Genomic DNA, 57,671 nt, shown 5'->3' on the forward strand with positions numbered 1-57,671 from the left:
AAGCAGTACGCAGAGTTTAACTTTCAAGTCGATTAACACGCGTGGTTTTAATTCTAACGGTAATACCCGCTTTAATCAATATATCGATGGAATGGATAACCAGGCGCCGGGATTAAATTTCTCGGTAGGAAATATAGTAGGTATTACGGAACTCGATATAGATAATGTAGAACTCTTACCAGGTGCTTCATCTGCCCTTTATGGTGCGGGTGGTATTAATGGAACTTTGTTAATGACTTCAAAAGATCCGTTTAAATACCCTGGAGCTAGTTTTCAATATAAAACAGGGGTAAATCACGTTAATGACGATAATAGCAGTGTACAGCCATTTAATCAGCTGGATGTGCGGATGGCAAAGTCATGGAACAATAAATTCGGGGTAAAGGCTGCCTTTTCATTTTTGCAGGCCAAAGATTGGTATGGAAACAACTTTTCAAACTTTGACAGGGTATCAAGAACGGTAAAAAGTGGAGATCGGAGCGATCCGAATTATGACGGGATCAATACTTATGGAGATGAGTTAAGCCAAAATATGAGAAATGTGGCGCAAAGTGTGCTGGCTTCAGGAACAGCAACTTTCATTAAGAATTATGGATTAGCAACCGGAGGAATGATTCCAAGTCAAACCCAGATTACTTCATTTCTTTCTACAAATGCCCAAACCAGACCATTTTATGCAGGATTGAATACGCCGGGTTTAATTCCTAATCAGAATATCACTAGAAATGGTTACCAGGAAGCTGATCTTGTGGATTATAATACCAAATCGTTGAAAGCCTCAGGTGCATTATATTACAATATCAGTAGAACCGTTCAGGCAACTTTACAGGCTAATTGGGGAACAGGAACTTCGGTTTACACCGGATCTGACCGTTATTCATTACGTAACTTCAATATTGGCCAGTACAAATTGGAGCTAAAGGGAGAGGATTTCATGTTACGTGGTTATACCACACAAGAACGTTCTGGCGATTCTTATATTTCTTCTATTTTGGGAAGTTATATTAACGAAAAATCTAAAATTTCTCAGGCTTGGTTCCCTGAATACGTAGGTAATTATGTTGGTGCAAGATCGCTCGGACAAACTGATGCACAAGCACAAATTACCGCAAGAACGGCTGCCAACTCTGCTTCAAGTGGCGGTAGTGCATATTTTGCTCCTGGCTCACCACAATTTTTGCAGGCAAAAGATGAGATTATGAATACGACGATCAGTGCATCCGATCCGAGTAAAGGTATTTATGGTGCTAAATTCGACGATAAATCTAACTTATATCATTATGAAGGATTATATAATTTTACCAACCTTTTCAACAAAGTGGTAGAGTTTCAGGTAGGTGCATCTTATCGTTTATATGATTTAAATTCAGCCGGAACAATTTTTAACGATTTAAATGAATCTATCGATATTAAGGAATATGGTGCATTTGGACAAATAGGTAAAAAATTCTTTAACGATAAAGTGAAATTTACCTTTGCAGGTCGTTATGATAAAAGCCAGAATTTTGAAGGCCGGTTTACCCCAAGGGTAACGGGAGTGTTTACAGTTGCCAAAAACAACAACATCAGGGTTTCTTACCAAACAGGCTACCGTAACCCAACGACACAAAACCAGTACATTGATCTGTCTGTTGGAGGTGGTTCGCAGAGATTAATTGGTGGCTTGCCAGAAATTATATTCAGCAAATACCATTTAGATACCAACAAACCCTATACTGATGTGAGTTACCGCGCATTCCTGGCTTCGGCAGCAACCACCGGAGCACCAAATCCGGCATTATTAAAGCAATATAATTTTGATGCAAAAGGTGTTCGTCCAGAAAGTGTTCAGTCTTACGAGTTGGGTTATAAAGGTTTACTCTTACCTAATTTGTTGCTTGATGCATATGGTTATTACAACATTTACAAAGATTTTATTACCGCAGTTGATGTATACCAGAATGTTGGAGGAAGTTTTGTGAAATTCGGCGTTCCGGTTAATGCAGAAGGTAAAGTAACTTCTTATGGTGCAGCTTTAGGTCTTGATTATCTTGTGGGCAAATGGAATGTAAGCGGTAACGTTTCTTACAACCAGATTGGAGATTTACCGGTTAACTACATTAACGATTTTAATACGCCTAAAATTCGTTATAACCTGGGATTGGGTAATAAAGAAATTATTAAAAACTTTGGTTTCAATGTTTCTTACCGTTGGCAGGATCAATTCTACTGGAATTCTTCTTTTGCCTCAGGTCAGGTGCCTGCATACAGTTCGCTTGATGCGCAGGTAAGTTTAAGAATCCCTTCAGTACAATCAGTTATTAAACTTGGTGGTTCTAATGTATTGAACAAATATTATTTTACTTCTTACGGTAACCCATCAGCAGGAGCAATCTACTACGTGGCCATTAGTTTTAATCCATAACCAGTTAATTGAGTTTTTTAAAGGCCTTCTATGCTAAAAAGTATAGAGGGCTTTTTTGTGAACTTCTAGTCGTTCGACTTAGTACTAAAGATTATTTTTCAAAAAGTCCTTCAACTCCACAGTAGAAAGTCCTGTAGCTACAATTTTACCTTGCTGGTTAACCAGCAAACTCGTAGGGAAAATGTGGATACCATATTTGCTGGTTTCAATTCCGTTTAAATCTAAATACTGAGGCCACGTCAGTTTATATTTGTCGATGGCAAGTTTCCAATCTTCTACATATTTGGTTTTATCTGTTGATATTCCAATGATTTCGAATCCCTTATCTTGGAATGCGTTTCTGATTGCTTTTAAGTCTTCAAATTGTGCGATACAGGGCATGCAATGACTATACCACATATCTACAAGTGTTAATTTGTTGGAATTGTATGGGGTGTCTGCAATTTTTTCCCCTTTTAAGTTAAAAACGTTGAAGTTTGGGAGTGTTTCTCCAATAGCGATCTGTTTCAAAGATAAAATCCGTTGCAAAGTAGCCTGGCCAAGTCTTGATGTTTTCAGCAGTGTTGGAAAATGTTCAAAGGTGTTTCCCAAAGTGGTATTATAGCCAAAATTCAAAAGAGCGTACAATTTGTAAAGCGCATAATAAGAATTTGGATTTTCCTTAACAAAAGATAACAGTGTAGCATCGTGAACAATATAAGTTGCTTTTAACTCCTTCATTGATTTAAGCTCAAGTTCTTCCGGGAATTTTCTGCCATAAATATTAAACAAACTATCGTAATGTAATTTATATTGCTTGCGTTGGTTCTCTACGATCATAAATGCCTTGTCATAACTCTTAGCATCTTTCATAACCAAATTATCATTTATTGGATCTCCGTAATTTGATGCAGTATCAATAGAAATACGTTGCCCTCCTGTGCTTATAGCTGTACCTGCAGATTGATATTTGTCTCCAATTTTAAAGTACATCCACACGGGTTCATCTATTTGTCCGTTAAATTTGAATTTTCCTTTAATTATTTTCGCTATTATTGGTTTAAAACCAGTTGGATAAAGCGCTTTGTTTAATTCATTCGGGATAAGTTGAACAGTTCCTGTATCAACATTTACCTCTCCTGAAATGGTAAAGTTTTTTAAATTTTTTATTTGCCCGAGAGTAAAGAGTGGAAGTGACGAGATAAAGATTAAAGCTACGGCAATTTTTTTCATGTTAGGGCTATTGATAAAGCTATTAATGAACATTATTAAAAATGCAATATAGGCTTTAATGAAAAGTCATTTACCGGAATAGATGTTATTTTATGTTAAAATTTAACTTCTAAAAGTCTCTTATTTCGGACTTCTGCCAGTTTTGTAAATGTGTTGCTTATACGATTCCTTTACTGATCTTTAGCTTGTTAGCTAGATCATGGAAGTATTGTGGAGACCATATTTCCAGTTTTTTAGGGTCCTTAATAAAACGTGAGATATCGGCCTTAACAAAATCTAATTTTACTTTATCAATCTTTTCGCTTAATAAAGCCCTGAATTCTGCTTCACTGATTTTATCCTTTTTCCAGTCGCCACTATCAATCGCCCGCAGGAGAAAATGATCCAGGTTGAGTTCATAACCTTTTTTAATATACCATTCCATGTCGTACCAATCACGCCCTTTAACATTGGTGCCCCATTTCCGGAATAAAAGTGCGTGCATTTTTCCAGCGAAAAGATCGGGAATTGAAAGGCACTTTACATAAAACGAAAAAGGTTGTAATAGTAGTTTTTCTTCAGTTACAAAACCTGGTGGCGGTTCTATGTCTACCTCGATTTTGATTTTGATATTTGCCACTTCTTTAAGTCCGTTTTGGGGGATAATCTCTTCCAGAACGAGTTCTTTCCAGATGGTTTCTGATTTTAAAAATGCTGAATTAATGTTATTCTTTATTGTTTTCTTTTTTTCAGTAATGGATACCTGCATGCCTAGCGCCGCAAATTCGCTTACAATGGCATTCTGGTATTTTTCTAATGAAAAATCAGGATTTCTGGCGAGTAAGGAAAAATCCAGGTCTTCTGAAAAACGGTCTAAACCATAAAATATCCTCAGTGCTGTTCCTCCATAAAATGCTGCCTTTTCAAAAAAGCCAGCCCGGTTAAGTCCGGCAAGTGCAATTTCCTGCATAATTTCTCTTAATGCATCTTTTGCCTCTTCTCTGTTAGCTGGATGATAGCTATCTAGCCAGTCTTTTATCATATTGTTTCGATCATTTTAGTTAGCATTTCAAGACTTGAACGTTTAGGGGCATGTTCAAGCCAGCTACTTATAGCTAATATGTCAAATTTTGCAAGATCAATTTCTTCCATCCGCAGATTTCTGAATACATAATCTTTTGCTGAGGAAACGCTCCTTAAATTAATACCTGCTGTTGTGACAATTTTATCACATAAGGCTTTTTCCGGGCTTGCGACCATTGCTTTCTGGTCTTTTGAAAAGTTTATCATGGCCAAGCCAAAAGCATAATATGGCAAAGGAAGGTTTGTATAGGTGAATAGGCCTATTTGGGTTTCAAATTTTCTTGATGCCTTCGTTGTCATTGAGGTAACTGCATAAACTTTTTCCGGGATGAGCCCATAATGCGACAATGCGCTCTCCATCGAAAGATAACTTGGGCCGAGTATATGGTTAGCCAATAATGCATTTTCAGGTCGCTCCGTTCCGACAGATTTCCCTACAATATAAAGTCCTTTTTTTATGGGTTCAATCAATCCATCAGCCTTTAATGCCAATATTTTATCATTTGGTCTTTTATAATCTTTTAATAAATCGAGCAAAAGTTGATGGGTTATCGGTTGATGCGATTTGCCAGTAAGCGCTGTTTGGATATTCATGATGTTAAAATTAAATAAGATAAACGATTTTTATCCGTTTATCTTGTGTTAAAATTACATATAATAATTTTAAATGTCAAATTAAAATAGGATAAACGATTATATTTCGTTTATCTTACCATAAATTTACATTTTTGAATGCTATGGCTATAATAAATTAGATCATTCAGTTTAGCCATTTCCTTATTAAATGCCTTAGCTTAGTGTGAAATTCACACTATTAAACCATCTTTTCAAAAAAAGCTACATCCCTTTTGTAAAATATTTGTATTATAGTACTTTCTTAAGCACATCCCGGTTTAAGAGGTTATGAATTTAAAATTTGAATAAATAAGGATGGAAGCGCAAAACGACAAACCTAACGAGGCAAATGATCTGATCGAAAAGGAACAGGAAGTACAGCATTTAAACAATCCAGTTGATATATCGGTAAAACCAATTGTTAAACAATACCTTGGTTCAGTTAAAAAGGTAAAAAAAGAGGGCAACCGCTTTTATTTTTCTGATGGGGATGCGAGAGTAGAAATTCGGGTGGTAAGTGATGATATGATCAGGGTTCGCCTGGCACCACATGGCGTTTTTCTTGATGATTTTTCTTACGCGGTACCTGAGGTAGACCAGAAAGTTTCTGTTTTTAAGATGCAGGAACATGATGATCATTATACCGTTTCTACCCATTCGGTAACCTGTAAAATAGAAAAGGCAAATTTCCATATTTCTTTCCACGATAATATTACCAATGTGATGATGGTTGATGAAGCCAACTCCATGCACTGGGAAGAAAATGTAGATTTTGGTGGTTATTATATCTACGCAACCAAAAAATGTCACCCTGAAGAGAATTTCTTCGGTTTGGGAGATAAATCCGGTAATTTTAACCTGCGCGGCAGGCGTTTCGAAAACTGGAATACCGATGCCTATTCTTTTGGCTGGAACCAGGACCCACTTTACCGTACGATACCTTTTTATATCGGTTTGCATAATCAGGTAGCATACGGTATCTTCTTCGATAATACCTTTAAATCGTATTTCGATTTCGGTTCGGAAGATGTAAATAAAACAAGTTTCTGGGCTGATGGAGGAGAACTTCAATACTATTATATCCATGGGCCACATATTATGGACGTGGTTAAACGTTATGCAACTTTAACCGGTACGCACCCAATGCCTCCAAAATGGACTTTGGGTTATCAGCAATGTCGTTGGAGTTATTATCCTGAAACAAAAGTTAAAGAAATAGCTAGGCAGTTCAGGGAGCGTAAAATTCCTTGCGACGCCATTTATCTGGATATCGATTACATGGATGGCTACCGTTGTTTTACCTTGAATAAAAAGTACTTTCCAGATCCACGGAGAATGATTAAAGAACTTTCTGATGATGGTTTTAAAACTGTGGTCATGATTGATCCTGGAATTAAGGTAGATGATGATTACTGGGTTTTTAAAGAAGGAAAAGAGAAAAGATTTTTCTGTCGCCGCAGCGACGATTATTATATGGAAGGGCATGTCTGGCCTGGCCGTTGTCAGTTTCCCGATTTTACCAATCCAAAAGTACGGAGCTGGTGGGGTAATTTATATAAAGAGTTGGTAGACATGGGCGTTGCAGGTTTCTGGAATGATATGAATGAACCAGCTGTATTTGGTTCAGGAACTTTCCCTAACGATGTTCGTCATAATTATGATGGTTACCGTGGCTCGCACCGTAAGGCACATAATGTTTATGGTATGCAGATGGTACGTTCTACTTACGAAGGCTTAAAGAAACTGATGCGTAATAAACGCCCGTTTACCATTACAAGAGCTGGTTATTCAGGCATGCAGCGTTATGCCAGTGTTTGGACGGGTGATAATATTGCAACCTGGGAACATTTAAAGATTGGAAATATTCAGTGCCAGCGTTTATCGGTTTCTGGCGTGCCTTTCTGTGGAACAGATATTGGCGGGTTTAGCGGCGAACCGGATGGCGAATTATTTACCCGTTGGATCCAGCTAGGTACATTTTCTCCTTTTATGCGTGCTCACTCTGCCGGTGATACCGCTGAACGGGAACCCTGGAGCTTTGGTCAGTTTTTCGAAGATATTAACCGTAAGTTTATCGAATTAAGATACCGTTTAATGCCGTATCTGTATTCGGTATTTTGGGAGCATCACCGTTATGGTTTTCCTATTTTAAGACCGCTGGTAATGCTTGAACAGGAAAATATCAGTAACAGTTTCCGTCAGGATGAGTTCTGTTATGGAGATAAACTGTTAATCTGCCCGGTTTTAGAACAGGGTGCAATCTCCAGAAAAGTTTATCTTCCAAAAGGAACCTGGTATAACTTCTGGACGAATGAGGTATTGGATGGCGGTAACGAATATACCGTTGATGCCAAAATAGACAGCATGCCGATGTTTGTACGTGCAGGTACAGTTTTGCCAGAATATCCGGTAATGCAATATGTAGACGAAAAATCGATCACCGAAGTGGTATTGAACATTTACCATAGCGATTACGAGGTAAATTCATATATGTATGAAGATCATGGTGATACATTTGCTTATGAGCAAGATATTTATCTGGAAAAGAAATTTACGGTAAAGGGCGATGCACAGGCCATTAAGGTTAACCAACGTAATGAAGGTTTATATACACCTAATTATGAATTTTACGTTTGTAATGTTATTGGTGTAAAATTCCAGGTTAAAAAGATCATTATTGATAATAAAGAGGTGAAAGATTTTTATACCGATGATCAGAATATCCTGCATTTTAAATGCAATAAGAACTTTTTAGAAATACAGATCTTAAGTCTGTAACAATGAGCCCCAAATGCTGTTTAGTATTTGGGATTTCATTTAATGACCAAATACCTATGCCAGCAGCAAAAAAAGTTCCAGTAAAAAAAGTATTACAGCCAAAAATTGATAAACAGAAATCCGTTTGGATCCACAGTTTATTTACCGATTATGATATTGATCTTTTTCTTGTAGGAAAGCATTTTAGGCTTTACGAGAAAATGGGTTCACATTTAATTACCGTTGATGGAACGGCCGGAACTTATTTTTCAGTTTGGGCCCCGAATGCCATTCGTGTTAGTGTAGTGGGTGATTTTAATAATTGGGATAACAGTTCGCATCCGCTGAATGTGAGGTGGGATAAATCGGGTATTTGGGAAGGTTTTATTCCTTGTATTGCAAAGGGCGAAGTTTATAAATATTTTGTCAAAGGTTTTGATGAATCGGAACATTTAAAAGGCGATCCTTATGCCCGCAGATGGGAACATCCTCCACAAACTGCTTGCATTGTTTGGGATACCGATTACACCTGGAAAGATAAAGCCTGGCTCAAAAAAAGAGCAAAGATAAATGCTTTGAACCAACCCATCTCGGTATATGAAATACATCTTGGCTCTTGGGAACGCGATCCGGCTAATCCGGAACGTGTTTTAACTGCGAGGGAAGTGGCTGGCAGGTTAGTGCCTTATGTTAAGGAAATGGGTTTTACGCACGTAGAACTGATGCCGGTAATGGAGTTTCCATATTTCCCGAGCTGGGGTTATCAGATTACAGGGTATTTTGGAGCAAGTTCGCGCTATGGTTCTCCGCAGGATTTAATGTATCTGATTGATGAGCTCCATAAAGCAGATATTGCGGTGGTATTGGATTGGGTTCCTTCTCATTTTCCAGGTGACAGGCATGGTTTGTATGAGTTCGATGGAACACATTTGTACGAACACGCCGATATGCGTAAAGGCTTTCATCCCGATTGGAAATCATACATATTCAATTACGACAAAAATGAGGTGCGTTCCTTCCTCATCAGTAATGCTTTATTTTGGTTGGATCAATACCATGCTGACGGATTGAGGGTAGACGCTGTGGCATCGATGTTGTATTTCAACTTCTCCCGGGAAGATGGAGATGCCGCAACAAACGAATATGGAGGAAGTGAAAACCTTGGGGCTATACAGTTTTTGCAAGACCTGAATGTTGCCGTTTATGGAAATTTTGAGGGTGTACAAACTATTGCAGAGGAAAGCAGCACTTATCCTGGTGTAACGCATCCGGTACATGCCGGTGGATTAGGGTTTGGGATGAAATGGATGATGGGCTGGATGAACGATACGTTAAAGTATTTTAAAGTAGAAACCCTCGGCCGGAAACACCACCACCATCAGTTGAGCTTTAGCATGACTTACGCCTTTACCGAAAATTTTATGCTGCCTTTCTCTCATGATGAAGTCGTACACGGTAAATCGCCAATGTTGTATAAAATGCCTGGCGACGATTGGCAGAAATTCGCCAACCTGAGAGCACTTTATGGTTACATGTTTACTCATCCGGGAGCAAAACTGCTGTTTATGGGTAATGAATTTGGCGAAACCAATGAGTGGAACTTTACACAATCATTGGATTGGCATTTGCTTCAATATGCGCCGCATAAAGGCATGCAGGAAACAGTTAAAGCTTTAAACTTTCTGTACCGCAAAGAACCTGCGTTGTATCATTTTAATTTTAGTTACGAAGGCTTTCAATGGCTTGATGCCGATAATACAAACGAATCTGTATTTGTGTACATGCGAAAAGGACCAAAGCCTAAAGATACTTTGGTAATTGCCATAAACTTAACTCCTGTAGTTCGGGAGAATTATAGAATTGGGGTACCGTTTAAAACCAAATGGGCGGAGATTTTTAATACCGACGATCTTATTTATTACGGAGGCGGCATAAACAACAGAGGAGATATTATCCCTGATCTGGAAAATTATAATGAACAGGAATATTCAATAATTGTCGATCTGCCACCTTTGGCTGTAACAATTTTCAAGAGCAAGTAAAATCTTATTAACCTCAGTTTGATTAACATTTATTTATACTGGCTAATTTTAACCCCATGAAACTAGCGTGATCGTCATGCTGAATTTATTTATTAGCAGTTTTCATTGTTTTAAAGGTCTAATAACCTGAGTGCGATTAATGTTTAAAAATTAATGTACTTTATTAGGACGAATTGGCTAGCCGTTTCGTCATGCTGATCCGATAGTTATCGGATTTATTTCAGCATCTTTTCCGTTAAACTGCCTTGCTATAAAGACCCTGAAACAAGTTCAGGGTGACGGCTATGAACGAAAAATGTATGTAGTATAACTTTAAAGGAATATCTTAACGATAATTACAACCTATCAAGTCACAAATAATAAATGTTATCCGGATTTTGTACAAAAAGAGATTACGGATGTGCTATTGATGATTAGTCAGAAAACCGGGTCAATTTAAATAAGAAAAGCTTCCCATTGCTGGAAAGCTTTCTTAAACCCTGGAGTGGAAGCTTCCAGAGAGGGTGCAAAGATACAATAACCATTTTATCTTGCAAATATTATTTTTAGAATAATATTTATGCTAACAGCAGCTGTATAAGATTTTATTGTAAAGTATTGATAATTAGTGTTTAATATTATTTTACGTTAAAATTTCTTCTCGGTATAGACCGAATATCATCGAATTTGGATTAAGGTTTGCGCCGTTAACCATAACCTACCTGTTCTGACAGTGATCAGTAAGTTTTGCATCGATAAACCAACAATCTTTAACAAATCATGGTTACTTTAATCTGGAAGTGACGCAAGCGGTTTTTCAATGTCCTTAAGTTAAGGATAAATCTCAAAAAGATGTCGCTCTGAGGGGTAATTTATTGTATAAAATCAATGTGAATGACAGAAAGTTTTAATGCTAAGTTTTGGCGAGGAATCGTCATTGCGAGGGGGCTTTTCAGCCGACAAAGCAATCTTACAACTATCGCAAGTAGCGAGCGCTTTAAGATTGCTTCGTGCCTCGCAATGACGATCTTTCTATTGGAGCTGTCATTGGTAGCTTATTCGAAGAGGATTTATTCGCGATTTATCAATATCAAGAAGTCTTCGCTACGCTCATACTGACGACCGCGGTGCCTAACTTAATGACATTGTTCGGTCAACGGGGTGCGAAGGTTTAATAGTTGGACTAAAATTTCCATCCTGAAAGTAGACCCAATAAGAGAACCTCTAAGTGATTTAGTTTGGTTGATAAATAGTAATAAACCAGGTCTTTATGTCTTGATTGAAAGGCTTTAATGAATAAAGTGAACGGATAATGTAGCGTTGGCCCACAGTACTTTTGTATTGCGAGTAAACAAACAAACTTAATTTTACGTTATCCCAAATCTACATTGAAAAGGTGCTCTGGTCAATTTTTCTTGGTATTTGTGTTATTTTTTATGCCTGCGTATTTATATGCACAGTGTGAAAATACAGCACGTACGTATGCAAACTTTCAGGGGGCATATCTTGATGGATTGGGTGTTGCAGGGGCGAATTTATACGGTAGTATCGCTAATGCGCCGAATGCTGTAAACGGCCAGGTTAAAGATGCATCAACCTTATCAGTTCCAATTAGCGCAGTTGGACTTACAGGTTCGGCTACACAATTTCTGGAATTTACTACTGATGGTACTAACGCTGGTAAACGTACAATTGCTGCAAATACTCCTGTAACACTTAAACTGGCGTTACCTAAGGAACTTCTTGGACTTTTGAGCAGTTTTGAGATTGGAAGTTTTACTGATCTACATGCTGTTGCAATAAATAAACCCTTAATTGGTTCTGGAAATGAAGCTGGTTATGATGCAACGAAGAATCCGATTTATACTTCTGCCAATATTGCTGGTGTGATCGGCGGGGGAGGAGAGATGGAGATCAGGGTAACACCTACACAGGCTTTTAATGGCATATATATCAAGATTGTTGGAGCGGTATTATCTACGGCTTTATCAATAAAAGTTTTCCATGCCTATATGATGGAGCTGAGTACAGGATCAATCAATTGCGACGAGGCGATTGATGTGCTCTCAGGTGTAAAGCCAACTCCTTTAGGTGGTATTGCAAACCTAACTGGTACTGTTACCAATCCCTTTAATGCCATTGATGTAGATCTAAATAGTTTCGCACTGATTGATGTGGGCACTTCTGTGCTAAATCAGGTATATCTTACAACTATTTTTAATAAACCCTCGCAGCCTGCCGATTCGGTTAGCATCATACTCGAAAATCCAGGTGGCGGACTATTAGATCTGAGCCTTTTAACAGGTTTTACCATACAGCCTTATTTGAATGGAGTAGCTGCTGGGCCAGCATTTAAAAACACTGGCACATTTTTGAACCTTAAATTACTTCCCGGATCAACAAGTAAATATATCTTAACGTTTTTGGTAACCGATGTATACGACCGTTTGGAGATCACAATGGGCGGAATTACTGGTGCATTTAGCCGTTTAAATATTTACGACATTAAACGTAAACTGGCAAAACCACGCACATTGGTTGATCCTTCAACTACAGATGAAAAAACGGTTTGCCAGGGGCAAACTGCAACTTTTTCTGTTCTGAATGCACAGACCTGCACTGAATACAAATGGTACGATGCCGAAACGGGCGGTAATTTATTGTATACCGGTTTAACCTTCACTCCTCCAAATACGCTGGCTGCAGGAGATTACAATTATTATGTTCAGGCGAGCAGAACGTATTGTGTTACCGCGGTTTCTGAAAGGTTGAGGGTAAAACTTAAGGTTAATCCCCTACCTACACTTACAGTACCTGGAGTTATAATTTGTAGTGGCTTTTCAACAGTACTCTCGGTTACTGCGCCTGATGCAGGTTTTACCTATAATTGGTATTCATCATCTTCTGGTGGAACCCCATTTAATATCGGTACCACTTATACTACTCCTACCTTAATGGCTACTACTATTTATTATGTAGAAGCAGTTAACACAGCAACAGGATGTAAAAATGCTGGCGGTGCTCTGGCTGTAGAAGTTAAAGTAAAACAGTATGCTCCTGTACCTGCAATAAACGGCGCAGCTACCATGTGTGCAGGTACAAGTGCAATATTTACAAATATTTATCCGGGCGGAACATGGAGCACGGGTAATGCAGCCATTGCAACAATAGATGCAACAGGTAAAGTTACCGCGGTGGCTGCCGGCAATATGGTGATTAGTTATACAGTTGCTGATGATGCTACTTATTGTGGTAAAAAAGTAGATTTCCCTTTAATCGTAAATCCACAGCCCGATTTAATATTGGGGCCAGATGCGAGTATTTGCGAAGGATTAACCACAACCAGAATTACTTACAGCAATCCTGTTTTTAACCCAATAACCTATAGTATTTCCTGGACGGGGAATTTACTGCCCGCTGTTCTTAATCAGGCTTTGCCAGCCAATGAAATCACCATTACTATACCCTCTACAACCCCTGTAGCAGTTTACCAGGGAGTTTTGACTATTAAAAATGCAAATGGCTGCGTACGGGCTATCCCTTTTAGTTTTAGGGTAAAGCTTGTGCCACATAAACCAACAGTATCTATTAACTAAAAACAAAATAAATTATTCACTCAAACAAATTAAAATCATGACAAAAAAAACTACAAATCGCTATTTAAGAATCTTTGTATTCTTAATGTTTTTATTGCCATTGGGTGCCTTTGCGCAGACTACAACGTACGTTTGTGGAGCAAATTCTGCCACTTTGACACCTGATTTTCAGGGATATGTGCCTGTTGCAGGAGATAAGGTTATTTGGAAAGATGGAGCAACAACCGTAGAAACAATTACTTTTCCAAATGCAGATGGTGGTAAGTACGTTACTCCGACAACCTTAACTGAGGGTGCTCACGAATACACTGTACAGGTAATACCAGCTGACGCAAATTTATGTCCTGGTGATGTATCTGATAAAATTAATATTTATAAACTTCCAGCGCCTGTCGTTACAGCATCATCATCTGTTCCTTCAGTCTGTGTTGATTTGACCACCAGACCGGTAGTGACTGTTGCTCTGTCGTCCACTGCTCCACCAAGTGGTGTTACCATTGCCTATAATTGGACTGTTACATTAGATGGTGTTACGAAAACACTTTCTGATATAGCAGATCAAACCGGTAATTCCCTTACAATGAAGTCGGGTATTGCCACAGGTACTTATGTTTTTTCTGTAGAAGCAAGTTACAATGGCAACGGTGCGCCGATTCTACCAGCTGCTAACTGTAAGGATATCAAAACTGTTACCGTTATCCTAACGCCTAAACCAGGAAAACCTACAATAACAGTTGGCTAGTAGGTTAATCGATTCATGATGTTTAACAGGTTAGTGATAATTGTGTTCGGTGTGCTGCTGCTTTCTGCAGCAGCATGCTTTGCGCAATCTAGCAATCCGAACACGCTGAACCTTAAACCAGGCGTAAATGTTAAACTGAGGGCCAATGGTACAGGTGCTACCTCTTATCAATGGTTCAAAAATGGAAACGTCATATTAGGCGCTACCGAGCAAGATTATGTGGTAAATGCTGCCGGAAAATATACGGTTATTACTTTTAGTTTAGGTGGCTGTAGTTCCGACCTGTCCGAAGAGATGGAAGTGATTTTGGAATCACAGATCTCAGCAGATGTTTCCATCGTTAAAAGGTCAGAAAGTAGGCAGGTAATCAATACCGAGGTATTTAAATACAATTTATTGGTGCGTAATAACGGACTCGGTGAAGCTACCAACATACAGGTAAAGGATGACCTTCCAGAAAATTTAACCTTCGTAAGTGTGGATCCAACTATTGTGGGTACCGCAAGTTATAACGATCAAACCAAGACGATTTCCTGGGCGATCCCATCGCTCGCCAATGGCAGTTTTGTTGAACTGATCATTAATGTAAGGTCGATGAAACCTGGTAATGTGGTTAATCGTGCCACTGTTACGATTGATGAACTAGATCCCGATCCATCAAATAACATTTCTGTGGATACCAAGGAAATTACCGGACTTAAAATCCCAAATGTGTTTACACCAAATGGTGATGGAAAGAATGAAACCTTTCTTATTGAGCGGTTGGACCTTTACAGCGAAAATCAGCTTACCATCATTAATCGCTGGGGAAGTACTGTCTATGAAAAGAAAGGCTATTTAAATGACTGGACAGCGAACGGTCTGGTAGATGGAACTTATTTCTATGTGATTAAGGTAAAAACGGCAAGTGCTCAGTGGCAGGAATTTAAAGGCTACGTAACCGTAATGAGATAGATGAAAGTTAAAATGTGAGGATATGAAAAAGATAGTTTTAACGACATTGTTTAATTTATTCTGCCTTTGTCTGTTTGCTCAGCAGAATGCACAGTTTGGACAATATATGTTTAATGGTTTGTATATCAATCCTGCTTATGCCGGCTACAAGGAAGAACTCTATATGCAGGCTTTCGTCCGGGCTCAATGGACAGGCATTCAGGGCGCTCCCCAAACGCTTTCCATATCAGTAGATGAAGCAGTTAAAGAAGAAACTCTGGGTTTGGGTTTATTGGTATCTAAAGATAAAATTGGCGCGCAGAACTCGTTAAACTTATCAGGGAATTTTGCTTATCGCATTAAATTAGACCGTACTGAAACCAATGTACTTGCATTTGGCGTTGGAATTGGTGTAATGCAGATGGGACTGAATGGGAGTTTACTAGATCCGACCGAAACTGGCGACAACAGGATTCCGACCGGATATGAAAGTAGGACTGTGCCGGATATCAGGGCAGGCGTGCATTATTCGAATGAGAAATTCTTTATCGGTTTCTCTGCCAATAACTTGCTTACGCAGTATCTTCCAGTTTTTAGGGATAATAACCTCCTCAATATTGCTTCCAAGCCGCATTTTTATTTAACGGCTGGTACGGTATTCCCAATGAATGATGATTTTATGTTCAAGCCTACTTTTTTGATTAAAGATGATTTGAATGGGCCAACCTCATTAGATCTTAACGCTTTTTTAATGATCAAGGAAAAGCTTTGGTTAGGTGCAGCGTATAGAACCTCTGTAAAACTTTATCCTAAGCCAGCACTGCAAAACAATTTAAGGGCAAGAAGTGCCGTCGGACTCGTTACTGAGTTCTTTGTTCGCGAAAACCTGCGGATTGGCTATGGTTATGACTACAGTTTAAATAAATTGGGTAACTATGATTATGGCTCACACGAAGTTTCCATCGGTTATTACCTGCAAACTGCAAAAGGCAGAAGACCAAAGTGTTACTTCTGATATTCAAGCTCCTCTAAGCCTAACTCACTATTTTTTAGGCTAAACTAAATTTCTTTAAAAATATACTGCCTTGCTATTCGCTTTCTCTGGTAATCTTTGTTTTAAAGATTTACCCCTTCCAAACAAGTGTTGGTTGTAAGACTGGTTTATCTGGCGATAAGCTCTTTTTTACTATTGCAAAAGCGCATGATCTTGCCGCATTTAAAGCACTCAACAAGAAGTATTCGGCAGCAATTTATGGTAATATCGTAAAGCGTTTAGGTGACGAAGAAAAAGCTAAATTAATTTTAGGACAAACATTCCGTGAAGCTTGGTATTATTTTCCACAATTTGATGGAGACTAAATTCAGAATTTTTACATGGATAAATCAGTATGCACTTCAAAACATTAAAAAATATACATTACAAAAGCTTGGAGACAGCATAATGAGGTTATTAATCTACTTTATTTTTATATATCATTTAAAATTGCTATAATTAAGGGTCTAAAGTCTATCTCTGTTTGTTTATGCTTGAATCCCGTAAGGTATTTTTGGTGAGCGCTGTATTAAATTATTTCAGCAGTTTATGTCCAATAACCTCTGGATTTATCCAGGAAATAAAAAAAAATGTAGAGCCTCTTCTAATCAGGAAGAATAAATACATTTTATCTCCTCTTGATAATAATGATTATGTTTTTTTTGTAGTATCAGGTTTGGTAAGAGGTTTTATTAAAGATGGTAATAAAGAGATTACCACCTGGATTAGTTTAGGGGATGAATTGATTGGGGCGATTCAACATCCCGATGAATACCACAAGCCCTCTATTGAATATTTGCAGGCATTGGAAAATTCAGAATTAGTTGCCATTCCGCGCTTATTGATTGATAAGCTTTATGCCAATTACCAGGAAACGAATGTTATTGTCAGAAAGATTTTAGCGCTTCAGTATCATGTCGCCTCTGAGCGGGCTATAATCGCACGGATACCTTCAGCAGAAAGGCGTTATGAAAAATTCCTGGAAATAAATTCCATTGATATATCTAGAGTACCTTTAAGGTGTTTAGCCAGTTATTTAGGCATGCGCTTAGAAACACTTAGCCGTATACGCAGTAAGTTGGTAAGGCAGCGCTGATGTAATGGGTAAAAATGTTTCTCAGTTGATCTCAATTATAACAGGTTAGCCGATCCGTGAGGGAAATATACATATGCTCGCATATTACTATGCACTTTTTACCGGTTGATATGCAACATGAATCCGCGTATGCTAAAATACCGTATTTGTGAACGTTTAGATTGCACTTATAAGCCACTCTGTTAAGGGAATTTATTTGTTTGCGTTTAGGATACACGCTTCCTTAAAACCAAAACAGATTTAGCGAAGAATTTTTCGCTTTTTATTTCATTTAAATTCAAATCTTCATCAAATCTTAATCTTTCTGCCGTAATATTGTAGGCATAAGGGGTGAGAGCCTTATACCAACTTCATAAGTTGAGAGCGTTAATTTAGATAGGGGATGTAGCCAGTGGCTACATCCTTTTTTGCGTTATTAATTTTAGTAATCCAGATGGGAGGTAGCTTGGTGTTGACCCAACAAATGCTTCTGCTGAATCTTTCAATGCAAAGATTAAAGCTTTAAGATCCCAATTCCGAGGGGTGAAATGCGTAAAGTTTTTCCTCTATAGGCTAACTCAACTATATGCTTAAAAATAATTAGTCCACAAGTTTTGGTGTTGACCCTGTTTGATGAAATAAAAATTAAGGAATGGTTAAAAAAGAAATCTTAATTCAACTTCCTCTTAAATAAGAAAAGGGACAACTTATCCAAGCTTGTCCCTTTTTTCTAACCAAATATAAACCTGTTATGAGCCAGGCTTTGTCTTTAACTTTCTTTCTAAACCGGGGTTTATCCAGGAAGTGATTTATCTTTTTTTATTGTTAACAAACATCGTTCCGTTTATTACTCTACAAATATAGTAAAAAAAATGATAGTGTAAAAAATACACTAAGAAAATTTTAAGTATTTTTTTTGTCATTTTTTATTTCCTGTTCTTTTTTCATGAGCTTTTGGGGTTTAAAATGATCGTATTGCAAATATAAGGTTAAAATATGTTAACGAATTGTTAAATATTATCAATTTATGGTATTATTTAGTCAAATGTTACTTAATTGTTGGTGGAAAGTTGATTTGGCTTTATTTTTTTAAAATTATTTTAGTTTTTCTGCTTTATAAGTGAATTTTGCATGTTAAAATTTAACATAATTAATTTTTTGAGTGATTTTGAAATGTGATTTCACAGGTGAAAATCTGGTTTAAAACAAAAAAGGCAACATTAATTGAATAATGTTGCCTTTTATATGGTTTGAAAATCGCTTAAAGCGTTTTTTCGTTACAAACTTGCGTAGTATTCTACAAATTTAGCTAATGCAGAAGAATATCCCCATTCGTTGTCGTACCATGATACCACTTTAACGAAATTATCATTTAATGAAATACCAGCTTTAGCATCAAAAATCGAGGCGTGGTCATCACCGATGAAGTCAGAAGAAACAACTTCATCTTCAGTATAAGCCAACACACCTTTTAATTCGCCTTCAGAAGCTGCTTTCATAGCAGCTTTAATTTGCTCGTAAGTAGCTGGTTTCTCTAAACGTACAGTTAAATCTACTACCGAAACGTCAGCAACAGGAACACGGAAAGACATACCGGTTAATTTACCTTTTAATTCAGGTAAAACCATACCTACAGCTTTAGCAGCGCCGGTAGAAGAAGGAATGATATTAGAAAAACCACCACGGCCACCTCTCCAGTCTTTAGCAGAAGGACCATCAACTGTTTTTTGGGTTGCTGTTACGGCGTGGATTGTACTCATTAAACCTTCAACGATACCGAAGTTGTCGTTTAAAACTTTAGCAATTGGTGCTAAACAGTTCGTAGTACAAGATGCATTCGAAACAATAGTTTGGTCTGCAGTTAATTTATGGTGGTTAACACCCATTACATAAGTAGGGATATCGCCATCTTTAGCAGGGGCAGAGAAAACTACTTTTTTAGCACCTGCAGCGATGTGTTTTTCTGCATCGGCACGGGTTAAGAATAAACCTGTTGATTCGATTACCACTTCTACACCTACAGCATCCCATTTCAAATCAGCTGGGTTTCTTTCTGCAGTTACGCGGATGGTTTTGCCATTAACAACTAAATTACCATCAACAACTTCAATAGTGCCATCAAATTTGCCATGTGTAGTATCATATTTTAACATGTATGCCATATAATCTGGCTCGATCAAATCGTTAATCGCTACAATATCCAATCCTCTTTTTAATGCGGCTCTGAAAACCAGTCTGCCGATACGGCCAAAGCCGTTTATTCCAATTTTGCTCATTGTTTTGTTAATTAGTGTAATGTTTTAATAAATTTTGTATTGGTTCTTTAATGATGCTTTTAATCTTTAAATCATATTTGCCGGCCACAAACCTTAAACGGTCTTCGAGTTCGGCAGCCACTTTGCCTACAATATGTAGTTCACTATCTTTATGTTTCTGCGATGTAGGCAGAACATAGGTTTCGAAATATTTTTCGAAACCCTCATCAATCAGTTTACTGATATATTCGTGTTTGCTGTTATGGGTAATGAAATCGAAAAATGAGGTTAGAAATATATTTGCCTGTGGCTTATTATAAATACGTTCTAATATTTGAGGGCGGTCCAGATTGTGTGTTAATATAAATTTGGCCTCAATATCCTGAGGCATTTTTTTGCTTAAAAATTCTTTTAGGAGTATTTTTCCAAAATAATTCGAAGAACCTTCATCGCCCAATATATAACCTAACCCAAAGTTGTTATTTATTGGCTTTTTCCCGTCGAAGTAAGCACAGTGTGCACCACTTCCCAGCATACCAACAATACCAGGCTGATCATAACAAGCTGCTTTAGCGGCGCCAAACAAGTCATTTTCTACTACAATTTTACTGTATTTAAAAAATGATGCCAGGGTTTTGGCCAATTCCTCTTTTCTGTCTGCTGATGATGCCCCGGCTGCAAAAAAATAAATTTTCTTTATATTTTCTGCATTGTTAACTAAGGTTACTTTTTTGTTTAAAATCTGTAAAATCGTTTTTGGATCAACAAAGCAAGGGTTCAGGCCTGTAGTATTACAATGTGCTACTACCTGTCCATTTTGTGTTATTTTCCAAAATGCTGTTTTCGATCCGCTATAAACAACTGCTACCATATTATATTGAAAGTACCTCTGTCATTTCCATTAAATCGGGCTCGAGTTTAAAAGAATGAGCAGTTAACGCCTCTCTTATGCTGGTTAATTTTATTTCATTTCCTTTTAAACCGACCATTTGCTCCGTTTCGCCTGCAATTAACGCATTTACAGCGGCAAAACCTAAACGACTGCCCAAAATTCTGTCGAAACTGCTTGGGCTACCGCCACGTTGAAGGTGGCCAAGTATGGTTACTTTGGTGTCGTAGTGATCAAAAGTTTCTTTTACCTTTTTAGCAATATCGTAAGCACCGCCTTGTTTATGGCCTTCTGCCACAATAACGATACTTGATGATTTTTTTGTTGCTGCACCTAAGGCCAGTTTATTAATCAATTCATTAACGCTGGTTTCCCTTTCAGGCAACAAAACAGCTTCGGCACCACTTGCAATTGAGCTCCTGAGTGCAATACAGCCGGAATCGCGTCCCATTACCTCTATAAAGAATAAACGGTCGTGCGCATCTGCTGTATCCCTGATTTTATCAATTGCTTCGATTACGGTGTTAATAGCTGTATCGTAACCTAAAGTAAAGTCAGATCCTACTAAATCGTTATCAATAGTTCCTGGTATACCGATCACTTTAACCCCAAAAGTTTCCGAAAAACGTTTAGCTCCGGTAAATGTTCCATCGCCACCGATGACCACTAATCCATCGATATCGTTTTTCTTTAAGTTATTGTAGGCAATCTGCTGACCTTCGTCTGTTTTAAATTCTAAACAGCGTGCAGTTTTTAATATGGTGCCGCCCAGGTGTAAAATATTACTTACAGAACGGGCGTCCATTGGTTTTATGTTGTCGGTTATTAAACCCTGGTAACCTTGCATTACACCAAACATATTAATGCCATGGTAAATTCCGGTACGAACAACAGCTCTGATTGCTGCATTCATTCCAGGGGCATCGCCTCCAGAAGTTAATACAGCTATATTTTTTATATTTGGCTCCATCTTTATAATACGAATATAGTGTGTATTTTTTACACTAAGTAATTTATTTTATTTTTTTTACTTAATATTGAAAGTCATACCTTTATCTGCTTAAAATAACTAAATTTTACTTTGGAACAAATTTTACCTCACTTAGATTCTGTATTCTCGATAGATTGCGTTTTGTTTGGATTTGATGGTAAGGAATTAAAAATCCTGCTAATCGAAAGGAATGAAGAGCCATTTAAAGATTGGTGGGCACTGCCCGGTAATATTGTTGGCCCAGATGAAAGTTTAGATCAATCAGCCTCCCGGATTTTGTACGAACTTACCGGTTTGCGCGGTATTTACATGGAGCAGTATTATGCTTTTGGCGATCCACATAGGCACCCACAAGGTAGGGTAATTACATTGGCGTACTATGCTTTGATTCGTTTGGGTGGAGATAAAGAATTACGCCCGATCAGTACTTATGCCAAACGGGCAAATTGGCTGCCAATTACCGATCTGCCTAAACTGGCTTTCGATCACCAGAAAATTTACGATAAAGGATTAGAAAAAATAAAACGACGGATTAAACACCAGCCTATTGCTTTCGAACTCCTGCCTGAGAAATTTACCTTAACACAATTGCAGCATGTGTATGAACTGGTTCTGGGTAAAAAACTCGATAAAAGGAACTTTAGAAAGAAGATTGTAAGTTTCGGGGTATTAAAAGAACTCGACGAAAAACAAAAAGGTGTGTCGTACCGTGCAGCTACTTTGTACCGCTTTGATAAGCGTAAATACGCGAAACTTTTTGGTAAGGAGATTTCTTTCTAGCGGAGAGTGTTGAGCCGAGGGCGTTAAGCGTGGAGCGGAGAGTTGAAAGAAAGAAAAAATAATTAAACCTGTTATATAAAAAAATCCCGGTTTGAAATTTCAAACCGGGGATTTTTTTGCTAGTATATTATACTTTATACGACTCTGGACTAAAGACTCCAGACTTAGGACTGAAGCCTAAGCCTTAGGCGCTAACTCCAGGTGGTAATGAACCAGGTCATCTATAGGAGAGCGGATAATTTTACCTACCCCCATTTCGTAACGGTCGGCTACAATACTTAAAATATCACGGAAGCTATAGCCAACAGAACCCACACAGTTTAATTTGTGGTCTTTGTAGTTAGGGTAATGGATGACCAAAGCTTCGAAAAATGCAGTAAAAGCATAATCAATGGTAGCAAAGGCATAATCCTCATAGTTATCTTTAAAATCGTATAAGAATTTACTAAAGCTTGCGCAGAAACGGTTTGGCAATGGCTTGTTGTAAATGTTGTCGAAAATATCTTCGTTGGTTAAGGCATAGTTATCGTAAAAAGCTTCACGTAAGCCTTTCGGCATGTAGCCTTTCATGTAATCGCTCAAAATGCGTTTACCGATGTACGAACCACTACCTTCATCACCCAGGAAATAACCTAATGAATCAATGTTCATGGTAATTTCAGATCCATCGTAAAGACATGAGTTGGTACCTGTACCTAAGATAGCGGCAAATCCTGGCTCGTTTCCAAGAAGTGCCCTGGAAGAGGCAAGTAAATCATGACCTACAAAAATTGTTGCGTTGATAAAGATTTGTTGCATGGCATCGGCCACAATCTTAACATTTGCAGGTGTAGAACAGCCGGCACCGTAGTAATAAACTGCTGTTAATTTCTCTCTTTCCAAGTGGTCTGGAAGAGTCTCATTCAAAGACTTTACAATATACTCTCCTTTGGAAAAATATGGATTGTAACCTTCGGTGTTAAAGTAAATTTTTCTGCCGGCCTCGTTAATCAAACACCAATTTGTTTTGGTAGATCCGCCGTCTGCAATTACTATCATTTTATTTATTTTTGGTTTTAGCACGATAAAAGTATAAAAAGTCTTATATTTTGTATCCTTTTTTTTAATAATTTTTTAACAATTTGTTATTGTCGGAAATTAAGTGTGTAAAAAATACACTATATAGGTTCTTTAATCGCCGAAAAACCTTAAAATTATACCAGAAAAGGCATTGGTCTTTTTTTTAACGTCAAAAATATTTTACAATAAAATAGCGAAATGAACAATAGATTTTTAGATTTCAGGAGCGATACGGTAACCAGGCCAACGGCAGGAATGTTGGATGCGATGATGAATGCAAAAGTGGGCGATGACGTTTTTGGCGAAGATGAAACGGTGCATACATTGGAGACAAAACTGGCCTCGACCTTTAATATGGAAGCCGGATTATTTTGCCCATCCGGAACGATGACTAACCAGATTGCAATCAAATGTTTTACCCAGCCAATGGACGAGGTGATCTGCGATCAGACTGCACATGTTTACCGTTACGAAATTGGGGGCATTGCCTTCCATTCCAGCGCGTCAGTAAGGCTGTTGCATGGCGAACGCGGAATTTTGACGCCAGAGCTGATAGAACCTGAAATCAACGAAGATAATATCCACTATCCCAACTCCAGTTTGGTTGTTTTGGAAAATACAGTGAATAAAGGTGGCGGAAGCTGTTATACCTTACCACAGATTGCGCCTATTCATCACCTTTGTAACATAAAAGGACTAAAGCTGCATTTAGATGGTGCGCGTATTTTTAATGCACTAACAGCCACAGGCGATAATGCAGGCGAATATGGTAAATATTTTGATGGCATTTCGGTTTGTTTATCTAAAGGACTCGGTGCACCAGTGGGCTCGGTATTATTAGGGAGCAAACAAATGATCCATAAAGCGCGTAAAATCAGGAAAGCTTTTGGTGGAGGCATGCGCCAGGCCGGGTTTTTAGCCGCAGCCGGTATTTATGCGCTTGATAACCATGTAACACGTTTAAAGGAAGATCATGCCCATGCACAGGCTTTGGCCAATGCGCTGGCTACCGCGAAATATGTAAAATCGGTTATGCCGGTAGAGACAAACATTGTAATCTTCGAAGTAGAAAAAGGATCAGCAGAGAAAATTGTAAGCCAGTTAAAGGAAAAAGGGTTGCACTGTAATACAACCAGTGCCAGTACCATTCGTTTGGTAACACACCTGGATCTAAGTGCTGAAATGATCGATCAGGCTATTGAAATAATATTACATTTGTATTAGTCGGAGGTCCGAAGTCGGGAGCCCGAAGTCAATAGTTTTATAGTTCATGGTCAATAGTCAGGTAGTTCATTTACAATCTGCATATACATAAAGTCTAACCAAAATGCCCGAAAACTCCCATCTCCAAACCCCAATCTCTAAACTCTTAATCGCTAACCGTGGCGAAATTGCTTTGCGTATTATGCGCTCTGCAAAGGAAATGGGGATTAAAACGGTTGCTGTTTTTTCTGAAGCAGACCGGAATGCACTGCATGTACGTTACGCCGATGAGGCAGTTTGTATTGGTCCGGCTCCCTCTAATCAGAGTTATTTGGTCGGTGAGAAAATTATCGATGCCTGTAAACTAACGGGTGCTGAAGCCATTCATCCGGGATATGGGTTTTTATCAGAAAATGCAAATTTTGCACAAATGGTTGCCGATGCCGGACTCATTCTGGTTGGTCCTTCGCCGCAAGCTATGGAAACCATGGGTAACAAATTATCAGCAAAGGCAGCAGCACTAAAATATAACATCCCGATGGTTCCCGGAACGGAAGAAGCCATTCAGGATGTAAACGAGGCAAAACAGCGTGCAATCGAAGTTGGCTTCCCGATATTAATCAAAGCGGCTGCAGGTGGTGGAGGTAAGGGAATGCGTATTGTAGAGCGGGCTGAAGATTTTGAAGAACAGATGCAGCTTGCCGTAAGCGAGGCTACCTCAGCCTTTGGAGACGGAGCTGTTTTTATCGAACGTTATGTTACTTCGCCAAGGCACATCGAAATACAGGTTCTGGGCGACACTCATGGCAATATTGTTCATCTTTTTGAACGTGAGTGTTCTGTGCAGCGGCGTCATCAGAAAGTTGTAGAAGAAGCCCCGTCAGCTGTTTTAACTGAAGAAATCAGGCAGCAAATGGGAAAATGTGCGGTAGATGTAGCCCGTTCGGTAAATTATACCGGAGCTGGTACGGTTGAGTTTATTTTGGATGAGAACCTCGATTTCTTTTTCCTGGAAATGAATACCCGCTTGCAGGTAGAGCACCCGGTAACTGAGCTGATTACAGGCATAGACCTGGTGAAAGAACAGCTAAAAATTGCTTCAGGAGAAAAATTGAGCTTTAGTCAGGAGGACTTAAAAATCAGTGGACATGCCATAGAACTTCGCGTTTATGCCGAAGACCCGGCCAATAATTTTCTGCCTGATATTGGTGTTTTACAGACTTACAGTACGCCCAAAGGCAATGGGGTAAGGGTTGATGATGGCTTTGAGCAGGGCATGGAAATCCCGATTTATTACGATCCGATGATTGCAAAACTGATCACTTACGGCAAAGATAGGGAAGAAGCTATAGAGCGAATGGTGAGGGCTATCGAAGAATATGATATTACGGGGATAGAAACTACTTTGGGTTTTGGTAAGTTTGTCATGCAGCACGAGGCTTTTAAAACAGGTAATTTCGATACACATTTTGTGGGTAAATACTTTAAGCCCGAAAGTTTAAAGGTACAGGATGAAACCGAAGCCTTAGTTGCCGCGGTAATTGCTGCAAAACTGTTTGAAAAGAAAGAGGGGAAGTTGGGTGATGTAGTGGTTAAAAATAGCTCTGATTGGAGAAAAAATAGATTGAAGTATTAAAATAAATTAGTCATTACAGGGATCTTCATTCCCAACTTGATTGGGAATCTTAATGCCTTAGTCGAGTTTGTATATAGCATTAAGGTTCCCGCCTGCGCGGGAATGAAGTGTAGAAAAAAGAGAAACACAAAATGTTCACAGGAATTATAGAAACACTTGGCGAGGTTACTGCCATTAAAAACGATCATACCAATATCCACTTTACCATCTCTTCCGCAATCAGCCATGAGCTGAAAATCGATCAGAGTGTAGCCCATAACGGCATATGTTTAACGGTAGTGGCGCTGAATGATGGCAAACATACTGTTACCGCAATTGATGAAACCCTCAACAAAACCAATTTAGGGGATTTAAAAGTGGGAAGTAAAGTTAACCTGGAGCGCTGTATGCAGATGAACGCCCGTTTAGATGGACATATTGTGCAGGGACATGTAGACCAGACAGCAGTTTGCATTAAACGAGAAGAACTGGATGGTAGCTGGGAATACCGCTTTAAATATGATGCTTCAGCCGGAAATGTAACTGTAGAAAAAGGTTCTGCCTGTGTAAATGGCATTAGCCTAACCGTTGTAAATTCTCAGGCTGATGAGTTTTCGGTATTTATTATCCCTTACACTTTTGAACATACTAATTTACAGGAAGTTGAAGTTGGCGATACCGTAAATCTAGAGTTCGATATTATTGGCAAATACGTTGCCCGGTTAATGAACCGATAAGCTATATTCTTTTGTTATGAATTTTTTGATTTAAGTATTTGATAAATAGTGCTTTATATAATCATTTACGTTGTGGTAACGTTTATTTTTTCATAACAGTGCAGGATGGTTGGTTGAATTATATTGTTGAATATAGTAGTGTTAAGACTAAAAAATTTAACGCTAACCAATATGAACAAGAATTTCCATACCTCAGGCATAATAGCTACGCTTGCTTTATTTTTTTTATTTACAACAAATGTTTTCGCGCAGAAAATTTCGGTAAAAGATTTAACTGTTGAGTATTTAGTAAATCCTTTTAGTATTGATAATCCTAAACCCAGGTTTAGCTGGAAAATTATTTCAACAGCAAAAAACACCAAACAAAACAATTATGAAATCAGGTTGGGTACCTCGCCAAAAATTGACAAAATTTTATGGAAAACAGCTGTAAACAATGATCAATCGGTACTGATTGCTTATGATGGCCCGCAATTATCCTCAAAAACTAAATATTACTGGCAGGTTAGGGTAAAAGATAACCATGGAAATACTTCCTCGTGGTCACCGGTGCAATATTTTCAAACGGGTTTAAAACCTGAAGATTGGAACGCAAAATGGATTTCGGTGGAAGGTAAAGATACTTCACTGTCCAGCCCTTTGTTCAGAAAAGAATTTAACCTCAAAAAAGAAGTAAAATCTGCCATGGCTTACATTACTGCTAAGGGTTTGTATGAGGCCAATATTAACGGCGGGCGTGTTAGTGATGCTTATTTTGCTCCAGGATGGACAAGCTATAAAGATCATATTCAGTACCAGGTTTATGATGTTAAGCAATCGCTAAAGAAAGGCGCCAACGTAATTGGTGTTTCATTAGGCGATGGCTGGTATAAAGGGCGTATCGGATTTAGTAATCAAAAACAATTTTATGGCGATACCAGGGCATTGTTAATGCAACTGGAAGTGGAATATACCGACGGAAGCAAAGAAACCATCGTAACGGATAATAGCTGGAAAACAAATTATGGGCCGATACTGGCGTCCAATATTTACGATGGAGAAACCTACGATGCCCGGTTAGAACGCAGTGGCTGGAATAATATTGGTTTTAAAGAGAATACTACCTGGAAACCAGTGCAGGAGCTGGTAAAGGGCCCGGAAAAACTGGTTGGGATGAGCGGACCGCAAGTAACCAAACACGAAGAATTTAAAGCTTTAAAAATATTTAAAACGCCTATGGGCGAAACAGTAGTCGATTTCGGACAAAACCTGGTAGGCTGGGTAATGTTGAAAGCCAAAGGTGCAGCAGGTACAAAAATTACCGTTAGCCATGCTGAAGTATTAACCAAAGAAGGGAATTTTTATACCACTAACCTCCGGTCGGCCAAGCAACAGAACAACTATACATTAAAAGGGGAAACAGAACAGGTATTTGAACCACATTTTTCTTTTCAGGGTTTCAGGTATGTCAAAATAGACGGATACCCTGGTGAGCTGAAGTTGGAAGACCTTACCGCTGTAGCTGTTTATTCGGACATGAAAACCACTGGGAAATTCAGCACTTCCAATCCTTTACTAAATCAATTGCAGCATAATATTAGCTGGGGACAGAAAGGTAATTTTGTTGATGTGCCAACAGATTGTCCTCAAAGAGATGAACGTTTAGGCTGGACAGGCGATGCCCAGGCATTTGCCACAACAGCAGCATATAATATGGATGTATCAGGCTTTTTTACCAAATGGTTAAAAGATGTTTCTGCAGATCAGCTTCCGAACGGTAGTGTTCCATTTGTAATCCCAAATGTGCTGAATCAAAATGATGCAGGTTCTGCAGGCTGGGCTGATGTGGCTACCATTGTTCCCTGGGATATGTATGTGTCCTACGGAGACAAAGGCATATTGGAAACGCAGTATGGCAGCATGAAAAAGTGGGTCGATTATATTTCTTCTGTGGCAAAAAACAACCTTTGGAACACGGGTTTCCACTTTGGCGATTGGTTGTTTTACCGGCCAAATGATGATAATGATGGACGTGCCGCAGTGACGGATAAATATATGATTGCGCAAACATTTTACGCACACTCAACCCAGTTGCTGATAAATGCGGCAAAGGTATTGGGTAAAACAGACGACGTAACGAAATACAACTCGCTGTTAGAAAAGATTAAAACAGCTTACATCAAAGAGAATATGACACCTAGTGGCAAATTGATCTCTAATACCCAAACGGCATACGTACTGGCTTTACAGTTTGATATGCTGCCTGAAAACTTACGTGCACAGGCTGCCCAAAGGCTGGTAGATAATGTAAGAGATTATGGAAACCACCTGACTACAGGTTTTTTGGGTACACCATACCTTTGTCATGTATTAAGCCGTTTTGGGCATGAAGATGTAGCTTACGATCTGTTGTTGCAGGAAAGTTATCCTTCATGGTTATATCCTGTTAAAATGGGGGCAACCACCATTTGGGAGCGCTGGGATGGCATTAAACAGGATGGCTCTTTTCAAACAGCAGATATGAATTCTTTTAACCACTACGCTTATGGTGCTATTGGCGATTGGATGTATAAAAATATTGCCGGTATTAATCCCGTATCAGCGCAACCAGGTTACAAAAGCATTTTAGTTGCACCCAGACCAGGTGGGAAATTAACCAATGCTTCAGCAGAATTGGAAACGGTTTATGGTACGGTTAAATCATCATGGACGATCGCTGAGGGTGTTTTTAAACTTGATGTAACCGTTCCGGCCAATGCGAGTGCTACAGTAATATTGCCAAAGGCCGATAAAAAAGAAGAAATAGGATCAGGGAGCTATCATTTTGAATGCAAATATTAATCGCTAATATTGCAGTATTGTAAAAAGAACACAAAAGATCGTCATTCCCAACTCGATTGGGAATCTTAATGCGCTGAGTAGTAAGATTCCCGCCTGCGCGGGAATGACGATTTAGATTAATGATGATAAGGCCTCTATTAGATGCGGCAAAAATAAATGTACAGTAAAGAAGAAGCAGCCCGTTTACGTCAACAGTTTTGGATCAGTTTTGGGCAATATATGAAACCTGTTCCTTCAGCGAGCGGTTCGACTGTAAACTGGACGAACTACAAAACTGGTGTGAAGAACATCTTCTTTAAAATGGATGTTGATGGTAAGAAGGCATTTATCAGCATTCAACTTTCGCATCCTGATTCTGAAATCAGGCACCTCATCTTCGAACAGTTTGAAGAATTTAAGCTCCTGTTCATTAATACCATAAACGAAGAATGGGATTGGATTAAAGATGCAACCGATGATTTTGGTAAAACAGTATCTCAGATTTCAATCAGCATTACCGGAGTAAGCATTTTTAATCAACAGCACTGGCCTACGTTAATCTCCTTTTTTAAACCCAGAATAATTGCCTTAGATGAATTTTGGGATAATGTAAAACCTGTTTTCGAAGATTTGGTTTAATCAGCCAGATTTAGCTGTGCAATCCTATTCTTTGAAAATTTAATTTCTTCTTTATCATCGGTTGAGCTGGGCTTGCTTTTTAAGTAGAGGTTATAATATTTAAATGCATTTTTTTCCTGCTTTAAACGGGTATCGTAAAATACAGCCAGGCGGTAAAACAAGGTAGGGGTGGCTTTAAACTGCAGTCCTTTTTTATAAGCGGCACTTGCCAAAGCCAGTTGATTGTTTTCTTCATAAACCAATCCCAATAAAGAATAATAGCTGGAAGTATTGGGCGAAATGGCTTCATCTATGGTTTTCTTGGTGTAAATAGCCGCCTGTGGATAATTCTTTAGTGCGCGGTAACTAAGTGAAGTATAGTATAAAGTCGCCTCGTTTTCCATGGCTGCCATTTCCAATAACTTAAAGAGATCAATCGCTTTCTGATATTTTTTGGTGTAATAATAAGCTTTTGCTACATCTTTTATCACCCCTGCATCAGCACCATCTTTCAACAGTTTCTCTCCCGAAGCAATCACTTCGCTGTACTTTTTAAGCTGGTTGGCAATAGGAAGCTTAGCCCTTTGCAACACCAGGTTATCGCTATCTCCTTTAATGGCAATATCGAGCACGTTATAAGCTTTTTCGTATCGCTGATATGCGGAATGCACCTCGGCCAGATCGGCAGCAACATCTCCCTCCAATGGATTGATCTGATTAGCCTTTAACAGGTAAATAAATTTCATCGAATCGGTAGGCACGGGATAAAGATTGGCTAGCAGTTTATACACACTAAAATTATTGCCGTCTATTTTTACAATTTTACTGTAATACAGTTTGGCCTTTTCGGTATTACCTCTTTTTGTGTTAATACTGCCAAGGCTGAAGAGAATAGGCAGGCTTTGTGGCTGCAGTGAATAGGCTTTGCTGTAAAATTTTTCGGCTTCTACATTATTACCTGCCATTAAAAAACAATAACCAATCTGGCTGAGGGTTTTGAAATCTTTCACTTCTTCTCCATAAATACCCTTGAGGTATTGAGCAGCATCGCCATAACGTTGGGTCTGATAGAAATCGAAAAGTTTTTCTTTATCGATTACAGTTACGTTTTGTGCGTAAATACCTATACTTAAACAAAGCAATGCCAGTAATGTGAGCAGTTTTTTCATAATGGTTAATATTTAACTAATTTATTAGTTGTTTTTGATAATTCCAAATCTGCTGTTAAAAAATTGGAGAAATAAAACAAAACCAGTGCTAAGGGGTTTAATAGAAAAGTTTAACTAAAATAAGAACCTATGAATACTTTAAAGAAGTTTGAGTTAATGGAAAAGATTGTGCGTGAATTGGAAGATTTACAAAATTCTCAGCAGGCACTTATTCAAAAAATTGGTAAAATTGAAGTAGATAATATCGAATTGGGTGATGGTCGCCTGGAAAAAGATTTACCAGATATTCATCAAAATTTAGCAGATAACTTAGACACTATCTCAGGAATTTTAGATTACTTTGCGGGTAAAACACAAAACTTTGGTGATAAAAACAATGTTGATGCTTTAAAAGAACAAGAAGCCATTAACAATGCCACCAGCTAAATTTAATCGCATATGAAATTTTTATCTTTAACCGTTGCCTTTTTGCTTGTTGGCTTATTTGCCAGCGCACAGGTATTACCGTCTTTCCAGCTGGGCATTAAAGCTGGTGCAAATTTTTCGAAATTTGATAGTGAAAACACTTTTAACAGCAATAACCGCACTGGTTTTTACGGAGGCCTATGGGCTAGGGTAGGTGCCGCAGGCGTTTATTTTCAACCAGAGCTTTATGTATCAGGAAAAAAAGCGGATTTAGTAAGCGATGCAACGGGAGAGGTAAATAAAGTGCACTTTACAAGTCTTGATGTGCCACTATTGGTGGGTACAAAATTTGGTGCCGCCGGTGTCGGACTCCGTTTAAACACGGGGCCAATGTTCTCATTGATATTAGATGAAAACCAAAGTTTTGGTCAGGCAGCAGGAAGTGTGTTCAAGGCCGACTTTAAAAATCAAGCTATGGCCTGGCAGTTTGGTGCAGGTTTAGACCTGAAAAAACTAAGCTTTGATGCACGTTACGAACTTGGCCTGTCAAAAATAAACAAAGCAGGTTATCCTGGTACTAAGCTAAATTTATTTACTGTTGGTTTAGGTTATAGGATTCTGTAATAAAAATTATTAAGAAAGAAAGGTGTTCATTAAAAATGGACACCTTTTTTTATGCCTTAGATTTCCAGGAGTGTATTTTCTGCCTATCTGGAAAAGGCTATATCAGGATTTTTAAAAGATAAAATTTGCTTTTGTAAAATTGTTGATTACATTTGTATCGTAAACGATATAATCGTTTGCGATACAAATAAAAAAATATAATATGAAAACGTTGTATGAAACAAGCGCTACCGTAACCGGCGGACGTAATGGAAAAATAACAAGTGAAAATGGTGTTTTAGAGCTTGAAGTGAGAATGCCAAAAGAATTAGGTGGTACTGGTGAGGGATACACCAATCCTGAACAGCTTTTTGCTGCTGGTTATGCCGCTTGCTTTGATAGTGCACTAAACTTAATTATGCATCAGGATAAAGTGAAGCCTGAACAACCATCTACAGTTAAAGCAAATGTTTCGTTGCACCCAGATGAAAAAGGAGGCTTCAAGTTAGGCGTTTCCTTACAGGTGCACATCCCAGGCATTGAAGCCACACAGGCTCAGCAATTGATAGAGAAAGCGCATACGATCTGTCCATACTCAAATGCGACCCGTGGAAACATTGATGTTAAATTGGAAGTAATTTAATTATAGAATTAAGCAGAGGCGTGATGACAGATAAAAATGGGCCGTCATTTCGACAGTAGTGGAGAAATCTTTAAAATAGCTTAAAGATTTCTCTGCTCTGTTCTAGCTAAATTAACAACCGATCTTTGTATTCAAAAGCAAGTTTCGGAGAAAATGTTTTACTTAGCTGAATATTTTATTGTTAAAGAAAAACCGTGCGATGGAAATAGATGAGTCTTTAAAATTGGAAAATCAATTGTGTTTTCCACTTTATGCTGCTTCGAGGTTAGTAACCAAATGTTATCAGCCTGTGCTTGATACCTTAGGTATAACCTATCCGCAATATCTGGTATTAATGGTGTTATGGGAAAACGATTCAGTTAGCCTAAGCTTGCTTTCACAGAAATTGATGCTACAATCGAACACTTTAACCCCTTTGCTTAAACGCATGCAGGAAACCGGACTTGTGGAGCGTGTGAGGTCATTAAAAGACGAAAGAAGCATCGTGATATCGCTTACAGAAAAGGGATTGGCATTGAAAGAAAAAGCACCGGTTTTACGGACTCAGCTTGGCGATCATCTGGGTATAAACCTTGAAGAAATTATCCAATTGAAAACCCTGCTTGATAAACTGATCAAAAACCTGGCTGTATAAATTAGGTTTACCAATTAAAAAGGTTTCATCTAGCCTTATTTTTCTGGTTCAACTTCGGTCAGCTCATAAGCAAACGACCCATTTTTCGGGATAATTGGCGTAGCTCTTCCAACGCTCAATGCTTTTATAAATGAAGCTCCGAAATAGAATATCAATGAAGAGTAGAATACAAAAAGCATAATTACGATAATGGATCCAGCCGATCCATAAATATTGCTGATGTTACTCAGTGGCAATAAAATCCTTAAAATATATTTTCCTACTGTAAAAAGGCAGCCGGTTAACAGGCCTCCGGAAATTGCTGCCCTCCAGGTTGGACGCCCGTTTGTTAAATACCTGAAAAGTATGGTAAACCAGGTGGTTACGATGACGACAAAAACCAATTGGTTGATGATAGAAGTTAAGACTAATCCGAAAGAAGGAGCACCGTCTTTTAGATAGGCGCCAATATAAGCCTGCACACTATCGGCCAGTAAGCCTATAAAGAATAATATCCCAGCCAATAAAATAATGGTAACGGATATGGCTCTTGATTTAAGGGTGTTAATGATCCCTTTTTTATCTTTCTGGCCTATATTCCAGATCTGTTCTAAAGAGTTTTTAATCACATTAAATAGCGTGGTAGCTACAAAAAGGAAAAATATAAAACTGAACAAAGTTACATACCAGGCCTGATCAATCCCCCGGATATTTCTTAATGTAGTTCTGATCTGTAAAATACTTTCATTATCCAGAATACTAGCCAAACGTTCGAACAGGTGTGTAGCCAATAGCCTTCTATCGGTAAACATACCGAAAAGCCTGATCAGGATAATTAATATTGGGGGTAAAGCGAAATTGGTAAAAAAAGCAGTAGCACCGGCCAAACGTAAGGGATCATTCTGCTGAAATAAATTAAATGCTTTTCTTATGGTAGAGAAAAAAAACTTCAGATCTTGTATTATCGATGGCATTACTCCTGCGTTAAACTCAAAAGGCCGAAAATAGTAAAAATACTTTGTTCAGCTTTTTTATATATGTAAAGATTCTAGTTTGTTTTGCTGAAAACCATTAAGGTTTTATCGCCATTTAACAGATATAGTTTGTTATCAACTATTTTAGCACTATTAACCTGATTAAGGGCGTGTAAGTATGCGCGTTCAGCAGCATCAGTTTCCTGACAGAACATTTTTGTGCTAAAAACATTTTTAACAGTTATTTTATGATCAGTAATTTCTCCCTGTCCGCCGTAATTGTTACAGAACGATTTTCCGCTGATTTTAAGGCTGTCAGCAAAGTTTAGCGTTGCTTTTGCTGTTGAGGGTAAAGTTAATCCAGGCAGCTCCGTTAATTCCCATTTGGTATTGGTAAAACTTGCCGGATCTAATTTTTCTTTACAGGAACTCAATAATAAGATCAACATTCCACAGTAAATAAGGTGTTTCATAACAAAAGGTTTATATGATTTCCTTTTTAACATCAAAAACTAAACCATAAAAGATAAAATTGCCTTTTGGTTTAAAACCGTGCTTATTTTTCAATCTTCATCCAATAGTGTTTTATGCCATCATAATCGAAAATAGAGATACGTTTTAAACCCACTTTTTCCAACACATGGATAGATCCCAGATTATTGATATCTGCAATACCAATAATTTCATTCAACTTTAGTTCATTAAAACCATAGTCGCGCGCGGCAATTGCAGTTTCTGTAGCATAACCCTTTCCCCAAAACTGTTTACTAAACCGATAGCCCAAATCGTAATAATCAATATGATTATTTGTAGCTTCTTTAATGAATTTTAAGCCCGACCAACCTGCGAAATTACCTGTTGCTTTTTCGATAACAGCCCATCTCCCGATACCATTTTCGGTATATTGTTTTCTGATAAATTCGATTTCTGCGATACTTTGGCCGATTGATTTTACAGGCCTGTTGCCAAGATAAAGATGAACATCGGGGTCACTGTCCATTTCAAACATACCCTCAGCATCGGCAGGCATTAGTTCGCGTAAAATTAAACGTTCGGTTTCAGCAAAAATCTTCATTTCTATGATCTTTTTTGATTAAAATTAGCATAAAATATGTAATATCTATGATGAAATTAACTCGGTGTTGGTCTGCGAAATCAGCGGGAGAAATAAGGGTTTTGTTCCCGCAGATTTAAGAAGATTTGCGCAGATGAATTTAACTTGCATTTAACTCTGTGCGCTCAGTTCCTTTTCTTTGTGATCTCTGTGATAAAAAATGATGGTTTAGCATATAGCGCTAATATCTGATTTTCGGTTAAAAAACGCGTCCAATATCCTGCAAATCAAATTTTAAACGAAAGCCGTAATTTTTTGGTGATTTTAATAATGGAAAAATAATTAAAGATTTTAAATTAGCGAAAATATATAAATAGCTATACTCATGAAAATTACGCTTTATGCACTATTACTTTCCGTTGTTTTATCTGGCTGCGGAGGCAATTCAGAAAAAACTTTTAAAGCACGCGCATTTGCGGCGAGTGATGATTTTAATGTATTTCCAAAGTCAACAAAAGACATATTAAGCATTGTAAAAACCGATTCAGGAAAACTAGCGGCTGCCGATCGCTTTGCCATTAAATATAAGGATACTACCATTACGATTGATGATGCGCCAAATGCGGAAACAAAGAAATTTAAAGTTGCTTCTTTTATTAATACGCAAAAAACAGCCGTATTGGTTCAGAGTGCGAATGAAAAAGATAAAATGGATCCTTTCTATATTGTTTATGTAAATGGCGGAAAAACAGAAGTGGTGAGTTTGAATAAGCCATCAAAAGGTGCTGAAGATAAAAAATATACAAATGGATTAGAGGAATTAACCAGGAGCAATCTGTTGGTGAACAACGATTTCTTTATCACAACAATCAACTCAAGGGTTTACCCGATTAAGCGTCAAAAAGAAGATGAACGCATCCAGGGGAAATTCTTTATGTATTCTAGCGATAAAACTACATTGGCATTTTTAACAGCCAATGCTTTATACCAGGTAAATACCAAAACCGGAGAAACTTTTAATCTACCTTTGCCTGCATCATTAACCAATCAGCCTGAAACCTTGGTAGCAAATATTCAAAGAGACTATACTTGGGTACCAAATGAGCACGGAACTTCTTTCTTAAAGAAAAATGCTGATGATGACCGCATTGTAGATATTAAAGAGTTTAAGCATTAAAAAAGTATTTAAACCTTAAATAAAATACTTTGGTTCTTGGAGGCAGGAACCAAAGTATTTTAAAATAATTTTTAATCAGCCAGGATTAAACCACCATCGTTCTAAAGGTGAGGTTTACCCTTGGCTGATTTACTTTTTTAGTAGGGGGAAGGCGGTGAAGCCAATTCGTTTGCGTTTCATCTTTCATCACCAACAAACTGCCATGTTCTAAAAATAAAGTGACCGTTTCTTTGGTGTGCTTATGTTTGAAAAGAAATCTCCTTTCGGCGCCAAAACTTAAAGATGCAATAGCTGAATTTTTCGCCAACGCTTTTTCATCATCACTGTGGTAGGCCATACCTTCATCTCCGTTATGATATAAATTGAGCAGACAAGAGTTGTAAGTTTGGCCTGTTTGTTCTTCCGAAATTCTTTTGAGTTCAAGCAGTTCTTTTGTCCATGGCAAAGCTGTTTTAGATTTATTAGAATAGGTATACGAATAAGATTCATTCCCATACCAGGCCACTTTTCTTTTGGTAATAATGTGTTTGCCCATAATAAAAGCTTCATCATTTTTCCACTCAATCGTATTCATTAATACATCGAAATAATGATCAGCTTCTTTTTTTGAAAAGAATTTTCCGAAATAATTAACCGTTCCACCGTGAGGAAGCAGGTTTTGGTTAATAGCTACCGTGCTGTTAAATAAATCCATTCTTTATATGCTGTTTTTAAGCAATGCCCACAGGGACGATAGCCATGTTGAATTGCTTCTTTTTCAGAAAGAAAAAATATGCGGTTTTCTTTCTTCATCCGCTTTCCCGATCTACATTTAAGTAGTCCGTAAATTTTCAATCTGGCATTTCCGCCGAAGCAAATATCCTTGTTTTTAAAGTGTTTTTTTAATTCTTCAGTTGAAATATCGACATGTTTAATCATGCGTAACTAAACATTGGTTTTTGCTGCTTCCCAACCAATCATGGCTGTTTTCCGGTTCACTCCCCAATGGTAGCCGCCCAAAGCACCGCTTGATTGTATTACCCGGTGGCAGGGAATGAGGAAGGCTACCGGATTATCGCCAATGGCTGTGCCCACCGCTCTGGATGCATTGGGATTTTGTAATTGTCTGGCAATGTTGCCGTAAGTGGCTAATTTGCCCATGGGGATTTTTAACAGCGCTTCCCAAACTTTTAACTGGAAATCCGTTCCTTTTAAATGCAGTTTAATCTGGTGCAGTTTGCTCCAATCGTGACTGAAAATGTATAAAGCATTTTGCTGTTCTTTATCCAATATCTGCTGGTATTGAGCCGCCGGGAACTGGCATTGCAGATTTGCAAAAGCAGTATTTTCATCGTCGTAAAAAGCGATATGGCAGATTCCTTTTGAGGTGCTGGCTACAATAACGTTACCAAACGGACTTTCTGCAAAACTGTAATTGATACAAAGGTTTTCGCCACCGTTTTTATATTCGCCAGGTGTCATGCCTTCAATGTTTACAAAAAGATCGTGCAGTCTGCTGGTTCCCGATAAGCCGGTTTCTAATGCGGTATCGAATAAACTTTGGTTTTCTTTCAGCATTTCTTTAGCATAACCAATGCTAATGTATTGCAAAAAACGTTTAGGGCTAGTGCCAGCCCATTCGCTAAATAATCTCTGGAAATGAAAGGGGCTTAGGTTTATTTTATTTGCAATTTCTTCTAAACCAGGCTGAGTTTTGAAATTCGCCTTGATATAGCTTATGGCTTCGGCTATCCGGTTAAAATTGATTTCTTCTTGTGCTTTCATGGTCTTGAATAATTTATATCCAAAAGTAGTTTGGAAAGAAACGGCAAACCACCCGAAACTTGCTAAGTTTAACCGGATTTTAAAATCCTGTTTGTTTAATTCCGTTTTCAATTAATTTCTTTGCCCTTGCAAGATCGGTATTTCCATTGATGTCAATCTGAAGAAAATAAGGCGTTTGCCACTGTTGGGTTTTCTCTGCCTGTTTATTGGTTACTACATCCCAGGGTGGATAAACCCTAATCCCTCTTTTACCTTCTATTCCTTTTGCAGTAATAATTTTATGTTTTGCCAATATGGCTTTGGGAAAAATGAACTGGCCTGATTGGCTGGCATTATTTGCAGATATTATCAATAGGTCAAATTCATCCTGATCTGTAAACGGAGTAGTAATTCCAGCTTCATCCCGCTTCCATATGGTTACAAATTGCCCCGTCTTGGTTGGGGTGATTTTAGAAAGGCGGTGTTTAATTTTTAGTCCGTTTAATTCAAAAGTGCAAGCTGCATATTCCTGACTTTCATTTTCAATTTGTAGATCGTTTATTTGATAATCAAGCGGGCTATAAACTAAATCGGATGCGGTTAGTAATATAGATGATAGCCGGTTTGTGAGATTTTCTTTTATAAGCATAACAATTGTAGAGAGATCTATTTGTAATTAAGCTTATTGCTCTTCAATGATAGATTGTCCTTTCGATTGATCTCCCGATGTCCACTGCCAGGTTTCATGGAGTCTGATTTTGCCATTGGCTAATTGCTCTGGCTTTGAATTGCAGATTCCGGTCATTAATTCACCTTGTTTATTTACCTGATGGTAGCGCATTTCGATGTTACCATTTTCATCCACTAAGCCAATCAAATGGCCAAAAATAATCTTTCCACCCTCATATTCGGCTGTCAGGATATTTCCTGATTGTTTATATCTAAACACGGTTTCATTTGATGTTTCGCCGTTTTCTGTATTGTTTACGGGTTTAAAAAGCTTGTTATTATAGTTTGTCATATTTGATAAAACTAATCATCTCCATTAGAATAAAAAAATCACAGGCCTGGCTTTCGCAAATTTTAAGTGTTTAATAGCATAAACCGAAGCATTTTAATGAGGCTAACCTAACCTAAGCTTTCTTCTCTTTTTACCAGCAGATAGTTATCATCGTTTAGCGTTAAATAACCGTATTCATAACAGAAAATATAGGTGTTCCCATTGTGGGTTTCATAACAATAGGTGTGATATTCAAAATTAAAGCCTGCTGAAACCAGCTTTTTACCAGTAGTCTTTGTTTTTCCATTTGGATTAAGCGCAACAAGGATAGCACGATTCTTTTTCAGGATGTTATTTACCCTTTTAATCACGAGGTTATCCTCAACCTTTAAACGATTGTTGTAATTGCTGCGACAAGAATCATCACAGTATTTTTTATCGGCCCTTCCTCTAATCAGGGTTCCGCAGTCTAAACATAAACGTTCCATAATAATTTCTTTTTTATTATGGGATGATGTTCTAATTTATAAAATAAAAGTGGTGAATGAAAAAAAATAAAACATCGTATTGAAGGTTCGGGGGTATATTATCCGTGTATAAACGTTTATAAACGACTATAAATGTTTACAATCCGACTAATTTTTGGTGCAGTTTGCAATTTTGTCCTGTCGGTTATCGAGGTGATGACTGTTCGTTAAACATTTAGAAACTTAAAATTTAAAGATCATGGAAAGTGCAACTAACAAAGTAGTATTGAGCGGATTTGCAGGAGCAGATGCAGAGATTAAAACTTTTGGAACTCAAAAATTGGCAAAGGTTAACCTGGCCATAAACGAAACCTATAGAAATTCTGATGGTGAGGAAGTAAAAAGAGTACAATGGTTTAATTTAACTTTCTGGAATGCAAAAGCCGAGCTTGCCGAAGCTCAGGTTAAAAAGGGTACAGGCTTAACTGTAGAAGGCAGGTTACAAACAAGAGTTTATGATGGTACAGACGGTAAAAAGCGCTATGCAATAGAAATAGTAGTTAATGATGTGACCATCAGGGAAAGAGAAAAACAAGAAGCCTTTTAGCTTATAGCATAATCGCATCATATAGATGTTCAATTTATATGATGCGATTTAAAGATTACAATTGAATAGAGAGGCCTGTATAAAAATTAATTCCCGGGGATGGGTTAAAATACCTTCCATTGGCTGCGTTTAAGTCGTTGCCTAAACTGTATTTCACGTTGAGCAGATTGTTTACCCCCGCAAATAGATCTATATGAATTTTGTTGATGCTTAAATTTCTGATGCCGAATTTGCTTTCAACCAAATGATATCTTTTCGCAAAAACGGTATTGTTATCGTTTAAAGGGATTGAAGAGGTATAATTGTGTTGCACAAAAAGGTAAAATGCTTTTGGAAAGTTAAACTCCAAACTATTCACTAAAATGCTTTCCGGAACTCCGGTAAGTTTATTGCCGCTAAAATTAATTGTGCCGTTTACAAAATTTTCAAATCTAAAATGGCTAAAAGTATAATTACTTCTCCATTGTAAACCTGTTAAAAAAGAGGAATTATTTCTGATGATCCAAAGGATAGTTTCCAGTTCAATTCCTTGCTGTTTGGTTCCCCCGGCATTGATAAAATACTCGGTATCGTTTTGATTTAACCTTCTAACAATAGCATCCTTCAAGCGGTAAGTGAATAAGTTTCCGGCAGCGTAAAAACGTTTATTTTTGGTTTTATAACGCAGACCCAATTCATAATTCCAACCTAGCTCTGCCTGTAAGTCATTATTGATATTGTTATCCGAAGACCTTACTTCTGCAATGGTTGGTGGCGAATAACCTTTACTGATTGATGCCCTGGCCGAAAAATCAGAAGTGATGAGATAAGATAATGCTGCCTTTGGCATAAACTGGGCATCGAATTTTCTTTGTTTTGAGGAAATAACGACAGGGAAATAACTCTCGTAATTATACCTGTAGAAATTTAAACTCGAAGCAAGTTCGATCAGGAATTTATTGCGGATATCGAAGTTTAACCTCAAATAAGCAAAATCCTGACTGGCTTTTAAGCGGTCTGAAGCCTGCATTTTAGTAGCTTGACCACCATTGTTATCGAAATTTTTAATCTGACTTTTGGTGGCTGAACTTTCTAACCCGATCTGAGCGTTAAATTTGAAATCTTCTTTTGTCTGCGCATATTCTAAAAATGTTCTTAAGCCAAATGTACTTTCATAGCGCTGTTCGTAATTGGTAATAAAAGGGTTCTTGAAATCGGTATAAGAGGTGAATAAAGCAATAACGTGTTTCAACCGCTGGCTGATCTGATAGAAGTTAGCTATTCCACCGAAAATGGTTTTATTGTAAATGGCAGCTTGCTGTGAAATGGCTCCAGGTAATGTTGATGTTGCGGGGCGGGCCAGTTTAGGGTTTAGGTCTAATTGTGCAGCTGTTAAGCCACCTGGTGTTTCGTATTTTAAATCGCTATAAAAAGCAAAAGCCTTTAAACTACCGGCATTGCTATAATTCCATTGCTGCAAAGTTTGAAAATATTTTCTATCCATCGCACTGTTTTGTCGATACCCATCACTTCTCTGGTATCCTTCGCTAAAACTGAAACTGTACTTTTTGTATTGCTGTGTGATTGATGCCGTTTGATGGAAGAGACCATAGGAACCTCCAGTAGCTGAAATATCAATTTCATTGCGGCTTATTGCAGGAGGATTGATTAAGATAGCACCACCTGTATTTGCACCAAAAATACTGGCTTCCGGCCCCTTATAAATTTCCATCATACCTACTGCAGAAACATCTAAAGCGTTTAGGTAGGTATTTCCACCAGCATCAGTTAAGGGGAAATCATCGATGTAAATTTTAATATTTCGTATGCCAAAAGGAGACCGGAGTAAACTGCCACGGAGCGATAAACGATAGCTACCTGGCGAACGTTCTTCCATCCGTACCCCGGGTACAGTATTTAGCATGCTCACTAATGAACTGCTGGATTGGTTTTTTATTAAGCTACTATCTACCACGTTTACAGCCGATACTGATCTTAGTAAGGTTTGGCGGTTATAGTAACCTTTTACGGTAACTTCTTCCAGTTTTTTGATCGAATCTGGTTTAAGCGTCTGAGCTAAGCCGGTAAAAGAAAGTAGGATTAACAGTAAAGTAAAATTCGATTTCAAATGGGAAAAGATTAGTCGTTTAGCCACAAACCGGCAGATAAATTTACTACATATTCTGCTAGTCTGTGGCTGATGATAAATTATTTTGCAGCTACTTTCCAGACTACGCCGCTAACATCGTCTGCAATTAGTAAAGCACCATCGGGCGTTAGGGTAACTCCAACCGGACGACCATAAACTTCTGCCTTATCCTGGTCGGCAATAAAACCAGTTAAAAAATCTTCAGGTTTTCCAGTTGGTTTGCCATCTTTAAAAGGTACAAAGGCTACTTTATAGCCAGAAATTGCCGACCGGTTCCATGAGCCATGTTGACCAATAAATGCACCTCCCTGATATTTTTGCGGAAACTTGTTACCTTTATAGAAAGCCAATCCTAACGAGGCCGTATGTGCACCAACCGCAACATCCGGAGCAATTGCTTTTTTAACCATTTCAGGGTTTTGGCCTTTCAAGCGAGGATCTTCATTCTGGCCATAATAAGAGTACGGCCAACCATAAAAAGCACCTTGTTTAACACTTGTAATGTAATCTGGAACCAGATCGTCGCCTAATCCATCCCGTTCGTTAACAGCTGTCCAAAGCATATTTGTGGATGGTGCCCAATCTATCCCAACAGGGTTTCGCAAACCACTGGCATAAATCTTTTCACCGGTTCCATCTGGATTAATTTCTAAAATATTGGCTCTTCTTACCTCATTTTCCATTCCGTTTTCACCTACATTACTGCCCGATCCAACAGTGATATAAATTTTGCTTTTATCGGCATTGGTAATGAGGTTTCTTGTCCAGTGGTTATTATAACCTCCTGCCGGAAGGCTCAGGATCTTTTTACCAGTTGCAGTTATTTTGGTGTCGCCTTTTTTATAAGGGTATTGCCACAAGCCATCGGTATTGGCTACATAAAATGAATTGCCAATAATCAGCATGCCGAAGGGCTGGTTCAAACCATTTAAAAAGGTGGTAACCGTTTCAGGTTTACCATCTTTATTCTCATCGCGGTATAGTAGAATCGTATTTGCACTTTTTCCTGGCACTTCTGATTTTGCCTTGCCTGTTACCGTATTGGCAACTGTTTCTACGGTACTTCTTTCTGAGTTGGAAAGTGCTACCAAAACATCGCCATTCGGCGCTATGTAGGTGTTGCGTGGACTTTTAATGTTCGCTGCAAATTTGGTTACTACAAAGCCTTCCGGTGCAACAGGTGTTTTTCCATCTGTCCAGCCAATTACCTTGCTGAATTTATTTTTAGCAGCATTGGTATCCGGAGCTGGTAAATTTACTGCCCCGTTTTTGGTTGTTATGGTGGTATCTTCTCCCTGTTTTTGTGAATTGGAATTAGATTGACATCCAAAAAGGACGGCAGTAGAAAGCATTGATGCGTAAAAAATCTTTTTTTTCATGTTACCCGGTTTTTTGATTAACAATTTATCTCAAAAAATATAACATCGAAAACGGAGAGAAGTTTTTAGCGCTGGTATAATTGCCGCAAGACTGAATAATAAAAGGAAAGCACCCGAGAGCACCTTCCTGGAGAGCGCATATTATTTTTCCCTGTTTAATGCTATAATTATAGCAGGGAAGTATTTTTATATTCCTTTAAATTAAGTTCTTGATTGATCTGGAGAAATCAGGTCATCAAACGATGATATAATTTGAGCTTGTGGGAGTGGAGTAAAGGAATTTGGTCATAAATTTTCCGGCGTTAATTTAAAAGCGATTAATTATCACTAAATTATAGTATTATACCTAATTTTTTAGTTAAATTTTGTTAAATTGTTTTGAACGCTATCTGATTTTTCTGGTATTTATTTTACCAGGTTTTCCTGTAATTTTTTCTCGATGTCTTTAGCATTTAGTAACAGTGCAGAGAATTGTGGATCGGATTTCACCAATAAGAATTTCCCATTAGGAAGCACAATGGCTGAAGTACCGCAGGTGGTTGCCTCGTTAAATAATAGCTTTTTTAAAAATCCCGGATCAGTTTCTATTTCCAATCCTTTTGATTTAACCGGGCTGAAACTTTTTCCTTCCTCCCGGTATTGATAAATGGCAACTTTTGGTCTGGCCTCTGCTTTTTCTTGAATATTTTTTTGAAAGGTCCATCTTACATTGTTCAGGAATTCTGCGTTCTGATAGCTAAGATCTTTCCAGCAGTCGTCTTTATTGAAATCGTATTTAATAATGATGGTGTCTTTTAAAGCAAGCCTTTCGTTTTGTTTTAAGAAATTATGCAGCGAATCGATCTGTGCCTCGGTTAACGTACCTGCTTGATAACGTTTGTTTTCGTCTACATACAATTTGGGAGAACAGGAATACAGAAAAAGGGAAAGAAAGAGAGAAGTAAATAACTGGATTTTGATTTTAGGGATAAATTTCATTTGTGTGAGCATTAATATTGTCTAATAAATTTAGAACTAAAAATTTATTAGACAATATTTTTCAGTAGAAATCGTCATTTAGGACTGAAGCGCAGCGAAATGGAGAAATCTAACTCTGTAGATTTATCGACTAAATTGCACTGCACTCAGGATTTGCAGTTTACATTAAAGCGGTCGTCATCTCGACTGGAGCAACGCGGAGTGGAGAGATCTACCTCGATAGATCTCTCGACTACGTTGCACTCCGCTCGAGATGACGACGTCTATGGGAAGTAATCTTTACAATTTTTCGGTTATTCATGTTTTTTATGTAATAAATTTAAACTCGAAATGACGACTGCGGGATTAACTCAACCTTTCAAAATCTTCGCTTTTTCCGCATCAAATTCTTCCTGCGATAAAATTCCGGCATCCAATAGCTCTTTTAAATCTAATAAAGCCTGTTTTTTTGCAGCCATATCATTTTTTGGAGCTTCAGTAATATTTTCTGTTGATACTGTGCTTGTAGCCTGAACATTTGAGTTAGCCGCAGGACCGTATTTCAGCAAAAGTTCGGTAATTTCATTAAAGCCTTTAATATTCGAATAATCAATTGCCTTTTGCTCTTTCACATTCACGATGGATGGATCTGCAGATTGTTCGAGTAAAAATTTAACCACATCTTTTTTACCGTTTGCTGCGGCATAATGTAACGCTGTGTTTCCGCTTTCATCCTGAATATTTACATTTGCGCCTTTTTCCAATAATAACTTAAGCATGCTTAAGTGACCGCTTTTGGCTGCAACATGCAACATGCTTTCACCGCCATAATTATAATTATTGTCGAAAGAGAAACTGGCAGAAATGGAAATGTTATTGGCGGTTTCTACCCACTCAAGATACGAATACATTGAATCATCATTGCCTGAAAGTGGTTTGGCATAATTTACATCCACACCATTGGCTAAAAATAACTCGACAATTTCTTTCTGGTTATTGGCGCAGGCATACCAGATTGGCGATAATCCATTTTTTGAAGAAACAAATACATCTGCTCCCTTTTCTACCAGGATTTTGGTGAGCATCCGGTTGGCATCATAACAGGCAAGCAATAGTGCAGATTCGCCATCGTGGTTAACATGGTTGATGTTTGCACCTTTATCGAGGATCAATTCAACCATTGGTGTGTTTTTAGATTTAACTGCAAAAATTACCGGCGAATCCCCATGTTTATTTGTTGTATTAATGTTAGCGCCAGATTCCAGTAGTTTCTGAACCACTTCTTTATTTCTCCAGGCAGATGCGATAAGCAGGGGAGTTTCTGCTTCGTTATTTTCACTGTCAACATCCAGGCCTTTATCGAGCAGCTTTTCCAAAACTTCAATCTGTCCGTTTTGGGCAGTTAAATGCAGCAGACTATTGCCTTTAAGGTCTTTTATATCTACCCTTGCACCTTTATCTAACAAATATAGCGCCGTTTGTTTCTGTTTTTGAAGGCAGGCAAAATAAAAGGGTGTTTCGCCATCATGATCCTCATAATCTAAATCTGCACCGCGGTCGATTAAAATTTTTACCAGGTCTAAATATCCATGATGTGCAGCATAATGCAGTGCTGTTCGGCCTTTTTCGTCCGTATAACCTACTTCTACTTCATTATTGGCCAATAAAAGTTCAGCTATTTTCCGTTTGCCGCTTTCGCAGGCAATTATAAATGACATCGACATATTTTAAGATTGTTTCATGAGCAGTTCAACAGTTTTTATTTTCAGGTTATCATCCGAGGCCAGCATTAACGCCGTTTGGTCCTTATCGTTGCTTAAAGTAATATCTGCTCCGTTTTCGATCAGGAGTTTCACTTTACGATAGGTTTCTTTTGCCTTTTCAGCTTCGTAATTTACGTTATAGGCGCAAACTTTATGTAACAGTGTATTTCCATGATCATCCGTTCTGTTGATATCTACCTGTCCACTTTCCAATACTGCTTCTAAAATATTGGCCTGTTTTTCAGCAATTACATCTAATGGAGTTTTATCTGCACTGTACCAGGTACTGTTTTGATATAAATCAGCTCCATCGTCAATCAGTTTTTTAAGGAAGTTAATGCTAGTTTCACTATTCGACATCATGCGTACATATTCGAATAGCAAAGTTTCTCCTTTTTTACTTACCTGATCAAACGCCGGTGAGTCAAAGTTGCGGAGCGTGGCGTAAATGTTTTCACTTTGCGCATGTGCTACTGCATAAAAGAAAGCTGAATTTCCCTCTTGGTCGGTCTGGTTTGGATCTGCACCATTTTCGAGCAGGTGTGCGATTAAATTTTTCTTGTTAAATTTTATAGCGGTAATTAAAGGTGTTTCCTGCACAATATTGCCTTCGTTAATATCAACGCCTTCATTAACAAGAATATCGATATATCCTTTGAGTAAATCGCTGGTCTGCTCGTCATTCAGGTTGTATCTGCGGAAATTGCTTTTTACTACCTGATGGATGTAGTTTTCTTCGGCATTGTTTTTAAAATTAGTCGTGCATCCTGCGTCGATGCAGGCTTTGATTACGCCTAAACCAACGCCATTTTCGAAGAGGTAACCCAATAAGGTTTTCGCATTTACTTCATCGTTCAGGTTATCGAAGTGGCCAATAAATTCGTTGAAGAAAGCAATGTCTTCATCTTCGTTGCCCAAATTGCGTACGATACTCTGAAAAATATTTTTATCAAAATTGTCGAATTCATAAATATCGGTTTCGATGGTTTTATCCTTTACCATCATGTTTAGGATTTCATACTGTTTTTCTTTGATGAGGTTGTCGAAAATTGATGATTTTTGATGATCCTGTAGGTTTTTGGAGAGTTTTTCGCCGTTTTGCATCAAGCTTTTTGCTTCGTCAAATTTTCGGGCATTTAACTGTTGATCTAAGGTAGTTTCGGTCATTTCAATTAAAATTTTTAAAATAGATAGATATATTTGTTTCACGCTACAAAAGTTTAGCCAAATAGTTTGCTTAAATAAAAATTATTTGGAATGTTGCAGAGAATCAGAATGATAAAGAATGTCTTGTTAGTCGCTTATTTTTGGAAAGCAATTGAAGTGTTCTATAGGTTAATTTCTTCCTGCTCTACCTGCTGCCATGAAAAATGGCATTCGTTCGATCAGGTTTAGTTTGGTCATTTTCTGCTACTATGCCGGTTTTCCGTACTACAGGCCTAAATTTATAGCCCTGATCGGAGCGGGCATCCCCTGATATTCATCCTACTGTGTGGATACATCTTTTTAAGGATAGTTTAGGCATTTTGCTAACCAACTTTAATAAAGCACGGATTTTAACCAAGGACGCTGTCAATCCCAAGAGCCAGGGAAATCAAAAAAACAGTTGCAATTCAGGTAAATTGGCAGTAACAAACCTGAAACGCAGTGGTTTTGTGTTCATAACGATGATTTAATTTTAAAAAAAAATTGAACACAAAACGAAGTGCCACTGTTTTTTTGATGTGCATGGGATTGTGCAAAAGGCTCATTGCTGGATTGGCAAAGCGCTTTGGGTACTTTGGCGCTCCAAAGTACCATGCCACCGCGGCATAGAGCGGCAGAAAAATTCTAATTAATTGTGTCCACACAGTATATTATTTTATCAGGATAAAGCTGCGAGAGGACTACCTTTAAAAATAGCGAACGACATTGCGCTTCAAGAATAACTGGCAAGCTTAATATAATATTGATAGTTTGTTTATTTTCAGGAAAGCAATTTTAGTATTGCATAGGTTAGTTTCTTCCTGCTCTACCTTCTGCCATGAAAAATGGCATTCGTTCGATCAGGTTTAGTTTGGTCATTTTCTGCTACTATGCCCGTTTTCCGTGCCACAGGCCTAAATTTATAGCCCTGATCGGAGCGAGCATCCCGATTTTTTCCATCGGGATAAAGCGGAGAGCAGGACTAACTTTAAATATGAAGAATGACATTGCGCTCCAAAACAAAATTTAGTCATTAATGTTTTACTTGTCATCTGCAAAATAACGGCACGTCCAAACCAGAAATAACATTGCGATGTTCCTTAATTCATTCGATTATTTTATCTTTAGGCGATTTTAAAAAGATCGGTTTACAAAGCCATAAACCGATCGAATCATTAAATAAATAAGCAAAATCAATATAACATGTCAAATACATCAAAAATTATCTACACCAAAACCGATGAGGCGCCAATGTTGGCTACTTATTCACTTTTACCTATCGTACAAGCTTTTACCGCATCAGCAGGTATTGATGTAGAAACCAGAGATATTTCTTTAGCAGGAAGAATTTTGGCCAACTTTCCGGAGTATTTAAAAGACGATCAAAAAATTGGTGATGCACTGGGAGAACTTGGTGCTTTGGCTACTACCCCAGAGGCAAACATCATCAAATTACCAAATATTTCTGCTTCTATCCCACAATTGGTAGGCGCAATTACTGAGCTTCAGGCGCAGGGCTTTGCTATTCCAAATTACCCTGATAATGCGCAGAGCGACGAAGAAAAAGCAATTAAAGCTAAATATGCAAAAGTTTTAGGTTCGGCTGTAAATCCGGTTTTACGTGAAGGTAACTCTGACCGTAGGGCGCCCAAAGCAGTTAAAAACTACGCTAAACAAAACCCGCATTCAATGGGAAAATGGTCTGCAGATTCGAAAACCAAAGTGGTAAGCATGACTGAAGGCGATTTTTATGGTTCGGAGAAATCTACAACTGTTGCTGAAGCAAGTCAGTTTAAAATAGAATTTGTAGCTGCAGATGGTACGGTAACCGAATTAAAGGGTTTATCGCCATTAAAAGCAGGAGAAGTGATTGATAGTTCTGCATTGAGCTTATCGGCATTGAAAACTTTTGTAGCCAAAGAAATTGCTGAAGCTAAAGCTGAAGGCGTTTTATTATCAGCGCACTTAAAAGCAACGATGATGAAGGTTTCTGATCCGATCATGTTCGGTGCTATTGTAGAAGTTTATTTCGCAGATGTTTTTACCAAATATGCTGATCTTTTCAAAGAACTTAACATTGATACAAGAAATGGTTTAGGTGATGTGTATGCAAAAATTGCAGGCAATGCAAAACAGGCAGAAGTTGAAGCCGCTTTAGCGCAGGCTATTGAAAATGGACCAGCTTTAGCCATGGTAAACTCTGATAAAGGAATTACCAACTTACACGTACCATCTGATGTGATTGTTGATGCTTCTATGCCGGCAATGATCCGCACTTCGGGCCAGATGTGGAACAAAGAAGGTAAACCTGAAGATACGATCGCTTTAATTCCAGACCGTTCTTACGCGGGTGTATATACTGCAACCATTGATGACTGCAAAGCGCATGGTGCTTTTGATGTAACCACCATCGGTTCGGTGCCGAATGTTGGCTTAATGGCTCAAAAAGCTGAAGAATATGGTTCGCACGATAAAACTTTCCAGGCTGCTGGTGCAGGAACTATCCGTGTTACTGATGCAGATGGTAAAGTATTTTTCGATCAGAAAGTAGAAAAAGGCGATATCTTCCGCATGTGCCAGACTAAAGATGACCCGATTCAGGACTGGGTAAAATTAGCGGTAAATAGGGCACGTTTATCAGAAACCCCTGCGGTTTTCTGGTTAGATGAGCAAAGAGCGCATGATAGAGAAATCATTACTAAAGTAAATACTTACCTAAAATACCACGATACTGCAGGTTTAGATATCCGCATCTTAGCGCCAATCGAAGCGACTAAGTTTACATTAGCGCGTATCCGTAAAGGTTTAGATACCATTTCGGTTACCGGTAATGTATTACGTGATTATTTAACCGATTTATTTCCGATTTTAGAGTTAGGAACTTCAGCGAAAATGCTTTCTATCGTTCCATTAATGAATGGTGGCGGTTTATTCGAAACCGGTGCCGGTGGTTCTGCTCCAAAACACATTGAGCAGTTTATAGAAGAAGGTTATTTGCGTTGGGATTCGCTTGGTGAGTTTTTAGCACTTCAGGCTTCTTTAGAGCATTTATCTCAAACCCAAAACAATGCAAAAGCACAGGTGTTGGCTGATGCTTTGGATGAGGCAAATGCTAAATTTTTGGCAACTGATAAATCGCCGGGCAGAAAATTGGGTACTATCGATAACCGTGGTTCTCACTTCTATTTAGCCTTATATTGGGCTGAGGCGTTAGCTGCTCAGAGCAAAGATGCAGATCTGAAAGCCAGATTTGCACCATTGGCTAAAACTTTGTTAGAAAATGAAGCCAAAATCAACGAAGAGTTGATCAGTTCACAAGGCAAGCCTCAAAACATTGGTGGTTACTACAACCCTAATGATGAGTTGGCAAGCAAAGCCATGCGCCCAAGTGAAACATTAAATACCTCTTTGGCTAGTTTATAAGCTAAATTGAGTTGTCAACTTTAATATGCTTCTAGTATGGAAGTTGACAACTCTTAAAATATTTTAGGCGTTCCGATATAAAAATTGGGGCGCTTTTTTTATGAGTTGTCAACTTTAATGTGCTCCTGGTACGGAAGTTGACAACTCTTTATTACCATTTCTGTCTTACGAGACTATCTATTGGATAATGGGTTCTATTACTTCAGGCGCTCTTGAGCCTCAATTTGTTCATGTCAAAACTTTTGAGTGGTAAGCATTAATTTGTTCGTTAACCCAAAATTCCTGTGTGGTATAATCATCAGGCCAATCTTTTCTCGCTTTTGCTTTAAGTTTTCGGATAATTTCTTCTTTAGCAGCATCAATTACATCATTTTTGGGTACTTTTCACTGTTTTAATCCCTCGGTCTGTGTCCCCACAGATCGAAAGAAAACCCAATTAAGTTACTACAATTTACATCTTGTATTAGCTTACGGCTAGATGATTACCGGCTGAGGGATAGCAACGGAAAGCCCACAGCCCGGTTTTCATCGGGCGAGGACTTGGTTGTATAGCCCGACCCTTGCGCAGCTTGGGGCACGCCCAGATAATAACAAAATTCTTTTGCTAAAGAAAAACCTTATCTGCACCGCTTTGTTATAACAATATAAATTATAGGAGACCAATACCATGGCAATTAACGAAAATAAAGGATCGCAGGATAAAATACATAGCACAACAGAAAATAGCGAAATCAACAAAGAAAATTTATCTTATGATAAAAATAAAGAGAGTTACGAACTCGATGTAAAGGGAACGGACAGCGAATACGATCATCCGATGGGATATGAAACGGTGGCTGCCGGTGCAAAAGATGACGATTCTACTTACGATGAGGCTAACCCTTATATTGGTGATGAATATGCCAGAGATGAAGATATAGCAAACGATGAGCTGGAAGAATTGGGAATGCATGTAGATAACGGAGAAAGTGTTAAACTAAGTCCGGAAGATGAAATTCTTGCCCGTACACCAGAGGATAACCGCGATGATTTAGACGAAGAAGGTTACCCAATTAATGATGAGAAAGAAAAATAGTCAGGAGATAACGTTGGTAAGATACTGATTTGACGAAACAACCATAAATAGAAAAGCAGGGTTATACTAAAAGTGTGATCCTGCTTTTTGCTTTGGTTAAAAAACTATTCATTTTTACGGATTAATATCTAAATTAAACCTCCGGCGTAATTCGTCCAGCTTTGGATTTTTGTTTACGAGATAATCGTACTTTTCGCGATTTCCGTAGAGCCTGTTTTCTATCTTGCGTTCCATTAACTTATAAGTAACCTCAACACCAAAGTTTCTAAGCTCGTTCCGTAAAAAATTTAAAAGTTCAACAGACTCTTGTTGTACAAGATGCTCCTGCGTTTTACTCTCTACCGAAATCTCGATTAGCTGAGGACTTAAAAGTGTAGGGGCAAAATTGTTTAAGATGGTAAAAAGATTAATCCGGTCAGTGGCTTTCATCTTTTGAGTAAATGCATTCCAGACTTCCAGTAAACGATCGTAACTGAAGGCTTCTCTGGCATCGCCCGTAACTTTTTTGGGTCCGTCATCATCATCTCCCTGGGCTACACGTTCCAAATCATTTAACGAAGGGATGAGTGTACTGATTGCGTTTGCCTTTGGAATATTAATACTGATGGAAGTGGCAGATGGTGGCGGACCAACCCGCTGACTTTCCTTTGGCTTTTCTGCTACTGGTATGCTAGCCGAAACAGGAGTATTAACAACAGGTGCAACAGCCTGAGCGGTATTTTCAACCTCAACTTTAGGCTTTGGGCTTTCAGCTGGCTCAGCTACGACATTAGTTTTTTTTTTATCCTGATCTGCGTCAGTTGCTGTGTTATTAGGGCTTAAAGGCTGTTGTGCTAAATTGACGACTGACCGGATATGGCACATTTTAATCAGTGCCAACTCTACCTGCAAACGCTGGTTTTTAGAATTCTTGTAATTCAGATCGCAGGTATTGGCCAAATTTAATGCCGTTAATAAAAACGATAATTCTGTTTGCCTGCACTGATCGAGGTACTTTTGTTTGATATTTTCACTCACCTCCAACAATTTAATGGTAGCGGCATCTTTACCTACTAATAGGTTTCGGAAGTGACTGGCCAAACCATTGATAAAGTTGTTGCCATCAAAACCATTGTTCAGAATTTCATCGAACAGGAGCAGGGTTTGGCTAACTTCTGCTGCGGTTAGGTAAGAAGTAAGTTTGAAAAAGTAATCGTAATCTAGAATGTTAAGGTTGTCGATTACTGCTTTATAAGTGATGTTCTTATTGGCATAACTGGCAATCTGATCGAACATTGAAAGTGCATCACGCAAACCACCATCTGCTTTTTGAGCAATAATGTGTAAACCATCACTTTCGAAAGCAATATTTTCGCGTTGGGCAATGGTTGACAGGTGACTGGCAATATCTTCTACCTGGATACGGTTGAAATCAAAAATCTGGCAACGCGATAAAATAGTCGGCAGGATTTTATGTTTTTCGGTGGTGGCCAGGATAAAAATAGCATAAGAAGGCGGTTCTTCCAATGTTTTCAGAAAGGCATTAAATGCACTCTGAGATAACATGTGAACCTCATCAATGATATAGATCTTATATTTTCCAGCTTGGGGCGGTATACGAACCTGCTCAATTAAGCTACGGATATCATCAACTGAGTTGTTTGATGCCGCATCTAATTCGTGAACATTAAAGGAATGCCCGTTCTGGAAAGAAAGACAATTGTCGCATTGACCACAAGCTTCCATTTCGGCTGTAGGGTTGGTACAGTTAATGGTTTTTGCAAGGATACGTGCACAGGTAGTTTTACCCACCCCACGCGGCCCGCAAAATAAAAATGCCTGGGCAAGCTGATTGTTTTTGATGGCGTTTTTTAACGTACCGGTAATATGCTGCTGGCCAACAACGGTTTCGAAGGTGGCTGGGCGGTATTTACGGGCAGAAACGATAAAATTTTCCATCGGCACGAAAATAGGAAAAATTTAGGTGTTGTAAGATTGAAAAGTTGGAATGTGGAAAAGTTGAAATACTGAAATGATTTGTAAAAGATTATGTAACATTTAATGATAAAATTAATCTAATTGTAAAACTTTATAAATGAGGATATTAATTTTTATTGGCGCAATAATGTTGTCTTTTTCAGGCACTTCGATGGCACAGGTTGATACTATAAATGCACAAAACCATAAATTGGTGATGAGCAATCTGAAGGAGGGAAAAAACAGTTACCTGGTTTATATGACTGATTCTCTTGAGACGAAACGGACTATCGGAGATATATGGGAGAGAACAACTGCTTTTAAAAAAAGAGATAAAAATGAAGTTGTAGAATTTGGTTGGAAATGGCTCCACAACGATTCACTTTTCGCCGCAGTAACAAACATCTGTGACCGGAAAACAATGTCTCCAATTTATCATTATGCCAGTTATAAACGCAGAGGCGTTTTTGCATACGATTATAAAGATGGCTTGATGCAGCCATCTGATACCGTAAAAAATAATGATGCAATCAAAAAAGGTCCGGTTAAATTAGATATTCCGATCATTTCGTGGGAGCAGGATTTAGAAACTTACCGATTATTGCCAATTAAAAAAGTTGGCCAGCAGTTTGATATTTCCTTTTTCGATCCTAACGAAAAATCAGCAACCTATCATCGTTATGAAGTGGTTGGCAAAGATAATTTGAAATTGAATGCAGATATAACAGCTAATTGCTGGCTGCTTAAAATTAATTACAGCAAAGACAGTTATGCTATTTTCTGGTTAACCGGGAAATCAAAAGAGGTAATTAAAATGAAAGAATATTATAAAGGTAACTACCGTATAAAAGTGAAGCAATATTGATTATATTAATGATAAAGGTTGTAAAACTGTTTATATCTTTCTTCAAACTTGTCAAAACTGCCAAAAGTTAGTTCAATCGATTTTTCGGTATCGTAGCCTTGAGTGTTTAGTTTTATTATTTTTTTAAGCAGGTCTGTTCTTTTCGATTTTATAAAAAAGTAGATCATACTATAGGCTGTGTTGTAATTGTCGTCTATACCATGCCCGTAAAACGAACCGCTATATATTTTAAAGAAATTTTTTAACCTTTCGCTGTCTTTCGAATCTATTCCTGCTTTTATGCTCTTAATTCTGCCGCTTTGCGGGTAAGCGTATAAATTCCCCTCGCTGTCAAAATCCAGCGTTTCGAAAAACTCTGCTAATCCTTCATTTAACCATTTGGGAGAATTTTTAAAATTAAACTGAAAAATACTATGACTGGCCTCATGGAGTGCTACCGAAATGAAATCGCTGCTCTTGTATACAAAGGCTTCATTAATTGCGGCAATATAAAATCCGGCACTATTTATTGGTGCGCTGTATGTTTTTTGCGCTAACCGGTAATCTTTATTTTTTCCATATAGGTTTATTTTTACCGGGGCGGTAATGTTTTCTCTTGTCTCAAAAATTTCGTTGCAGAACATGCGTTCGTAAGCAATTAGTTTTTCTATTTTCTTTTGCTCGTTGTCGTTTATCTTGCAATTAACTAAATTAAGGTCAACGTATTGGGCGTAAAGGGGCATACTGATCATATTTGCTATTACAAGCAGCAGAAATTTATTCATGTTACTGTCTTAATTTCTTTGTTACAAGTGTTCTTCTAAAAGTTTTTTAATTTGTCTGTTATCCATAAATCCCAAAGCCGGGTTTACCACTTTGCCTTCTTTATTAATCAGCACTTGATGCGGAATGCCTGTAATTTTAAATTTATCAGCTAAATAGCGCCATTCATCACTTTTTAGCCTATAGTGTTGTCCTTTTATAGTGGGCACTAAATTCTGGTAGGCAACCAAAGGCGAGCTTTCATCAGTAATGTAAACAAATACAACATTGCTATCTTTCATTTCTTCTTTCAAAGGTCTGATTTCCGCAATTCCGTTAAGGCAGGGACCACACCATGTTGCCCAAAAATCAACTAAAATAACCTTGCCTGCATGTTTGCTGATAATGTTATCTAAAATTTTATCCGCTTCTACTTTTGGTGTTTGGTTTACAAAATATCCCCCGTTTTTTTTATTAGCGATGATCTGTTTTTCTGTATCGTTGTTTCTGAGTTTAATATAATCTTTTACAAACTGATTCTTAATATCTGATAGGGCATAAGGCAAATTGTTCTGGCTGATTGGAGAGAGTTCGCTAACAATTGGTCTTAAAATATCTTGTGCGTTCATAATATCAACCAAAATCCCTTTGTTAATATTAAATGCCGAATCGATTAATTTGATATAATAATTTGAGAAATTTTTTGTGTTAAAGATTTTGATAAAATCACCATGTTCCTGCAACCATGCATCTTGTATGTGTTTATCAGCACTATCTATTTTTAATGAAAGTCCATCTGATGATATCAATTTTTCGAAAGATTTGTCTAAATCAGTAAGTGCGATATCACTCGCTTTAAGCGCATGTAACATATCAGCATAATTATGGGTATAGCTATATCTGTCAGGTCTTACTCCCGGTAAAAATTTAAATCTGTTAATAAAGGCATTGTAATTTCCACTAATTACAGAAAGTTCATCATTGATGATTTTTTGGTCGAAAAAATTATAGTAATCATCAGGGTATTTTTCAGCCTTCTTTTTAGTCGCCCTATTTGCATATTCATAATTCCAGTTATACTCGATAATATGGTTGGCATAACCACATACAATATCTATCCTTTTAACTTGATAGGCTTTCTCTGAAAGGGTTCCAGGCTGGTGGGTGGAATCTAACCTGGAAAGTTCTGTTTTTTGAAGATTCAGTAAATAAGTTTTATAGTCGTTTGGCTTCATGTCAACTATTCTTTTTTGGATGTCTTCATAGTCGAATAAATCAAATTTATTTAAAAGAGAAAGATCCTCATTTAATTGAGCCAGCTCACCTGTATATCTGGTATTTTCATCGC

The 57,671-nt window shown here is 38.0% G+C and carries 48 protein-coding genes and 1 pseudogene (2 of these 49 running past the window's edge); 24 read left to right on the forward strand and 25 right to left on the reverse strand.

Going from position 1 to position 57,671, the window contains the following annotated elements:
• On the forward strand, positions 1-2,404 hold the 3' portion of the coding sequence (locus tag IM793_RS03790; protein ID WP_193419810.1) for a TonB-dependent receptor. It extends 467 nt beyond the left edge of the window; only the last 2,404 of its 2,871 coding nucleotides appear in the window; the start codon falls outside the window, past its left edge; it ends in the stop codon at positions 2,402-2,404.
• Between the two features lie 84 nt (positions 2,405-2,488).
• Here IM793_RS03790 and IM793_RS03795 read toward each other — a convergent pair whose 3' ends face one another.
• The 3 genes from IM793_RS03795 to IM793_RS03805 all read right to left on the reverse strand — a co-directional run bounded on the left by IM793_RS03795 (position 2,489) and on the right by IM793_RS03805 (position 5,272).
• Positions 2,489-3,616: a TlpA disulfide reductase family protein gene (locus IM793_RS03795; RefSeq protein WP_193419811.1), complete on the reverse strand. Its 1,128-nt coding sequence runs from the start codon at positions 3,614-3,616 to the stop codon at positions 2,489-2,491.
• A 157-nt stretch (positions 3,617-3,773) separates the two neighbouring features.
• The gene (locus tag IM793_RS03800; protein WP_193419812.1) at positions 3,774-4,637 is read right to left on the reverse strand and encodes a nucleotidyl transferase AbiEii/AbiGii toxin family protein; all 864 of its coding nucleotides are present in this window, start codon (positions 4,635-4,637) and stop codon (positions 3,774-3,776) included.
• Entirely contained in the window at positions 4,634-5,272 is a 639-nt protein-coding gene (locus IM793_RS03805; protein WP_193419813.1) for a hypothetical protein, read from the reverse strand. Before IM793_RS03805 ends, IM793_RS03800 begins: the two co-directional genes overlap by 4 nt.
• Before the next feature lie 336 nt (positions 5,273-5,608).
• Between IM793_RS03805 and IM793_RS03810 the strand changes: the two genes are divergently transcribed.
• From IM793_RS03810 to IM793_RS03845, 8 genes and pseudogenes are all read left to right on the forward strand, one after another.
• The gene (locus IM793_RS03810) at positions 5,609-8,071 is read left to right on the forward strand and encodes a glycoside hydrolase family 31 protein (RefSeq protein WP_193419814.1); all 2,463 of its coding nucleotides are present in this window, start codon (positions 5,609-5,611) and stop codon (positions 8,069-8,071) included.
• 56 nt (positions 8,072-8,127) lie between these two features.
• A complete protein-coding gene (gene glgB / locus IM793_RS03815) occupies positions 8,128-10,092 on the forward strand; it encodes a 1,4-alpha-glucan branching protein GlgB (RefSeq protein ID WP_193419815.1) in 1,965 nt (654 codons plus the stop codon).
• A 1,415-nt stretch (positions 10,093-11,507) separates the two neighbouring features.
• Positions 11,508-13,667: an Ig-like domain-containing protein gene (locus tag IM793_RS03820; protein WP_193419816.1), complete on the forward strand. Its 2,160-nt coding sequence runs from the start codon at positions 11,508-11,510 to the stop codon at positions 13,665-13,667.
• A 37-nt stretch (positions 13,668-13,704) separates the two neighbouring features.
• Entirely contained in the window at positions 13,705-14,409 is a 705-nt protein-coding gene (locus IM793_RS03825; protein WP_193419817.1) for a hypothetical protein, read from the forward strand.
• A 15-nt stretch (positions 14,410-14,424) separates the two neighbouring features.
• Positions 14,425-15,363 (forward strand): gliding motility-associated C-terminal domain-containing protein, encoded by a 939-nt coding sequence (locus IM793_RS03830; protein WP_193419818.1) that lies wholly within the window; start codon positions 14,425-14,427, stop codon positions 15,361-15,363.
• A 22-nt stretch (positions 15,364-15,385) separates the two neighbouring features.
• Entirely contained in the window at positions 15,386-16,357 is a 972-nt protein-coding gene (locus tag IM793_RS03835; RefSeq protein ID WP_193419819.1) for a type IX secretion system membrane protein PorP/SprF, read from the forward strand.
• A 508-nt stretch (positions 16,358-16,865) separates the two neighbouring features.
• Entirely contained in the window at positions 16,866-17,471 is a 606-nt protein-coding gene (locus IM793_RS03840; RefSeq protein WP_193419820.1) for a Crp/Fnr family transcriptional regulator, read from the forward strand.
• A 459-nt stretch (positions 17,472-17,930) separates the two neighbouring features.
• A pseudogene (locus tag IM793_RS03845) lies at positions 17,931-18,044 on the forward strand (DDE transposase); the annotation flags it as partial.
• 683 nt (positions 18,045-18,727) lie between these two features.
• On the opposite strand, the gene gap reads toward IM793_RS03845, so the two are convergent.
• The 3 genes from gap to pfkA are packed head-to-tail and all read right to left on the reverse strand — an operon-like array spanning position 18,728 to position 21,564.
• A complete protein-coding gene (gene gap / locus IM793_RS03850; protein WP_121282344.1) occupies positions 18,728-19,726 on the reverse strand; it encodes a type I glyceraldehyde-3-phosphate dehydrogenase in 999 nt (332 codons plus the stop codon).
• A gap of 7 nt (positions 19,727-19,733) precedes the next feature.
• Positions 19,734-20,576: a hypothetical protein gene (locus IM793_RS03855; RefSeq protein ID WP_121282345.1), complete on the reverse strand. Its 843-nt coding sequence runs from the start codon at positions 20,574-20,576 to the stop codon at positions 19,734-19,736.
• Between the two features lies 1 nt (position 20,577).
• Positions 20,578-21,564, reverse strand: a complete 987-nt coding sequence (gene pfkA, locus IM793_RS03860) for a 6-phosphofructokinase (protein WP_121282346.1) — start codon at positions 21,562-21,564, stop codon at positions 20,578-20,580.
• A gap of 111 nt (positions 21,565-21,675) precedes the next feature.
• On the opposite strand from pfkA, the gene IM793_RS03865 reads away from it, so the two are divergent.
• The gene (locus IM793_RS03865; protein WP_051692040.1) at positions 21,676-22,365 is read left to right on the forward strand and encodes an NUDIX domain-containing protein; all 690 of its coding nucleotides are present in this window, start codon (positions 21,676-21,678) and stop codon (positions 22,363-22,365) included.
• Between the two features lie 177 nt (positions 22,366-22,542).
• Here the strand turns inward: IM793_RS03865 and IM793_RS03870 are convergent, their stop codons facing one another.
• Complete coding sequence (locus IM793_RS03870) at positions 22,543-23,403, reverse strand: N-acetylglucosamine kinase (protein WP_132395084.1); 861 nt, start codon at positions 23,401-23,403, stop codon at positions 22,543-22,545.
• Positions 23,404-23,622: 219 nt separating this feature from the next.
• Between IM793_RS03870 and IM793_RS03875 the strand changes: the two genes are divergently transcribed.
• The 5 genes from IM793_RS03875 (at position 23,623) to IM793_RS03895 (ending at position 30,417) form a co-directional block, all read left to right on the forward strand.
• The gene (locus tag IM793_RS03875) at positions 23,623-24,648 is read left to right on the forward strand and encodes a low specificity L-threonine aldolase (protein WP_193419821.1); all 1,026 of its coding nucleotides are present in this window, start codon (positions 23,623-23,625) and stop codon (positions 24,646-24,648) included.
• Positions 24,649-24,751: 103 nt separating this feature from the next.
• A complete protein-coding gene (gene accC / locus IM793_RS03880) occupies positions 24,752-26,263 on the forward strand; it encodes an acetyl-CoA carboxylase biotin carboxylase subunit (protein WP_193419822.1) in 1,512 nt (503 codons plus the stop codon).
• Positions 26,264-26,394: 131 nt separating this feature from the next.
• Positions 26,395-26,979 (forward strand): riboflavin synthase, encoded by a 585-nt coding sequence (locus IM793_RS03885; protein ID WP_193419823.1) that lies wholly within the window; start codon positions 26,395-26,397, stop codon positions 26,977-26,979.
• 171 nt (positions 26,980-27,150) lie between these two features.
• Positions 27,151-29,799 (forward strand): glycoside hydrolase family 78 protein, encoded by a 2,649-nt coding sequence (locus IM793_RS03890; protein ID WP_193419824.1) that lies wholly within the window; start codon positions 27,151-27,153, stop codon positions 29,797-29,799.
• Positions 29,800-29,955: 156 nt separating this feature from the next.
• Positions 29,956-30,417, forward strand: coding sequence for a DUF4268 domain-containing protein (locus tag IM793_RS03895; protein WP_193419825.1), 462 nt, complete (start codon positions 29,956-29,958; stop codon positions 30,415-30,417).
• On the opposite strand, the gene IM793_RS03900 is transcribed toward IM793_RS03895, so the two are convergent.
• Positions 30,414-31,565: a lipopolysaccharide assembly protein LapB gene (locus tag IM793_RS03900; RefSeq protein WP_193419826.1), complete on the reverse strand. Its 1,152-nt coding sequence runs from the start codon at positions 31,563-31,565 to the stop codon at positions 30,414-30,416. The genes IM793_RS03895 and IM793_RS03900 overlap by 4 nt on opposite strands.
• Before the next feature lie 129 nt (positions 31,566-31,694).
• Between IM793_RS03900 and IM793_RS03905 the strand changes: the two genes are divergently transcribed.
• From IM793_RS03905 to IM793_RS03920, 4 genes are all read left to right on the forward strand, one after another.
• Complete coding sequence (locus IM793_RS03905; RefSeq protein WP_055915088.1) at positions 31,695-31,991, forward strand: hypothetical protein; 297 nt, start codon at positions 31,695-31,697, stop codon at positions 31,989-31,991.
• A 12-nt stretch (positions 31,992-32,003) separates the two neighbouring features.
• Positions 32,004-32,594 (forward strand): porin family protein, encoded by a 591-nt coding sequence (locus IM793_RS03910; protein ID WP_193419827.1) that lies wholly within the window; start codon positions 32,004-32,006, stop codon positions 32,592-32,594.
• A gap of 202 nt (positions 32,595-32,796) precedes the next feature.
• Positions 32,797-33,216, forward strand: a complete 420-nt coding sequence (locus tag IM793_RS03915; protein ID WP_193419828.1) for an organic hydroperoxide resistance protein — start codon at positions 32,797-32,799, stop codon at positions 33,214-33,216.
• 199 nt (positions 33,217-33,415) lie between these two features.
• Positions 33,416-33,850 (forward strand): MarR family winged helix-turn-helix transcriptional regulator, encoded by a 435-nt coding sequence (locus tag IM793_RS03920; RefSeq protein ID WP_193419829.1) that lies wholly within the window; start codon positions 33,416-33,418, stop codon positions 33,848-33,850.
• A 35-nt stretch (positions 33,851-33,885) separates the two neighbouring features.
• Here IM793_RS03920 and IM793_RS03925 read toward each other — a convergent pair whose 3' ends face one another.
• The 3 genes from IM793_RS03925 to IM793_RS03935 all read right to left on the reverse strand — a co-directional run bounded on the left by IM793_RS03925 (position 33,886) and on the right by IM793_RS03935 (position 35,878).
• On the reverse strand, positions 33,886-34,803 hold the full coding sequence (locus tag IM793_RS03925) for a YihY/virulence factor BrkB family protein (protein ID WP_193419830.1): 918 nt from the start codon (positions 34,801-34,803) through the stop codon (positions 33,886-33,888).
• A 74-nt stretch (positions 34,804-34,877) separates the two neighbouring features.
• Entirely contained in the window at positions 34,878-35,276 is a 399-nt protein-coding gene (locus IM793_RS03930) for an META domain-containing protein (RefSeq protein ID WP_193419831.1), read from the reverse strand.
• 83 nt (positions 35,277-35,359) lie between these two features.
• Positions 35,360-35,878: a GNAT family N-acetyltransferase gene (locus tag IM793_RS03935; protein ID WP_193419832.1), complete on the reverse strand. Its 519-nt coding sequence runs from the start codon at positions 35,876-35,878 to the stop codon at positions 35,360-35,362.
• 364 nt (positions 35,879-36,242) lie between these two features.
• Between IM793_RS03935 and IM793_RS03940 the strand changes: the two genes are divergently transcribed.
• Complete coding sequence (locus IM793_RS03940; protein WP_193419833.1) at positions 36,243-37,034, forward strand: hypothetical protein; 792 nt, start codon at positions 36,243-36,245, stop codon at positions 37,032-37,034.
• Positions 37,035-37,119: 85 nt separating this feature from the next.
• On the opposite strand, the gene IM793_RS03945 is transcribed toward IM793_RS03940, so the two are convergent.
• The 6 genes from IM793_RS03945 to IM793_RS03970 form a co-directional block, all read right to left on the reverse strand.
• Positions 37,120-37,728, reverse strand: a complete 609-nt coding sequence (locus tag IM793_RS03945; protein ID WP_193419834.1) for an alpha-ketoglutarate-dependent dioxygenase AlkB — start codon at positions 37,726-37,728, stop codon at positions 37,120-37,122.
• Positions 37,704-37,952 (reverse strand): Ada metal-binding domain-containing protein, encoded by a 249-nt coding sequence (locus IM793_RS03950; protein WP_193419835.1) that lies wholly within the window; start codon positions 37,950-37,952, stop codon positions 37,704-37,706. The genes IM793_RS03945 and IM793_RS03950 overlap by 25 nt, the downstream gene beginning before the upstream one ends.
• A 6-nt stretch (positions 37,953-37,958) precedes the next feature.
• Complete coding sequence (locus IM793_RS03955; RefSeq protein ID WP_193419971.1) at positions 37,959-38,798, reverse strand: methylated-DNA--[protein]-cysteine S-methyltransferase; 840 nt, start codon at positions 38,796-38,798, stop codon at positions 37,959-37,961.
• Positions 38,799-38,877: 79 nt separating this feature from the next.
• Complete coding sequence (locus IM793_RS03960; RefSeq protein ID WP_193419836.1) at positions 38,878-39,426, reverse strand: MepB family protein; 549 nt, start codon at positions 39,424-39,426, stop codon at positions 38,878-38,880.
• Between the two features lie 33 nt (positions 39,427-39,459).
• Positions 39,460-39,798: a n-acetylglutamate synthase gene (locus IM793_RS03965; protein WP_193419837.1), complete on the reverse strand. Its 339-nt coding sequence runs from the start codon at positions 39,796-39,798 to the stop codon at positions 39,460-39,462.
• A 107-nt stretch (positions 39,799-39,905) separates the two neighbouring features.
• On the reverse strand, positions 39,906-40,265 hold the full coding sequence (locus tag IM793_RS03970) for a hypothetical protein (protein ID WP_193419838.1): 360 nt from the start codon (positions 40,263-40,265) through the stop codon (positions 39,906-39,908).
• Positions 40,266-40,503: 238 nt separating this feature from the next.
• On the opposite strand from IM793_RS03970, the gene IM793_RS03975 reads away from it, so the two are divergent.
• The gene (locus IM793_RS03975; RefSeq protein WP_193419839.1) at positions 40,504-40,851 is read left to right on the forward strand and encodes a single-stranded DNA-binding protein; all 348 of its coding nucleotides are present in this window, start codon (positions 40,504-40,506) and stop codon (positions 40,849-40,851) included.
• A 55-nt stretch (positions 40,852-40,906) separates the two neighbouring features.
• Here the strand turns inward: IM793_RS03975 and IM793_RS03980 are convergent, their stop codons facing one another.
• From IM793_RS03980 to IM793_RS04000, 5 genes are all read right to left on the reverse strand, one after another.
• A complete protein-coding gene (locus IM793_RS03980) occupies positions 40,907-42,958 on the reverse strand; it encodes a TonB-dependent receptor (RefSeq protein WP_193419840.1) in 2,052 nt (683 codons plus the stop codon).
• Between the two features lie 80 nt (positions 42,959-43,038).
• The gene (locus tag IM793_RS03985; protein WP_193419841.1) at positions 43,039-44,358 is read right to left on the reverse strand and encodes a sorbosone dehydrogenase family protein; all 1,320 of its coding nucleotides are present in this window, start codon (positions 44,356-44,358) and stop codon (positions 43,039-43,041) included.
• 405 nt (positions 44,359-44,763) lie between these two features.
• Entirely contained in the window at positions 44,764-45,336 is a 573-nt protein-coding gene (locus IM793_RS03990) for a hypothetical protein (RefSeq protein WP_193419842.1), read from the reverse strand.
• Positions 45,337-45,686: 350 nt separating this feature from the next.
• Positions 45,687-47,033 carry an ankyrin repeat domain-containing protein gene (locus IM793_RS03995; RefSeq protein ID WP_227256132.1) on the reverse strand — a complete coding sequence of 449 codons (1,347 nt, stop codon included), beginning with the start codon at positions 47,031-47,033 and terminating at the stop codon, positions 45,687-45,689.
• Positions 47,034-47,042: 9 nt separating this feature from the next.
• Positions 47,043-48,287 carry an ankyrin repeat domain-containing protein gene (locus tag IM793_RS04000; protein WP_370629757.1) on the reverse strand — a complete coding sequence of 415 codons (1,245 nt, stop codon included), beginning with the start codon at positions 48,285-48,287 and terminating at the stop codon, positions 47,043-47,045.
• Positions 48,288-49,466: 1,179 nt separating this feature from the next.
• Here IM793_RS04000 and IM793_RS04005 point away from each other — a divergent pair.
• Both IM793_RS04005 and IM793_RS04010 read left to right on the forward strand, forming a co-directional pair.
• Positions 49,467-51,686 (forward strand): NADP-dependent isocitrate dehydrogenase, encoded by a 2,220-nt coding sequence (locus IM793_RS04005; RefSeq protein WP_193419844.1) that lies wholly within the window; start codon positions 49,467-49,469, stop codon positions 51,684-51,686.
• 667 nt (positions 51,687-52,353) lie between these two features.
• Positions 52,354-52,761: a hypothetical protein gene (locus IM793_RS04010; protein ID WP_121282405.1), complete on the forward strand. Its 408-nt coding sequence runs from the start codon at positions 52,354-52,356 to the stop codon at positions 52,759-52,761.
• Positions 52,762-52,875: 114 nt separating this feature from the next.
• Here IM793_RS04010 and IM793_RS04015 read toward each other — a convergent pair whose 3' ends face one another.
• A complete protein-coding gene (locus tag IM793_RS04015) occupies positions 52,876-54,699 on the reverse strand; it encodes a DNA polymerase III subunit gamma/tau (RefSeq protein ID WP_193419845.1) in 1,824 nt (607 codons plus the stop codon).
• A gap of 136 nt (positions 54,700-54,835) precedes the next feature.
• Here IM793_RS04015 and IM793_RS04020 point away from each other — a divergent pair, with 136 nt between their 5' ends.
• Complete coding sequence (locus tag IM793_RS04020) at positions 54,836-55,582, forward strand: hypothetical protein (protein WP_193419846.1); 747 nt, start codon at positions 54,836-54,838, stop codon at positions 55,580-55,582.
• A 5-nt stretch (positions 55,583-55,587) separates the two neighbouring features.
• On the opposite strand, the gene IM793_RS04025 is transcribed toward IM793_RS04020, so the two are convergent.
• Together IM793_RS04025 and IM793_RS04030 are read right to left on the reverse strand one after the other, a co-directional pair.
• Positions 55,588-56,346: a DUF1570 domain-containing protein gene (locus IM793_RS04025; protein WP_193419847.1), complete on the reverse strand. Its 759-nt coding sequence runs from the start codon at positions 56,344-56,346 to the stop codon at positions 55,588-55,590.
• A gap of 21 nt (positions 56,347-56,367) precedes the next feature.
• Positions 56,368-57,671: the 3' portion of a TlpA disulfide reductase family protein gene (locus IM793_RS04030; RefSeq protein ID WP_193419848.1), read on the reverse strand. Its footprint extends 1,000 nt past the window's final position; the window shows 1,304 of its 2,304 coding nt (coding positions 1,001-2,304); its start codon lies off the right edge, out of view; its stop codon occupies positions 56,368-56,370.

It is taken from the genome of Pedobacter sp. MR2016-19 (assembly GCF_014947265.1).
Taxonomy (GTDB): Bacteria; Bacteroidota; Bacteroidia; order Sphingobacteriales; family Sphingobacteriaceae; genus Pedobacter.

Bases quoted from the DNA above. Each gene is read 5' to 3' on its own strand.
- IM793_RS03905 (WP_055915088.1), top strand. From the start codon at position 31,695: ATGAATACTTTAAAGAAGTTTGAGTTAATGGAAAAGATTGTGCGTGAA.
- IM793_RS04015 (WP_193419845.1), bottom strand. From the start codon at position 54,699: ATGGAAAATTTTATCGTTTCTGCCCGTAAATACCGCCCAGCCACCTTC.
- IM793_RS03965 (WP_193419837.1), bottom strand. From the start codon at position 39,798: ATGACAAACTATAATAACAAGCTTTTTAAACCCGTAAACAATACAGAA.
- IM793_RS03795 (WP_193419811.1), bottom strand. From the start codon at position 3,616: ATGAAAAAAATTGCCGTAGCTTTAATCTTTATCTCGTCACTTCCACTC.
- IM793_RS03825 (WP_193419817.1), top strand. From the start codon at position 13,705: ATGACAAAAAAAACTACAAATCGCTATTTAAGAATCTTTGTATTCTTA.
- IM793_RS03915 (WP_193419828.1), top strand. From the start codon at position 32,797: ATGAAAACGTTGTATGAAACAAGCGCTACCGTAACCGGCGGACGTAAT.
- IM793_RS03810 (WP_193419814.1), top strand. From the start codon at position 5,609: ATGGAAGCGCAAAACGACAAACCTAACGAGGCAAATGATCTGATCGAA.
- IM793_RS03870 (WP_132395084.1), bottom strand. From the start codon at position 23,403: ATGATAGTAATTGCAGACGGCGGATCTACCAAAACAAATTGGTGTTTG.
- IM793_RS03875 (WP_193419821.1), top strand. From the start codon at position 23,623: ATGAACAATAGATTTTTAGATTTCAGGAGCGATACGGTAACCAGGCCA.
- IM793_RS03895 (WP_193419825.1), top strand. From the start codon at position 29,956: ATGTACAGTAAAGAAGAAGCAGCCCGTTTACGTCAACAGTTTTGGATC.
- IM793_RS03945 (WP_193419834.1), bottom strand. From the start codon at position 37,728: ATGGATTTATTTAACAGCACGGTAGCTATTAACCAAAACCTGCTTCCT.
- gap (WP_121282344.1), bottom strand. From the start codon at position 19,726: ATGAGCAAAATTGGAATAAACGGCTTTGGCCGTATCGGCAGACTGGTT.
- IM793_RS03835 (WP_193419819.1), top strand. From the start codon at position 15,386: ATGAAAAAGATAGTTTTAACGACATTGTTTAATTTATTCTGCCTTTGT.
- IM793_RS03950 (WP_193419835.1), bottom strand. From the start codon at position 37,952: ATGATTAAACATGTCGATATTTCAACTGAAGAATTAAAAAAACACTTT.
- IM793_RS03800 (WP_193419812.1), bottom strand. From the start codon at position 4,637: ATGATAAAAGACTGGCTAGATAGCTATCATCCAGCTAACAGAGAAGAG.
- IM793_RS03990 (WP_193419842.1), bottom strand. From the start codon at position 45,336: ATGAAATTTATCCCTAAAATCAAAATCCAGTTATTTACTTCTCTCTTT.
- IM793_RS03855 (WP_121282345.1), bottom strand. From the start codon at position 20,576: ATGGTAGCAGTTGTTTATAGCGGATCGAAAACAGCATTTTGGAAAATA.
- IM793_RS03985 (WP_193419841.1), bottom strand. From the start codon at position 44,358: ATGAAAAAAAAGATTTTTTACGCATCAATGCTTTCTACTGCCGTCCTT.
- IM793_RS03940 (WP_193419833.1), top strand. From the start codon at position 36,243: ATGAAAATTACGCTTTATGCACTATTACTTTCCGTTGTTTTATCTGGC.
- IM793_RS03910 (WP_193419827.1), top strand. From the start codon at position 32,004: ATGAAATTTTTATCTTTAACCGTTGCCTTTTTGCTTGTTGGCTTATTT.
- IM793_RS03830 (WP_193419818.1), top strand. From the start codon at position 14,425: ATGATGTTTAACAGGTTAGTGATAATTGTGTTCGGTGTGCTGCTGCTT.
- IM793_RS03820 (WP_193419816.1), top strand. From the start codon at position 11,508: ATGCCTGCGTATTTATATGCACAGTGTGAAAATACAGCACGTACGTAT.
- IM793_RS03995 (WP_227256132.1), bottom strand. From the start codon at position 47,033: ATGTCATTTATAATTGCCTGCGAAAGCGGCAAACGGAAAATAGCTGAA.
- IM793_RS03955 (WP_193419971.1), bottom strand. From the start codon at position 38,798: ATGAAAGCACAAGAAGAAATCAATTTTAACCGGATAGCCGAAGCCATA.
- IM793_RS03960 (WP_193419836.1), bottom strand. From the start codon at position 39,426: ATGCTTATAAAAGAAAATCTCACAAACCGGCTATCATCTATATTACTA.
- accC (WP_193419822.1), top strand. From the start codon at position 24,752: ATGCCCGAAAACTCCCATCTCCAAACCCCAATCTCTAAACTCTTAATC.
- IM793_RS03935 (WP_193419832.1), bottom strand. From the start codon at position 35,878: ATGAAGATTTTTGCTGAAACCGAACGTTTAATTTTACGCGAACTAATG.
- pfkA (WP_121282346.1), bottom strand. From the start codon at position 21,564: ATGGAGCCAAATATAAAAAATATAGCTGTATTAACTTCTGGAGGCGAT.
- IM793_RS03920 (WP_193419829.1), top strand. From the start codon at position 33,416: ATGGAAATAGATGAGTCTTTAAAATTGGAAAATCAATTGTGTTTTCCA.
- IM793_RS03885 (WP_193419823.1), top strand. From the start codon at position 26,395: ATGTTCACAGGAATTATAGAAACACTTGGCGAGGTTACTGCCATTAAA.
- IM793_RS04025 (WP_193419847.1), bottom strand. From the start codon at position 56,346: ATGAATAAATTTCTGCTGCTTGTAATAGCAAATATGATCAGTATGCCC.
- IM793_RS03975 (WP_193419839.1), top strand. From the start codon at position 40,504: ATGGAAAGTGCAACTAACAAAGTAGTATTGAGCGGATTTGCAGGAGCA.
- glgB (WP_193419815.1), top strand. From the start codon at position 8,128: ATGCCAGCAGCAAAAAAAGTTCCAGTAAAAAAAGTATTACAGCCAAAA.
- IM793_RS03840 (WP_193419820.1), top strand. From the start codon at position 16,866: ATGCTTGAATCCCGTAAGGTATTTTTGGTGAGCGCTGTATTAAATTAT.
- IM793_RS03900 (WP_193419826.1), bottom strand. From the start codon at position 31,565: ATGAAAAAACTGCTCACATTACTGGCATTGCTTTGTTTAAGTATAGGT.
- IM793_RS04020 (WP_193419846.1), top strand. From the start codon at position 54,836: ATGAGGATATTAATTTTTATTGGCGCAATAATGTTGTCTTTTTCAGGC.
- IM793_RS03925 (WP_193419830.1), bottom strand. From the start codon at position 34,803: ATGCCATCGATAATACAAGATCTGAAGTTTTTTTTCTCTACCATAAGA.
- IM793_RS04010 (WP_121282405.1), top strand. From the start codon at position 52,354: ATGGCAATTAACGAAAATAAAGGATCGCAGGATAAAATACATAGCACA.
- IM793_RS03970 (WP_193419838.1), bottom strand. From the start codon at position 40,265: ATGGAACGTTTATGTTTAGACTGCGGAACCCTGATTAGAGGAAGGGCC.
- IM793_RS04005 (WP_193419844.1), top strand. From the start codon at position 49,467: ATGTCAAATACATCAAAAATTATCTACACCAAAACCGATGAGGCGCCA.
- IM793_RS03890 (WP_193419824.1), top strand. From the start codon at position 27,151: ATGAACAAGAATTTCCATACCTCAGGCATAATAGCTACGCTTGCTTTA.
- IM793_RS03930 (WP_193419831.1), bottom strand. From the start codon at position 35,276: ATGAAACACCTTATTTACTGTGGAATGTTGATCTTATTATTGAGTTCC.
- IM793_RS03805 (WP_193419813.1), bottom strand. From the start codon at position 5,272: ATGAATATCCAAACAGCGCTTACTGGCAAATCGCATCAACCGATAACC.